The organism is Amycolatopsis sp. WQ 127309, from assembly GCF_023023025.1.
Classification (GTDB): Bacteria; Actinomycetota; Actinomycetes; order Mycobacteriales; family Pseudonocardiaceae; genus Amycolatopsis.
In genome coordinates this window covers 7,034,834-7,091,393 of sequence record NZ_CP095481.1, presented here as the reverse complement: position 1 = coordinate 7,091,393, position 56,560 = coordinate 7,034,834, and the positions used below count along the sequence as shown (strand labels likewise).

Annotated in this window: 53 protein-coding genes and 1 pseudogene (2 of these 54 cut by a window edge); 24 read left to right on the top strand and 30 right to left on the bottom strand. The window is 69.2% G+C overall.

Annotated features, from left to right (window positions below):
- Positions 1–561, top strand: the 3' portion of a protein-coding gene (locus MUY22_RS32095; protein ID WP_247050864.1) for an SDR family NAD(P)-dependent oxidoreductase. It extends 216 nt beyond the left edge of the window; only the last 561 of its 777 coding nucleotides appear in the window; its start codon lies off the left edge, out of view; it ends in the stop codon at positions 559–561.
- Between the two features lie 34 nt (positions 562–595).
- On the opposite strand, the gene MUY22_RS32090 is transcribed toward MUY22_RS32095, so the two are convergent.
- On the bottom strand, positions 596–1,330 hold the full coding sequence (locus tag MUY22_RS32090; protein WP_247050862.1) for an NADPH-dependent F420 reductase: 735 nt from the start codon (positions 1,328–1,330) through the stop codon (positions 596–598).
- A 132-nt stretch (positions 1,331–1,462) separates the two neighbouring features.
- Between MUY22_RS32090 and MUY22_RS32085 the strand changes: the two genes are divergently transcribed.
- A complete protein-coding gene (locus MUY22_RS32085) occupies positions 1,463–2,062 on the top strand; it encodes a TetR/AcrR family transcriptional regulator (RefSeq protein ID WP_247050860.1) in 600 nt (199 codons plus the stop codon).
- Between the two features lie 92 nt (positions 2,063–2,154).
- Here the strand turns inward: MUY22_RS32085 and MUY22_RS32080 are convergent, their stop codons facing one another.
- Positions 2,155–3,372, bottom strand: coding sequence for a dihydrolipoamide acetyltransferase family protein (locus MUY22_RS32080; RefSeq protein ID WP_247050859.1), 1,218 nt, complete (start codon positions 3,370–3,372; stop codon positions 2,155–2,157).
- A gap of 28 nt (positions 3,373–3,400) precedes the next feature.
- Complete coding sequence (locus MUY22_RS32075) at positions 3,401–5,581, bottom strand: thiamine pyrophosphate-dependent enzyme (protein ID WP_247050857.1); 2,181 nt, start codon at positions 5,579–5,581, stop codon at positions 3,401–3,403.
- Positions 5,582–5,706: 125 nt separating this feature from the next.
- Between MUY22_RS32075 and MUY22_RS32070 the strand changes: the two genes are divergently transcribed.
- Both MUY22_RS32070 and MUY22_RS32065 read left to right on the top strand, forming a co-directional pair.
- Positions 5,707–6,207, top strand: coding sequence for a VOC family protein (locus MUY22_RS32070; protein WP_247050855.1), 501 nt, complete (start codon positions 5,707–5,709; stop codon positions 6,205–6,207).
- Positions 6,208–6,233: 26 nt separating this feature from the next.
- Positions 6,234–6,890 carry a GntR family transcriptional regulator gene (locus tag MUY22_RS32065; RefSeq protein ID WP_247050854.1) on the top strand — a complete coding sequence of 219 codons (657 nt, stop codon included), beginning with the start codon at positions 6,234–6,236 and terminating at the stop codon, positions 6,888–6,890.
- Between the two features lie 9 nt (positions 6,891–6,899).
- On the opposite strand, the gene MUY22_RS32060 is transcribed toward MUY22_RS32065, so the two are convergent.
- From MUY22_RS32060 to MUY22_RS32045, 4 genes are read right to left on the bottom strand one after another with little or no spacing between them, the layout of a single operon-like run.
- A complete protein-coding gene (locus MUY22_RS32060; protein WP_247050853.1) occupies positions 6,900–7,910 on the bottom strand; it encodes a LacI family DNA-binding transcriptional regulator in 1,011 nt (336 codons plus the stop codon).
- A 55-nt stretch (positions 7,911–7,965) separates the two neighbouring features.
- Positions 7,966–9,399 (bottom strand): NAD-dependent succinate-semialdehyde dehydrogenase, encoded by a 1,434-nt coding sequence (locus MUY22_RS32055; protein ID WP_247050852.1) that lies wholly within the window; start codon positions 9,397–9,399, stop codon positions 7,966–7,968.
- Between the two features lie 22 nt (positions 9,400–9,421).
- Entirely contained in the window at positions 9,422–10,666 is a 1,245-nt protein-coding gene (locus MUY22_RS32050) for a Xaa-Pro peptidase family protein (RefSeq protein WP_247050851.1), read from the bottom strand.
- The gene (locus tag MUY22_RS32045; protein WP_256476004.1) at positions 10,659–11,648 is read right to left on the bottom strand and encodes an NAD(P)-dependent oxidoreductase; all 990 of its coding nucleotides are present in this window, start codon (positions 11,646–11,648) and stop codon (positions 10,659–10,661) included. Before MUY22_RS32045 ends, MUY22_RS32050 begins: the two co-directional genes overlap by 8 nt.
- A gap of 83 nt (positions 11,649–11,731) precedes the next feature.
- Here MUY22_RS32045 and MUY22_RS32040 point away from each other — a divergent pair, with 83 nt between their 5' ends.
- The 4 genes from MUY22_RS32040 to MUY22_RS32025 all read left to right on the top strand — a co-directional run bounded on the left by MUY22_RS32040 (position 11,732) and on the right by MUY22_RS32025 (position 17,143).
- Positions 11,732–12,643, top strand: coding sequence for an ABC transporter substrate-binding protein (locus MUY22_RS32040; protein ID WP_247050849.1), 912 nt, complete (start codon positions 11,732–11,734; stop codon positions 12,641–12,643).
- A gap of 40 nt (positions 12,644–12,683) precedes the next feature.
- Complete coding sequence (locus MUY22_RS32035; protein WP_247050848.1) at positions 12,684–14,045, top strand: amidohydrolase family protein; 1,362 nt, start codon at positions 12,684–12,686, stop codon at positions 14,043–14,045.
- Positions 14,046–14,112: 67 nt separating this feature from the next.
- On the top strand, positions 14,113–15,609 hold the full coding sequence (locus MUY22_RS32030; protein ID WP_247050847.1) for an aldehyde dehydrogenase: 1,497 nt from the start codon (positions 14,113–14,115) through the stop codon (positions 15,607–15,609).
- 79 nt (positions 15,610–15,688) lie between these two features.
- Positions 15,689–17,143 carry a 2-hydroxymuconic semialdehyde dehydrogenase gene (locus MUY22_RS32025; RefSeq protein WP_247050846.1) on the top strand — a complete coding sequence of 485 codons (1,455 nt, stop codon included), beginning with the start codon at positions 15,689–15,691 and terminating at the stop codon, positions 17,141–17,143.
- A gap of 39 nt (positions 17,144–17,182) precedes the next feature.
- Here the strand turns inward: MUY22_RS32025 and MUY22_RS32020 are convergent, their stop codons facing one another.
- From MUY22_RS32020 to MUY22_RS32010, 3 genes are read right to left on the bottom strand one after another with little or no spacing between them, the layout of a single operon-like run.
- Positions 17,183–18,178, bottom strand: coding sequence for an amidohydrolase family protein (locus MUY22_RS32020; protein ID WP_247050844.1), 996 nt, complete (start codon positions 18,176–18,178; stop codon positions 17,183–17,185).
- A gap of 7 nt (positions 18,179–18,185) precedes the next feature.
- On the bottom strand, positions 18,186–18,710 hold the full coding sequence (locus tag MUY22_RS32015; protein WP_247050842.1) for a 3-hydroxyanthranilate 3,4-dioxygenase: 525 nt from the start codon (positions 18,708–18,710) through the stop codon (positions 18,186–18,188).
- A 19-nt stretch (positions 18,711–18,729) separates the two neighbouring features.
- Positions 18,730–19,146, bottom strand: a complete 417-nt coding sequence (locus MUY22_RS32010; protein ID WP_247050840.1) for a RidA family protein — start codon at positions 19,144–19,146, stop codon at positions 18,730–18,732.
- A 170-nt stretch (positions 19,147–19,316) separates the two neighbouring features.
- On the opposite strand from MUY22_RS32010, the gene MUY22_RS32005 reads away from it, so the two are divergent.
- The 4 genes and pseudogenes from MUY22_RS32005 to MUY22_RS31990 all read left to right on the top strand — a co-directional run bounded on the left by MUY22_RS32005 (position 19,317) and on the right by MUY22_RS31990 (position 24,578).
- Complete coding sequence (locus MUY22_RS32005; protein ID WP_247050838.1) at positions 19,317–20,318, top strand: LysR substrate-binding domain-containing protein; 1,002 nt, start codon at positions 19,317–19,319, stop codon at positions 20,316–20,318.
- A gap of 283 nt (positions 20,319–20,601) precedes the next feature.
- Complete coding sequence (locus MUY22_RS32000) at positions 20,602–22,134, top strand: GMC family oxidoreductase (RefSeq protein ID WP_247050836.1); 1,533 nt, start codon at positions 20,602–20,604, stop codon at positions 22,132–22,134.
- A 129-nt stretch (positions 22,135–22,263) separates the two neighbouring features.
- Positions 22,264–23,538 (top strand): MFS transporter, encoded by a 1,275-nt coding sequence (locus MUY22_RS31995; RefSeq protein ID WP_247050834.1) that lies wholly within the window; start codon positions 22,264–22,266, stop codon positions 23,536–23,538.
- A gap of 163 nt (positions 23,539–23,701) precedes the next feature.
- Positions 23,702–24,578, top strand: a pseudogene (locus MUY22_RS31990) (IS5 family transposase).
- Positions 24,579–24,637: 59 nt separating this feature from the next.
- On the opposite strand, the gene MUY22_RS31985 reads toward MUY22_RS31990, so the two are convergent.
- Complete coding sequence (locus MUY22_RS31985) at positions 24,638–25,096, bottom strand: MarR family winged helix-turn-helix transcriptional regulator (protein WP_247050831.1); 459 nt, start codon at positions 25,094–25,096, stop codon at positions 24,638–24,640.
- A 270-nt stretch (positions 25,097–25,366) separates the two neighbouring features.
- Between MUY22_RS31985 and MUY22_RS31980 the strand changes: the two genes are divergently transcribed.
- The 3 genes from MUY22_RS31980 (at position 25,367) to MUY22_RS31970 (ending at position 27,272) form a co-directional block, all read left to right on the top strand.
- A complete protein-coding gene (locus MUY22_RS31980; RefSeq protein WP_247050830.1) occupies positions 25,367–25,990 on the top strand; it encodes an isochorismatase family protein in 624 nt (207 codons plus the stop codon).
- A 46-nt stretch (positions 25,991–26,036) separates the two neighbouring features.
- Positions 26,037–26,573 (top strand): YceI family protein, encoded by a 537-nt coding sequence (locus MUY22_RS31975; RefSeq protein ID WP_247050828.1) that lies wholly within the window; start codon positions 26,037–26,039, stop codon positions 26,571–26,573.
- Positions 26,574–26,783: 210 nt separating this feature from the next.
- Positions 26,784–27,272 carry an ester cyclase gene (locus MUY22_RS31970; RefSeq protein ID WP_247050826.1) on the top strand — a complete coding sequence of 163 codons (489 nt, stop codon included), beginning with the start codon at positions 26,784–26,786 and terminating at the stop codon, positions 27,270–27,272.
- Positions 27,273–27,319: 47 nt separating this feature from the next.
- Here the strand turns inward: MUY22_RS31970 and MUY22_RS31965 are convergent, their stop codons facing one another.
- Complete coding sequence (locus MUY22_RS31965) at positions 27,320–28,426, bottom strand: NAD(P)-dependent alcohol dehydrogenase (RefSeq protein ID WP_247050824.1); 1,107 nt, start codon at positions 28,424–28,426, stop codon at positions 27,320–27,322.
- A gap of 657 nt (positions 28,427–29,083) precedes the next feature.
- Between MUY22_RS31965 and MUY22_RS31960 the strand changes: the two genes are divergently transcribed.
- Positions 29,084–30,553: an aldehyde dehydrogenase gene (locus tag MUY22_RS31960; RefSeq protein ID WP_247050822.1), complete on the top strand. Its 1,470-nt coding sequence runs from the start codon at positions 29,084–29,086 to the stop codon at positions 30,551–30,553.
- Between the two features lie 49 nt (positions 30,554–30,602).
- Here the strand turns inward: MUY22_RS31960 and MUY22_RS31955 are convergent, their stop codons facing one another.
- The 6 genes from MUY22_RS31955 to MUY22_RS31930 form a co-directional block, all read right to left on the bottom strand.
- Entirely contained in the window at positions 30,603–31,145 is a 543-nt protein-coding gene (locus tag MUY22_RS31955) for an NADPH-dependent FMN reductase (RefSeq protein ID WP_247050820.1), read from the bottom strand.
- Positions 31,142–32,227, bottom strand: a complete 1,086-nt coding sequence (locus tag MUY22_RS31950) for an alkene reductase (RefSeq protein ID WP_247050818.1) — start codon at positions 32,225–32,227, stop codon at positions 31,142–31,144. Before MUY22_RS31950 ends, MUY22_RS31955 begins: the two co-directional genes overlap by 4 nt.
- Positions 32,224–33,144 (bottom strand): amidohydrolase family protein, encoded by a 921-nt coding sequence (locus tag MUY22_RS31945; protein ID WP_247050816.1) that lies wholly within the window; start codon positions 33,142–33,144, stop codon positions 32,224–32,226. The genes MUY22_RS31950 and MUY22_RS31945 overlap by 4 nt, the downstream gene beginning before the upstream one ends.
- Positions 33,145–33,158: 14 nt before the next feature.
- A complete protein-coding gene (locus MUY22_RS31940; protein ID WP_247050814.1) occupies positions 33,159–34,349 on the bottom strand; it encodes an acyl-CoA dehydrogenase family protein in 1,191 nt (396 codons plus the stop codon).
- Positions 34,350–34,478: 129 nt separating this feature from the next.
- On the bottom strand, positions 34,479–35,321 hold the full coding sequence (locus MUY22_RS31935) for a GNAT family N-acetyltransferase (protein WP_247050812.1): 843 nt from the start codon (positions 35,319–35,321) through the stop codon (positions 34,479–34,481).
- A 555-nt stretch (positions 35,322–35,876) separates the two neighbouring features.
- A complete protein-coding gene (locus tag MUY22_RS31930) occupies positions 35,877–36,440 on the bottom strand; it encodes a TetR/AcrR family transcriptional regulator (RefSeq protein ID WP_247050809.1) in 564 nt (187 codons plus the stop codon).
- A gap of 277 nt (positions 36,441–36,717) precedes the next feature.
- Between MUY22_RS31930 and MUY22_RS31925 the strand changes: the two genes are divergently transcribed.
- Together MUY22_RS31925 and MUY22_RS31920 are read left to right on the top strand one after the other, a co-directional pair.
- Positions 36,718–38,154, top strand: coding sequence for an aldehyde dehydrogenase (locus tag MUY22_RS31925; RefSeq protein WP_247064223.1), 1,437 nt, complete (start codon positions 36,718–36,720; stop codon positions 38,152–38,154).
- Positions 38,155–38,169: 15 nt separating this feature from the next.
- Entirely contained in the window at positions 38,170–39,033 is an 864-nt protein-coding gene (locus MUY22_RS31920) for an MBL fold metallo-hydrolase (RefSeq protein ID WP_247050807.1), read from the top strand.
- A gap of 80 nt (positions 39,034–39,113) precedes the next feature.
- Here the strand turns inward: MUY22_RS31920 and MUY22_RS31915 are convergent, their stop codons facing one another.
- Positions 39,114–39,578, bottom strand: a complete 465-nt coding sequence (locus MUY22_RS31915; RefSeq protein WP_247050805.1) for a nuclear transport factor 2 family protein — start codon at positions 39,576–39,578, stop codon at positions 39,114–39,116.
- Between the two features lie 165 nt (positions 39,579–39,743).
- On the opposite strand from MUY22_RS31915, the gene MUY22_RS31910 reads away from it, so the two are divergent.
- A complete protein-coding gene (locus MUY22_RS31910) occupies positions 39,744–40,400 on the top strand; it encodes a TetR/AcrR family transcriptional regulator (protein ID WP_247050804.1) in 657 nt (218 codons plus the stop codon).
- A 14-nt stretch (positions 40,401–40,414) separates the two neighbouring features.
- Here the strand turns inward: MUY22_RS31910 and MUY22_RS31905 are convergent, their stop codons facing one another.
- From MUY22_RS31905 to MUY22_RS31890, 4 genes are read right to left on the bottom strand one after another with little or no spacing between them, the layout of a single operon-like run.
- Positions 40,415–41,146, bottom strand: coding sequence for an ABC transporter ATP-binding protein (locus MUY22_RS31905; protein WP_247050802.1), 732 nt, complete (start codon positions 41,144–41,146; stop codon positions 40,415–40,417).
- Positions 41,146–42,969: an ATP-binding cassette domain-containing protein gene (locus tag MUY22_RS31900; protein ID WP_247050800.1), complete on the bottom strand. Its 1,824-nt coding sequence runs from the start codon at positions 42,967–42,969 to the stop codon at positions 41,146–41,148. Before MUY22_RS31900 ends, MUY22_RS31905 begins: the two co-directional genes overlap by 1 nt.
- Positions 42,966–43,850 carry a branched-chain amino acid ABC transporter permease gene (locus tag MUY22_RS31895; protein ID WP_247050798.1) on the bottom strand — a complete coding sequence of 295 codons (885 nt, stop codon included), beginning with the start codon at positions 43,848–43,850 and terminating at the stop codon, positions 42,966–42,968. Before MUY22_RS31895 ends, MUY22_RS31900 begins: the two co-directional genes overlap by 4 nt.
- On the bottom strand, positions 43,850–45,076 hold the full coding sequence (locus MUY22_RS31890; RefSeq protein WP_247050796.1) for an amino acid ABC transporter substrate-binding protein: 1,227 nt from the start codon (positions 45,074–45,076) through the stop codon (positions 43,850–43,852). The genes MUY22_RS31895 and MUY22_RS31890 overlap by 1 nt, the downstream gene beginning before the upstream one ends.
- A gap of 542 nt (positions 45,077–45,618) precedes the next feature.
- On the opposite strand from MUY22_RS31890, the gene MUY22_RS31885 reads away from it, so the two are divergent.
- On the top strand, positions 45,619–46,242 hold the full coding sequence (locus tag MUY22_RS31885; RefSeq protein ID WP_247050794.1) for a hypothetical protein: 624 nt from the start codon (positions 45,619–45,621) through the stop codon (positions 46,240–46,242).
- 101 nt (positions 46,243–46,343) lie between these two features.
- On the opposite strand, the gene MUY22_RS31880 is transcribed toward MUY22_RS31885, so the two are convergent.
- Positions 46,344–47,228 carry an oxidoreductase gene (locus MUY22_RS31880; protein WP_247050792.1) on the bottom strand — a complete coding sequence of 295 codons (885 nt, stop codon included), beginning with the start codon at positions 47,226–47,228 and terminating at the stop codon, positions 46,344–46,346.
- A gap of 180 nt (positions 47,229–47,408) precedes the next feature.
- On the bottom strand, positions 47,409–47,729 hold the full coding sequence (locus MUY22_RS31875) for an antibiotic biosynthesis monooxygenase (RefSeq protein WP_247050790.1): 321 nt from the start codon (positions 47,727–47,729) through the stop codon (positions 47,409–47,411).
- Between the two features lie 180 nt (positions 47,730–47,909).
- On the opposite strand from MUY22_RS31875, the gene MUY22_RS31870 reads away from it, so the two are divergent.
- The gene (locus MUY22_RS31870) at positions 47,910–48,386 is read left to right on the top strand and encodes an ester cyclase (protein WP_247050788.1); all 477 of its coding nucleotides are present in this window, start codon (positions 47,910–47,912) and stop codon (positions 48,384–48,386) included.
- 43 nt (positions 48,387–48,429) lie between these two features.
- Here the strand turns inward: MUY22_RS31870 and MUY22_RS31865 are convergent, their stop codons facing one another.
- The 4 genes from MUY22_RS31865 to MUY22_RS31850 are packed head-to-tail and all read right to left on the bottom strand — an operon-like array spanning position 48,430 to position 52,384.
- On the bottom strand, positions 48,430–49,500 hold the full coding sequence (locus tag MUY22_RS31865) for an alkene reductase (protein ID WP_247050786.1): 1,071 nt from the start codon (positions 49,498–49,500) through the stop codon (positions 48,430–48,432).
- Positions 49,501–49,546: 46 nt separating this feature from the next.
- Entirely contained in the window at positions 49,547–50,308 is a 762-nt protein-coding gene (locus tag MUY22_RS31860) for an ATP-binding cassette domain-containing protein (RefSeq protein WP_247050784.1), read from the bottom strand.
- Entirely contained in the window at positions 50,292–51,407 is a 1,116-nt protein-coding gene (locus MUY22_RS31855) for an ABC transporter permease (RefSeq protein ID WP_247050782.1), read from the bottom strand. The genes MUY22_RS31860 and MUY22_RS31855 overlap by 17 nt, the downstream gene beginning before the upstream one ends.
- Complete coding sequence (locus tag MUY22_RS31850) at positions 51,404–52,384, bottom strand: sugar ABC transporter substrate-binding protein (protein WP_247050781.1); 981 nt, start codon at positions 52,382–52,384, stop codon at positions 51,404–51,406. Before MUY22_RS31850 ends, MUY22_RS31855 begins: the two co-directional genes overlap by 4 nt.
- 465 nt (positions 52,385–52,849) lie before the next feature.
- On the opposite strand from MUY22_RS31850, the gene MUY22_RS31845 reads away from it, so the two are divergent.
- The 3 genes from MUY22_RS31845 to MUY22_RS31835 all read left to right on the top strand — a co-directional run bounded on the left by MUY22_RS31845 (position 52,850) and on the right by MUY22_RS31835 (position 55,593).
- Positions 52,850–53,932 carry an LLM class flavin-dependent oxidoreductase gene (locus MUY22_RS31845; protein ID WP_247050779.1) on the top strand — a complete coding sequence of 361 codons (1,083 nt, stop codon included), beginning with the start codon at positions 52,850–52,852 and terminating at the stop codon, positions 53,930–53,932.
- Positions 53,929–54,450 (top strand): DoxX family protein, encoded by a 522-nt coding sequence (locus MUY22_RS31840; protein WP_247050777.1) that lies wholly within the window; start codon positions 53,929–53,931, stop codon positions 54,448–54,450. The genes MUY22_RS31845 and MUY22_RS31840 overlap by 4 nt, the downstream gene beginning before the upstream one ends.
- A 120-nt stretch (positions 54,451–54,570) precedes the next feature.
- Positions 54,571–55,593: an alcohol dehydrogenase catalytic domain-containing protein gene (locus MUY22_RS31835; protein ID WP_247050775.1), complete on the top strand. Its 1,023-nt coding sequence runs from the start codon at positions 54,571–54,573 to the stop codon at positions 55,591–55,593.
- A 107-nt stretch (positions 55,594–55,700) separates the two neighbouring features.
- Here the strand turns inward: MUY22_RS31835 and MUY22_RS31830 are convergent, their stop codons facing one another.
- A protein-coding gene (locus MUY22_RS31830; RefSeq protein WP_247050773.1) for an aldo/keto reductase crosses the window boundary here: on the bottom strand, positions 55,701–56,560 show its 3' portion. It continues 1 nt past the right edge of the window; the window shows 860 of its 861 coding nt (coding positions 2–861); its start codon straddles the right edge of the window (only 2 of its three bases are visible, at positions 56,559–56,560); it ends in the stop codon at positions 55,701–55,703.

Below are 56,560 nucleotides of genomic sequence, written 5' to 3'. Positions count from 1 at the left end.
GACCGGTTCGATGCGGTGATTCACAACGCCGGCATCGGGTACCGGGAACCCCGCCGGGTCGAGACCGCCGACGGGCTGTCCCACCTGTTCACGGTCAACGTGCTCGCGCCCTACCTGCTGACCGCGCTGATCACTCCGCCCCAGCGACTGGTGTACCTGAGCTCGGGCATGGCCCACGGCGGCGACGTAGACCTGTCCGATCCACAGTGGACGAACCGGCGCTGGAACGGTTCCCAGGCGTACAGCGACAGCAAGCTGTTCGACATCCTCCTGGCCTTCGGTGTCGCCCGGCGGTGGCCGAAGGTGCTGTCGAACTCGGTCGAACCCGGCTGGGTACCGACCAAGATGGGCGGTGCCGGCGCGCCCGACGACCTGGAGCTGGCCCCGGTGACCCAGGCGTGGCTGGCGGTCGGCGACGACACGGCGACCGTGACCGGGCGGCACTTCTACCACCGGCAGGAGCGGTCCGTCCCGCACGACGTGCACGATCCCGCCCTGCAGGACCGGTTCCTGGCCTATTGCGCCGACCTGACCGGCACCCGGATCCCGGACGCGCGTTGATCGCGCCCGGATCCGGCGGGGCCCAGCGGAACGCCTAGAACGAACCGCCGGCAGGCCCGCGGACGGCCGCCGCGACGAGGTCCTTGACCTGGGCCGCCGACACGGGCACGCCGCCGGTCGTCGCCATCCACTGCTGCAGCTCCGCAGCCCCGAGACCTTCCGGCAGCGTTCCGGCGTAGGGCATGACGTAGACAGGGGTGGTCGGTTCGCTGCGCCAACTGGTGGCCAACGTTCCGGTGTCGACGGCGTCGTAGCCCAGTGTGTCGAGCAGCCGGACGACGTCGTGCTTCGCGGCGTCGTCATCGCCGGCGATCGGCAGGGCGCTGCGGTCGGGAGCGGCCGAGGGCCGGGCGAGCATGCCGAGCTGGTGAAAGAACACGTTGTTCACCGCCTTCACCACGTCGGAGCTGGACAGTCGCCGCTGGAGCAACTCGCTCGAGGTGAGCGCGTCCGCGTCCAGCTCGGCGATGCGGCCGTCCCGTTGCGGGTAGTAGTTCGTCGTGTCGATCACGGTCTTGCCGGCCAGCGCCGCGACCGGGAGATCCGGGTACGCGGTGAGCGGCACGGTCACCACGACCAGGTCGGCGTCGCGGGCGGCGTCTCGCGTGGTCGCCGCGCGGGCGCGGTCACCGAGCTCGGCGACGAGCCCACCAAGCGTTTCGGGGCCACGGGAGTTGCTCATCACGACGTCGACGCCGGCGGCGGTCGCCAGGCGGGCCAACGTGCTGCCGATCAAACCGCTGCCGATGAAGCCCAGGGTTGTCCTCACGGTTGCCAGTCTCCGATTCACGAGGCCGGGAGTACCCGGCAAGATAAAATGACCATGCGGTCACTTTTGACCGTACCACGAAGATGACCAACCGGTCAGGTTCGCTACGATGGGCCGGACACGGAGGTGACGGTGACGACGAACCCGGAGCGCGCGATGCGGGCGGACGCGGTCCGCACCCGAAAAGCCCTGCTCGAAGCGGCGGCCACGGTGTTCGCCGACATCGGCGAGGAGGCGACGGTCGCCCAGATCGCCGCGCGCGCCGGGATCGCCAAGGGCACGGTCTTCCGCCACTTCCCGACCAAGGACGAACTGCTCGCGGCCATCGTCGCCGATGCCGTTGACGAACTCGTGGCCGCGGCGGACCGCGTGGCCGCCAGGGATGACGCCGACGCTGCGCTGCTCGAGTTCATGCGGGTCGGCGCCGGAACCTACGCGCGCAACCGGGCCCTGGTCCAGGTGCTCGACAGCGCCGGCGCGGCCCGGCACGCCGGGGTCCAAGCCCAAGTCGAACGGCTCATCACCGCCGCCGAACGGCTGGCCGGCCGAGCCCGCCGGGCGGGAACCCTGCGCCCCGACGTCCACGGGCAAGACGTCGTCCTGCTGACGTGCGGCGTCTACCACGCCGCGCTCCCCCTGCTCGACGAGCATCCCGACGCCTGCGACCGCTACCTGGACATGCTCTTCGCCGGCCTTCGAACGACCGAGCGCGGAGCGACCGCGCCCGGCTAAGCCAGGGCCGCCGTCGCGCGGCTGATGCCGCCATCACCTTCCCGATGGCGCGGCGGGTTACCTTGTGCGTTTTCCTTCGCAGTCAACAGGTTCTAGGCGAGCAACCGCAACGGCTCTTCGAGAGCCTCGATCAGCGCGGCCATCCACCGCGCCGCCAAAGCACCGTCGATGGCGCGGTGATCGACCGACAGGACCAGCGCGAGCTGGGTGGCGATCGTGAGCTCGCCCTCGACCACCGCGGGTGCCGGCTTACCCGCGCCGACGGCCAGGATCGCGGACTGCGGCGGATTGATGATCGCCGAGAATTCGTCCACGCCGTACATGCCCAGGTTGCTGACGGCGATCGAACCGCCCTCGAGGTCACGTTGGTCGAGTTTGCCGTCTGTCGCCTGCTGCACGAAGGTCCTCACCTGCTCGGAAATGCCGGCGGGGGTGCTCTTGTCCACACCGCGCAGGACCGGCGTCACCAAGCCGCGATCCGACGCGATCGCCACCGCGACGTCGACGGACTCGAACTGGCGCATGCCGTCCTCGGTCCAGATGACGTTCGCGTCGGGGATCCGGCGGTGGGCAACGGCGACGGCCCTGACGACGAGGTCGTTGACCGAGATCTTCACCGGCGTCACCGTGTTGAGCTGCCGGCGGAGTTCGAGCAGCGCGTCGATCCGGGCGGTGCGCCGGACGTAGAAGTGCGGGATCTCCTGTTTGCTCGCGGTGAGCCGCGTCGCGACGGCTCGCCGGAGCCGGCTGTGCGGGATCTCGCGGTAGCCGGTGCCGGCAGGAACAGGAATCGGCGGACGTCGCGACGGCGCGGGCTCGGCAGCAGCGGCGGAACGTGCGTCGGCAACAGCTTTCTCGACGTCGCGACGGACGATCCGGCCGTTCGGCCCCGTTCCTTCGACCGTCTCCGGCGCGATACCGGCTTCCTTCAACAGCTTGCGCGCCAACGGGCTCGCGAAGATCCGCGCGCGAGGAGCCGGCTCCTCGACGTCGCGGCGCGCTGGTGCCGGGACGTCGGTCGTCGCGCCCACGCCGAAGCCGGCCAGCAGCTTGTCGATCTCGGCGTGCTCGGACTCCTCGCCGAGCAGCGCGATCGGCGCGCCGACGTCGACCATCGCGCCGCCGGCCACCAGGGTCCTCAGAATCACCGCGTCCGCCTCGGCCTCCACCTCGACGGAAGCCTTGTCGGTTTCGAGGACGGCGATCGCTTCCCCCGTCGCGAAGCGCACGTTCTCCCGCACCAGCCACTGGGACAGGACGGCTTGGGTCGCGCCTGCGGCGACTTCGGGCATCCGCAGCAGCGTTGCCATGTTCAGCTCCTCGGTCTCGGGCCGGTGTTCAGGAAGCCGCGATGCGGCGCAGGGCGGTCACGACTTCCTCGGTCCGGGCGATGGCCGCGCGCTCGAGGACCTTGCTGATGCTCGGTGACGCTTCGGCTCCGGTGACCCGTTCGATAGGCGCGTCGAGCCAGTCGAAGAGACGTCGCTGGATCTCGTCCGCGAGCCGGCCGCCGTAGGACGTGCCCAGCGCACCCTGTTCGACGATCAGCACCCGGTTGGTCTTCTTCACGCTGCGCTCGATCGTCTCCCAGTCGAGGCTCGCCCGGTCGAGCCAGCGCAGGTCGATGAGATCGGCCCGCAGCTCCGGCACCTGCTCGAGTGCCTGCAGCGTGTGCCCGACCATCGAGAGGTACGAGATGATCGTCAGGTCGTCGCCTTCGGCGCGCAACGCTGCCTTCCCGACGGGGATCCGGTAGTCGAGATCGTCGACCGGGCCCGTGCCCGTCGAGGTGTAGAGGTCTACGTGCTCGAGAACGACCACCGGGTCGTCGCAGGCGAGCGCGGTGTTCATCAAGCCGACGTAGTCGAATGGGGTGGACGGCGCGACCACTCTCAGGCCCACCGCGGTCGTGAGGATTCCCGCGGGATCCATCGAGTGCTGCGACCCGTAGCCCGTGCCCGCGGCCAGCTTGCTGCGCAGCACGAACGGGACCTTCCCGTCTCCGCCGAACATGTGCCGGGCCTTGGCGACCTGGTTGAACAGCTGGTCGGCGGCGACCCACATGAAGTCGGCGTACATGAACTCGACGATCGGGCGCGCCCGGCCGTCGAGCGCCATTCCGCCGCCCAGCCCGCTGAACGCGTTCTCAGAGATCGGCGTGCCGAGCACCCGGTCGGGGAACAGCTCCAGGGACCGCTTCGTCGCGCCGTTGGTCCCGCCCTTGAGGCGGTTGACGTCCTCCCCCAGGATCACGACCTTCTCGTCGGTTTCCATCCGCCGGGCGAGCACGTCGCTCACGACGTCGATGAACCGGCGGTCGGCGAGCTCGCCGACGAAGGTTTCGACCTCCTCGTACCGGCCACCCACCAGCTCGGACAGGTCGCCGCGGACGCCGACGTCGACGAAGTCCGGGTCGGGCCAGGCTTCGGCCTTGATCCGCCGCTGCCCGGGTTTGCCACCGGGTTCCGGCTCGAGGAAGCCGTCCCCGATCTCGTGGAGGACCTTCACCACCTCGTCCTGGGACGCGTCGATCTCCTCGGCCGTGGCGAGGCCGCGACGGACGACCTGCTCGCGCAGCTGTTCCAGCGGATCCCGGTCACGCCAGGACTTTTCCTCGTCCTTCGTCCGGTAGCCGAAGGCGCTGCCCGGGTACGGCCCGTTCTGGTGGAAGAAGCGGTAGAGGTCCGCCTCGACGATCGTCGGGCCGTTGCCGGCGCGCATGTGCTCGACCGCCTCGGTCGTGGCGAGGTGTACCGCGAGCGCGTCCATGCCGTCGACGCGCCAGCTCGGGATGTTGAAGCCGAGACCGCGTGCGGAAAGCCGAGGCTCGGCGGTGGCCTCGCTCACCGGCGTGGACACGGCGTACTGGTTGTTCTCGATGAAGAAGCAGATCGGGAGCTTCCAGGCGGCGGCGAGGTTGAACGTCTCCAGCACCGAGCCGATGTTGACCGCGCCGTCCCCGAAGTAGGTGACGGTGACCGCGTCCGTGCCGCTGCGGCGCTGGTTCCAGGCGAAGCCCGCGGCCTGGGGCACTCCGCCGCCGACGATGGCGTTGGTGCCCATCGCCCCGGCTTCCCGCCACTGCAGGTGCATCGAGCCCCCTCGGCCGCGGCAGAAGCCGTCCGCCAGGCCGCAGATCTCGGCCAGCGTGCGTCGGAGAACCGTGCGGACCTCGTCGTCCAGCTCGGGCAGCGTCCCGGGCTTCGCGGTCGTGACGTGCCCGAACGCCTTGGCCAGGAACTGGTGGTGACCCCGGTGCGAGCCGTTGACGAAGTCGTCGCTGCGCAAGGGCAGCACTGAGCCGACTGCGCCGCCTTCCTGGCCGATGCTGGAGTGCGCTGGGCCGTGGATCAGCCCTTCACCGGCCAGTTCGAGGACGTACTCCTCAAACGTCCGGATCCAAAGCGCTTGGCCGAGCAGCCGCAGCAGCACGCCGCCGTCCGCGGCGGCCCAGTCTTCGGGCGAGGTGCGCAGCTCGATCCAGGGCGAACCGGCGGCCAGGTTCTCACGGGTGGGCATCGGGGCTCCTTGCAGACCAGCCAGACTCAAGATGGATCCATCTTGGTGAGATTTCCGAGGTTATCTCCTAGACTATGCGCGTAGGCATGGACGAGCGCAAGCAAAATGGATCCATTGGAGACATCATGGCTATCCCGGGATTGAGCCGCCTCGACCACATCGGGATCACCGTCCCCGACCTCGAACAGGCCCGGGAGTTCTTCGTCGACGTCCTGGGCTGTGAGTACCTGTACGCCCTCGGCCCGTTCCAGGACGACGGTCACTGGATGAGCGAGCACCTCGGGGTGGCCGACCGCGCGGTCATGCGCCAGCTGCACTTCTTCCGGCTGGGCGGCCAGGCGATCTTCGAGGTCTTCGAGTACGAAGCTCCCGATCAGGTGACCGGGTCGCCGCGCAACAGCGACGTCGGCGGCCACCACATCGCCCTCTACGTGGACGACATGGACGCCGCCGTGGCCGAGCTGCACCGGCGCGGCCTGCGCGTGCTGGGTGAACCCACCGTGAGCAAGGGGGCGAGCGAAGGCCAGCGGTGGGTGTACTTCCTGGCGCCGTGGGGTCTGCAGTGTGAGCTAGTGTCCTATCCGAACGGCAAGGCGTTCGACCACGATCCCGCCGCCTTCGCCTGACCCGCCCGAACGAGGAGACCAACAGCGTGGCCGAGCGGACCGACGGGGCGGCGGTGGCCAGCCAGCGCATCGCCGACCAGTTGCGAGAACGCATCCTCGCCGGTGGACTCGCGCCGGGGACCCGGATCATTCAGGACGAACTCGCGGAGGAGCTCGAAACGAGCCGGCTGCCGGTCCGGGAGGCGTTGCGCATCCTCGCCGCCCGCGGGCTGGTGACCCTGCGCGCGAACCAGGGCGCCTGGGTTACGCGGATGACCATGCGCGAGTGCGACCTCAGCTACAAGATGCGGGAGCGGCTGGAGCCGTTGCTGCTCGCGGAATCCGCCCCGCACCTCACCGTCGCGGACATCACCGAGCTGGACCGGCTCCAGGAACGCATCGAGGGCTGTTCTGACGTCGAGGAGTTCCTGGTCCTGGACCGGCAGCTGCACTGGGTGACCTACCGGCGCCACGACGCCGAGGAGCTGGCGTCGATCGTCGCGCGGCTCTGGGACACGACCCAGCACTACCGTCGCGCGTTCACCCACCTCGCGGGAACAGAGCGGAGCTGGATCATCGGCGCCGAGCACCGCCTGTTGATCGAAGCCCTGCGCGAGCACGACCACGTGTCGGCCGAGCAGATCCTGGAACTGCACATCCGTCGCACCCGGGCGGAACTCTCCCAGCACCCGGAACTGTTCTGAAAGCCGGAGTCAGTGAGCGGGCGCGATCGAGTCGCGTTCGACGACCTCGACGGGGAGTACGACCCGCTTCGCCGGCGCTTCCGGGTTGCCGATCCGCTCCAGCAGCAGACGGGCCGCCTCCAAGCCGATCTCGTAGTGCGGGATCCGAACTGTGGTCAACGCCGGCTGCTGACGGCCAGGGAACGGGATGTCGTTGAACCCGGTCACCGAAATGTCTTCGGGGCAACGGACGCCGCGGTCAACGAGCGCCTCGTAGCAACCGAGCGCGATGAGGTCGTTACCGGCGACGATCGCGGTGGTGCCAGGGGTCGTGTCGAGCAGGGTCAGCGTGCCCTCGAGCCCGGCCTCCGTGGTGAATCCCGCGCACGTGACGATCCGCTCCGCGGACAGACCGTGCTCGGACATCGCGTCGCCGAACGCGCGGCGTCGCTCCCAGCCGGTCGACAGGTCCTGGGGGCCCGCAAGGTGCGCGATCCGGGTGTGGCCCGCCGCGACCAGCAGCCGGACCAGCGCGTGGATGCCGACGGCGTTGTCCGCGGTCACCGAGGGAACGTCCGCGGCGTCGGTCCGGCGGTTGACCAGGACCGTCGGGACCGGGCGGCCGCCTTCCTCCATGGCCACGCTGTCCCGGCGGCTGGTGGCGAGGATGAACCCGTCGGTCTGGCGGCCGCGCATCGCGTCGAGCAGTTCCCGTTCGCGGGCGGGGTCGCCATCGGTGTTGCCGAGCAGCGCCATGTACCCGCCGGCCCGGAGGCCGTCCTCGATGCCCCGCACGATCGGCGGGAACATGGGGTTGCGCAGGTCCGGGATGATGACGCCGGCGACCAGGGACGTCCGGGTGCGGAGGCTGCGCGCGGCCGAGTTGGGGGCGTACCCCAGCGTGCGCGCGGCCTCCAGCACCCGGTTGGCCGTGCGGGCGGTCACCATGCTCCGCGTGGCCGGGTTCAGCGCGCGGCTGGCCGTCGCCGCGTGCACCTTGGCCAGCTCGGCCACATCCTTGATGGTCGGCGCCCTGTCCATCGGGACAGCATAGGGAAACAACCGGGACGGCATGGGTACCTCACCCACGGCGCGCCTACCAGTCCAAGGCGATGTACTTCGACTCCGTGTATTCGAGCAGGCCCTCGTGGCCACCTTCCCGGCCCAGGCCGCTCTGCTTGACCCCGCCGAACGGCGCCGCCGGCTCCGACACCAGGCCGCGGTTGAGGCCGATCATGCCCGCTTCCAGGGCCTCGGCCAGCCGCAGGCCCCGGGCGAGGTCGCCGGTGTACACATAGGACACCAAGCCGTGCTCGGTGTCGTTGGCCAGCCGGACCGCCTCGGTTTCGTCGTCGAACGTGACGATCGGGGCGACCGGGCCGAAGATCTCCTCGGCCAGCACCGGCGCGTCCTGGGGGACGTCGGCGAGCACCGTCGCCGGGTAGAAGAACCCGGGTCCGCCGGGCCGGGTGCCGCCGATCAGCGCCTTGGCGCCGGCCGCCACCGTGCTCTCCACCAGCGAGCCGACCTTCTCGACGGCGTCGGCGTTGACCAGCGGGCCGAGCTCGACCGCGGGGTCGGTGCCCGGCCCGACGCGGAGGTTACCCATCCGCTCGGCCAGCCGCCGGGAGAACTCGGCGACGACGCCGCGCTGCACGAAGAACCGGTTGGCGGCGGTGCAGGCCTGGCCGCCGTTGCGCATCTTGGCGATCATCGCGCCGTCGAGAGCCGCGTCCAGGTCGGCGTCGTCGAAGACCAGGAACGGCGCGTTGCCGCCGAGTTCCATCGACGAGCTGACGACGCTCTCCGCCGCGACCTGCAGGAGCTTGCGCCCGACTTCCGTCGACCCGGTGAACGACAGCTTCCGCACCCGCGCGTCGGCCAGCATCGCGCCGACCACCGGCCCCGACCGGCTCGACGGGACGACGTTGACCACGCCCGGCGGCACCCCGGCCTCGTCGAGCAGCGCGCCGACGGCCAGCGCGGTCAGCGGCGTCTCGCTCGCCGGCTTGAGGATCACCGTGCAGCCCGCGGCCAGCGCCGGTCCGATCTTCCGGGTGGCCATCGCGGCCGGAAAGTTCCACGGCGTCACCAGGACGCTGACCCCGATGGGCTGGCGCAGCACCATGATCCGGTTCGCGCCGCCGGGCGCGGTCTGGACGGTGCCCTCGACCCGGACGGCCTCCTCCGCGTACCAGCGGAAGAACTCGGCGGCGTAGGCCACCTCACCCCGGGCGTCGGACAGCGCCTTCCCGTTCTCCCGGACGATGAGTTCGGCCAGCTCCTCGGAGCGTTCCTTCATCAGGCCGAACACACGCAGCAGCAGTTCGGCGCGGGTTCGCGGCGCCGTCGCCGCCCAGCCCGCCAGCGCTTCCGACGCGGCGGCGACGGCGTCCAATCCGTCTTGGACGGTCGCGCTGGCGACGGTGGTGATCGGCTCGGCGGTCGCCGGGTCCAGCACGGTGATCCGGGCGCCGTCGGAGGCCGGGCGCCACTTGCCGCCGATGAACAGTTCGTTCGGCACGTTCATGGTCTCTCCACTCCGGACCGGGTCAGTAGGGGTTGGCGACGAACAGGTCCTGGGCCGGGAACTTCGTCAGCACTTCGACGCCGGTCTCGGTGACGACGACCTCTTCTTCGATGCGGGCCGCCGAAAAGCCGTCGGACGCCGGGCAGTAGGTCTCCAGCGCGAAGACCATGCCCGGCTGGATCTCGACGGGGCTGTCGAGGCTGTTGAGCCGCGAGATGATCGGGCGTTCGTGCAGCCCGAGGCCGAGCCCGTGGCCGAACTGCAGGCCGAAGGCGGCCATCTCGTTCGCGAAGCCGAACTCGGTCGCCGCGGGCCAGACACGGGCGACGTCGTCGGTCCCGACGCCGGGCTTGACGATCCGGATCGCCGCGTCCATCCACTCCCGGGCGCGGTGGTAGGCGTCGCGCTGGGCGTCGGTCGCGCTGCCGACCCCGAACGTGCGGTAGTAGCAGGTCCGGTAGCCGTTGTACGACTGGATGATGTCGAAGAACGCCTGGTCGCCGGGCCGGATCAGCCGGTCGGAGAAGTTGTGCGGGTGCGGGTTGCACCGCTCCCCTGACACCGCGTTGATCGCCTCGACCTGATCCGAGCCCATCTCGTAGAGCCGCTTGTTCGCCAGCGCGACGATCTCGTTCTCCCGGACGCCCGGCTTCAGCGCTTCGACGATGTCTTGGTAAACGCCGTCGACCATCGCGGCGGCCTGGGACAGCAGCGTGATCTCGTCGGAAGACTTGATCTGCCGGGCGTCGAGCATGAGCTGCTGCGCGTCGACGACCTTCAGACCCTGGCGTTGCATCTCGAACAGGAACGGTGGTTCGACGATGTCGACCCCGACCGGCGAGTCGGCAACCCCGGCTTGGGTCAGGAGGTCCTTGATCTGCGTCACCGCGTCCCGCATGAGACCCGCTTCCGGCGAGATCGCGCCGCGCAGGCCGAGCATCCCGGCCCGGCAGTTCTCCGGTTCCAGCCACGGCGAGTAGAGCTGGTGGTGCTTGGCCGCGGACCCGAAGTCCCACAGCATCGGCTCGCCACCTCGGGTCAGCAGCGCGTAGCGGGTCATCTTGTCGCCGAGCGCACCGCCGATCCACGTCTGGGTCGTGTAGCGGATGTTGTAGAAGTCGAATAGAAGGAACGCGCCGCACTCACTGGACTCCAGCGCGGCCCGCGCTCGGGCGAGCCGGTAGTCGCGCAGCCGGCCGAAGTCGACGCGCTGTTCGAAGTCGACGGCGTTGTGGCCGGGCGCCGGGATCGGCCGTCCGTCAGGCATCGGTGTCTCCGTCCAGACCGTCGGTGACGTCGGCGTCCTCGGGCTTGAGGGTCAGCCCGGACCGGCGGGCCTGCTCTTCGATCAGCACGGCGAAGTCCTGCTCGACCCGGCCGGCGCCGATCGCTTCGGCGATGAGCTGGGCAGTCGCCGACGCGACCGGCATCGGTGCTTCGAGCTCCCTCGCCGCGGCGAGTCCGAGGTCGAAGTCCTTGCGCAGCAACGGCATCGTGAAGGTCGGGGTGAAGTCGAGGTTCACCAGCGCCGGGGTCTTGTACTGGCTGAACACCGAGCCCATCACCGACTGGTTGAGGAACTCCAGGAACGCCGCCCGGCTGACCCCACCCTTCTCGGCGAGCACGGTGATCTCCGACAGCGACTGGATCACGACGCCCAGGAACACGTTGTGGGCGATCTTCACCAGCCGCGCGACCTCGTCGTCCCCCACATAGGTGACAGCTCGCCCCAATGGGGTGAGCAAGGGTTCGACCTGATCGAACACCGCGCGCGGGCCGGACACGGCGAGGGTGAGCTTGCCGGAGCTGACCACCTTCGGGTTGCCGCTGACCGGCGCCGCGAGCAGCTGCGTCCCCCGCTTCGCGGCCTCGATCCGCACCGCCGCCGAGGCTTCGGCCGACACGGTGGAGGAGTCGATCAGGACGGCCGGCGCGGACGCGTCGTCGGTGAACAGCCCGCCCGTGCCGGAGGTGACCTCCCGCAGGTCGGCGGAGGCCGAGACCATCGAAAACACGACGTCGCGGTCGGCGAGGTCGACCGGCCGGTCGACTACGGTCGCGCCGTCCGCGCCCAGTTCTTCCGCCTTGGCGCGGGTGCGGTTGCAGACCGCCACGTCGTAGCCGGCGGCCAGGAGCCGGCGCACCAGCGCCGCCCCCATCCGGCCCGTGCCGATCCAGCCGACTCGGGTGGTACCGGGGGAAATCGTCACCATCTGCTTGCGCCTCTCGCCGAATGCAATCGTTTGCATCACCATGTGCCAAGGTCTACGCTCGTGTCAAGCTCAGCGGCGACAGTCACTATGCGAACGTTTGTGAACAATCTAGGAGAGCGATGCGGGGATTCAGGCTCGGCACCTTCAGCCCCTCGGTGCTGGTCGAGGTGGCCACCCGGACCGGGCGGCTGGCCGAGGCCGGTCTGGCCGTGACCGAGGTTCCGACGACGTCCTCGCCCCAGCAGTTCACGGACCTGTTCGCCGGCGACCTCGACGCGGTGCTGACCAACCCGGACAACGTCCTGGCCTACCGGTGCGTGCCGACCAACCCGCTCGGGCGCACGGAGGACGTCCGGATCCTCGCGGCCGTGGACCGCGGCCTGGGACTGTCGCTGTTCTCGAAACCAGGCGTCGCCACACCCGCGCTGCTGCGCGGGAACACCATCGGTGTCGACGTTCCCGGCTCCGGCTTCGCGTTCGTCGCCTTCGAACTGCTCGACCGACTCGGACTCCGGCGAGGCGACGACTACGCGGTCGAGGCACTGGGCGCGACTCCCCGACGCGCGAAGGCCCTCCTCGCCGGCGACATCACGGGCACCGTCCTGAACGCGGGCAACGATCTGTTCGCCGAAGACGGCGGCGCGCACCGGCTCGCCTCCGTGACCTCGATCGGCCCCTACGCGGGCGCGGTGCTGGCCGCGACCGGCGAGGCCATGCGGCGCGAAACCCCGGCACTGCGGGGACTGGTCAAAGCACTGACGCGCACCGCGCGGGACATCATCGACGGCGAGCACCGCGACCTGGTCCTCGACGCGACGATGCGCCGGCTCGGCCTCGACGGCGACGCCGCGCACCGGCACGTCGGCATCCTCACCGAGCCGGCGACCGGCCTCGTCCTCGGCGGCCGGCTCGCGCGGGACGAACTCGCCACCGTCGTCGAGCTGCGCAACCGGCACGCGAGCGGCAGCACACCGCTGAGTCTCGACGCGGTGCTCGATTCGGGCCTGCTGGACGATTCCCTGCTCGCCTGAACCATTTCAGTCAACAGCAAACGCAGGAAGGAGACGCGCCGTGAGGACCCTGTTCGCCGGTGGTGGCCTCTTCGTCAAGGACCGTCCCGAACTCCTCCAGGGCGGTGAGCTGCTCGTCGACGGCACCACCATCGCCGCCGTCGGCGCCCCCGGGGAACTGAGCCGCGAACCCGTCGACCGCACGCTCGACACCAGCGGCGCGCTGGTCCTGCCCGGTCTGGTCAACACCCACCAGCACGACTGGTACCTCTACGGCAAGGGTCTCGGCGGAGACCTGCTCCTCGAGAAGTGGATCAGCGACTGCCTCTTCCCGCTCAAGGCGCAGCTGACCATCGACGACCTCCGGCTCGCCAGTGAGGTCGCGGCGCTGGACATGCTGCGCGGCGGAACCACGAGCTCGGTCAACCACCTGGTCAACGAGACCACGCTCAGCGAAGAGGAGGCCATCCTGACCCCGGTGGCCGACACCGGCGTCCGGCAGTTCTTCGCGAAGGCGATCCGTCCCGGCGACGTCGCCTCGGACTTCGCGAACGCGCGCGAGTCGTTCGAGAAGTGGGACGGATTCGCCGGCGGCCGCGTCCGGATCGGTTTCGTTCTGGAGGCCACCGCCCACTGGGTCGCGATGGGCACCTGCTCGGAGCCGATGGTGCTGGGCGGTCACGCCCTGGCCGTGGAGAAGGACACCTTCACCTCCTCGCACATCGCCGGGGGCACCATGTCTCGCGACAACGGCTACCTGAAGTTCGTCCTGCAGACCGGACGGACGGACCTCCAGTTCCTCCACCGTCTCGGCGTGCTCGACGATCGCTGGATCCTCGCGCACACCATCAACCCGCGCGACAACGACCTCGACCTCATCGCCGCCTCGGGCAGCACCGTCGCCCACACCCCCAGCTCCGAAGCGGCTCGAGGCGGCGGGATCACACCGGTGAAACGGATGCTGGACAACGGGATCCGGGTCGCCATCGGCACCGACGGCCCGATGGTCGACCTGACCAACGACATGGTCGAGCAGCTCAAGTGGACCCGGCTGCTGCAGAACCAGCTGCACCACGAACCGGCCTCGATCGAGCTGGCCAAGCTGATCACGATGGCGACCGAAGACGGCGCTCGCGCCGTACGCGCCCAGGACCGGCTGGGCAGCCTCGAAGCGGGCAAGCTCGCCGACATCGCCGTGTTCGACCTGGCCACCCTGCACGCGTCGCCGGTGCACCGGCCGTTGAGCACGTTCGTGCACGCGGCCCGCGGCGGCGACGCCAAGCACGTCATGGTCGACGGTGAGTTGCTGCTGGAAGACGGCCGGTTCACCCGGGCGAGCGAGCTGCACGTGACCGAGCTGCTCCGCAAGCTCGGCGAGAACGGCCGGGCGCTGGGCCGCCGGGCGGGCCTCCTCCCGGACTGACCAATCAGTAAATTTTCATGACTATCATTTATTTTGATCGTAGTGCCGAGTGACAGGGAGCAGGACTGTGCCGGAAAGCCCGAAGCCACTGGCCCGCCGCGATTGGGCGGCATTCATCGGCGGCGCGTGGGTCACGCCGGACGGCGCGAAGTGGTTCGATGTCCTCGAACCTGCCACCGGTGACACTCTCGCCGAGGTCGTCGAAGCCGACGAGGCGCTGGTGGACCTCGCGGTCATGGATGCCCGCCGGGCCTACGAACAGGACTGGCGCCACCGCACGCCCCGCGAGCGGGGGATCCTGCTGGCGAAAGCGGCCGCGGTCATCCGCGCGCACGCCGACGAACTCGGCGAACTCGAGGCGAGGGAGGTCGGCAAGCCCCGGCGTGACGCGCTGCGCTTCGACGTGTCGTTCAGTTCTGCGGGCTTCGACTACTTCGGCGGCCTGGCCGACTCACTGCACGGCGATCTCCTCGACCAGGGACCGATCGAGGCGCGGGTGTCCTACGAGCCCTACGGCGTCGTGGCCGCGATCCTGCCGTTCAACTGGCCCCCGATCCACTTCACCAAGAAGTCGGCCCCGGCGCTCGCCGCCGGGAACACCGTCGTCGTCAAGCCCGGCGACCAGGCGCCGCTCACGGTGCTGCGGCTGGTCGAACTGGTCAACGAGGTGCTGCCGCCCGGGGTCGTGAACGCTGTCACGGGACTCCCGGCCGGCGCCTTCCTGTCCGCGCACCCCGTCGTCGAGCGGATCACCTTCACCGGCGCGACCGCGACCGGACGCAAGGTCCTGCAGAGCGCCGCGCAGAACCTGACCTACGCCACGATGGAACTCGGCGGGAAGAACGCTCTGCTGGTGCTCGACGACGCCGACATGGACGTCGCGGTCGACATCTCCATCGAGGGGATGTTCTACAACCAGGGCGAAGCCTGCACCTCGACCTCGCGCATCCTCATCCACCGGTCGCGCTACGACGAGTTCGTCGAGCAGTTCACCGAAGCGGCCGGCCGCCTGGTCGTCGGGGACGGGCTCGACGCCCGGACCGACATCGGCGCGATGGTCGACCGCAAGCAGCAGGAGAAGGTGCTCGCCTACATCGACACGGCCGTCGCAGAAGGTGCGAAGATCGCGTTCCAGGGCGAGACGCCCGAGGACGAGCGCCTCAAGGGCGGGTACTGGGTGCCGCCCACCGTTCTCGTCGACGTGCAGCCCCACCACACCGTGGCCCAGGAGGAGCTCTTCGGCCCCGTCGCGTCGATCATGGTGTTCGACACCGACGAGGAAGCCGTCCGGATCGCCAACGGGACCAGCTACGGGCTGACGGCCGCGCTCATCACGCCGGACCACTTCCGCGCCAGTCGCCTCGCCGGCGAACTGGAAGCGGGCATGATCTTCATCAACAACTACATGCGCCGCTCGTTCTTGGGCTCGCCGTTCGGCGGCAACAAGGGCAGCGGGTTCGGCCGGGAGAACTCCGCGGAAACCCTGCGCGAGTTCGTCCGCGCGAAGAACGTCCGCTTCCCCTCGGGGCGCGCCCCGATCCCCACCTGGCCGCCGAAGGACTGAAACCCGAGCGGCACAAGGGGTATAGGGCCCGGCCGATTCGGTATTGGCCGGGCCCGCGACGGGTCGGCAAGCTGGCTGAATGACCCAGCTCAGCAATTTCGTCGACGGGAAGTTCGTCGACGGCGCCGCCACGTTCGACAAGATCAGCCCGGTCGACGGGTCGCTCGTGGCCCGCGTCGCGGAAGCCGACGAAGGCACGGTCGGTCGCGCCGTGACCGCGGCACGGCGCGCCTTGACCGGGCCGTGGGGCCGGCTGGGCGTCCCGGACCGGGCCCGCCTGCTGCGGAAGATCGCCGACGGCATCGACAACCGGTTCGAGGAGTTCGTCGCCGCGGAGGTCGCCGACACCGGGAAACCGGTCGAACTCGCCCGGCGGATCGACGTCGCGCGGGCGACGGCGAACTTCCGGAGTTTCGCCGACATCATCTCCGCCGCGGGCCTGGATTCGTTCCTCACCGACCTCCCCGACGGCGGCCAGGCGCTCAACTACGCGCTGCGCAAACCACTCGGCGTCGTCGGCGTGATCGTGCCGTGGAACCTCCCGCTGCTCCTGCTCACCTGGAAAGTCGCGCCCGCGCTCGCCTGCGGCAACACCGTCGTCGTGAAACCCAGCGAGGAAACCCCGTCGACGGCGACGCTCCTCGCCGAGGTCATGACCGGAGCGGGTGTCCCCGACGGGGTCTACAACGTCGTGCACGGGTTCGGGCCGGGATCCGCGGGCGAGTTCCTGACCACGCACCCGGACGTCGACGGGATCACCTTCACGGGCGAATCAGGGACAGGTGCGGTGATCATGCGCGCGGTGGCGCCGCGCGTGCGGCCGGTGTCGTTCGAGCTCGGCGGGAAGAACGCGGCGATCGTGTTCGCAGACGCCGACCTGGACCGCGCGATCGACGGCCTGGCCCGCTCGACGTTCACCAACACGGGTCAGGTTTGTCTCTGCACCGAGCGGATCTACGTGCAGCGCGACGTCTTCGACGAGGTCGCCGCCGGGCTGGGCGAACGAGCGCGCGCGGTGCGGCCGGGCAGGCCCGAAGACCCGGCCACCACCACGGGTCCGCTGATCTCGGTCCGGCACCGTGAGAAGGTCCTGCGTTACTACCGGCTCGCGAAGGACACGGGCGCCGAGATCCTCGCCGGCGGCAGCATTCCCCAGGTCGAGCCGGCGTTGCAAGCCGGGGCCTGGATCGAGCCGACGCTGTGGACCGGCCTCGGCAACGAGGCCCGGGTGCTGCGGGAGGAGATCTTCGGGCCGGTCGCCGCTCTGGTGCCCTTCGACACCGCGGAGGAAGCCGTCCGCCTCGCGAACGACACCGACTACGGTCTCGCCGCGGCCGTGTGGACGCGTGACCTGGAAACCGCGCACCGGACGGCGGCCGCGCTCGACGTGGGGATGGCCTGGGTGAACACCTGGTTCCTGCGCGACCTGCGGTCACCGTTCGGCGGCTCGGGCCTCTCGGGGATCGGGCGTGAAGGCGGTGAGCACTCCCTGCACTTCTACTCCGAGCCCACCAACATCTGCGTCCGGCTCTGATGAGGCCGGGCTCGGGACGGCGGCCCGGGCCCGGCCCGATCAGGGGCGGGCGAGGAATTCGCGGGCGTTGCCGCCGAGCAGCTTGGCGCGAGCCGGTTCGTCCAGGAACCCGGCCTTGCGCACCAGCTCACCCACCGGCCGCTCCCCCAGCGGGTACGGATAGTCGCTGCCCAGCAGCACCCGTTCGACACCGACGGTGTCCACCAGCAGCCGCAGCGCGCGCTCGTCGAACACGACCGTGTCCACCGAGAACCGTCCCATGTAGGCCGACGGCGGCAGGACGCTGCCGGCGATCACGTCGGGGCGCCGGCGCCACGCGTTGTCCAGCCGGCCGAGCCAGAACGGGAACGAGCCGCCGCCGTGGGCGAAGCAGATCCGCAGCGTGTCCGGGACCCGGTCGAACACCCCGCCCAGGATCAGCGCCACGATCGACAGGTGCGTCTCGGCGGGCATCCCGGCCAGCCACCTGGCCATCCACCGCCCCAGCCTCGGCGATTCGGGCATGTCCCACGGGTGCACGAACACCGGGACACCGCGGTCCGCACAGTGCTGCAGGAACGTCACGATGCCCGCGTCGTCGAGGTCCCGGTCGCCCACGTGGTTGCCGATCTCGACACCGGCGTGCCCGGCCGCCAGGCAGCGGTCCAGCTCGGCGCAGGCCGCGTCCGGGTCCTGCAGCGGCACCTGGCAGAACGGGATCAGCCGACCCGGCGCCGGCGCACAGATCTCCAAGGCCAGGTCGTTGAAGACCTTCGCGACCTTGACTGCCTGCCCGACCGGCCGGTCGTAAGAGAAGAACACCGGCGTCGGCGAGACGACCTGGACGTCGACGCCGTCTTCGGCCATGTCGGCCAGCCGCCGGTCGGCGTTCCAGCACTCGTCGGAGATCCTGCGGAACTCGCTCGACCCGATCATGATCACCGCGTCGCGTTCGGACTCGACCTCGAGACGCGGCCAGCCGGTGCCGCCGGCGATCGTCCCCAGATCCGGCCAGCCTCGGGGCACGAAGTGGCTGTGCACATCGATCACGCTCATGGAGCGCTCAGCCCTTGCCCGGGTGCAGGGTCCCGCAGGCCGGGCAGGTCCGGGCAGTGAGATCGGCGTGGAACGCCTCGAACACCGGCGGCAGATCGACCTCGATGTTCTTCAAGCGGATCCACGCCTCGTGCAGCTGGGTCGCGCAGTTCTGGCAGTACCAGCGAAAGCTTTCCTCGACCCCTTCGCCGCGGACCCGTTCGATGACCAGGCCGATCGAGTCCGGGTCGGGCCGCTGCGGCGAGTGCGGCAGGTTGGCCGGCAGCATCCACATGCCCCCCTCTGGAATGTGGATGCTGCGCGGGCCGTCGTCCGCCATCACGTCGATGCGCATCGACCCGCGATGCATGTAGAACCACTCCTCGTACGGGTCGACGTGGTAGTCGGTGCGCAGGTTCGGGCCACCGACGACCATCACGATGAAGTCCTTCATCGGCGCCCAGGCGACCTTGTTGTTCACCGGCGGCTTGAGGAACCGCTCGTTCTCGGCGATCCAGGCGGGTAGGTCGATCACCGGCGGGATGTCAGGCATGGCGGATCTCGCTTCCTGGTCAGGCTCGCGGTCGGTACGCGACGGCCTGCATCTCGATCAGCAGGTGCGGGTGCGGGAGCTGGTGCACGGCGACGGTGGTGCGCGTCGGCCCGGCTTCGTCGAAGTACTCGCCGTAGACCGCGTTGTAGCCGGCGAAATCGTTCATCGACACCAGGTAGGTGGTGACCTGGACGAGATCGCCGAGACCGGCACCGACCTCGGCGAGGATGTCCGCGATGTTCCGGATCACCGCAGCCGTCTGCACCGTGATGTCGAGCGTGACCGTCCCCCGGTCGTCGACGGTGACGCCGGCGAAGGTGTCGTCCGGCAGCCGGCTGCTCGTCCCGGAGACATAGACGTAGTCCCCTGCGATCTTGACGTGGGGATACCGCCCACGCGGCCGAGCCTTGCCGGCCACGACGCGTGCATCGATCATCCCGCTCCCTCGCTCGTCGTTACGAGCCAGCGTGCCCCCGCTGTCACAGCCGGGTCCAATACCGATTCGCCGCACAGCTATAGCGAACCCGCCCGAGGTCGCCGTCCCTGAAAGTCACGAAAAGTGTCTATCACTTTTCGTGACTGTTTCCCGGAGCTAAGCTGTGCACGATGCGAGCCCGCAAGCTTCTGGACGGAACGCTCAAACTGCGACACCTCGTGCTGGTGACCGCCATCGCCAAGCGCGGCAGCGTGCTGCACGCGGCGCACGACCTGCGGATCAGCCAGCCGGTCGTCACCCGCGGCCTGCGCGAGCTCGAAGCACTGCTCGAGGTCGAGCTGTTCGAACGCGGCCCCCGCGGGATGACACCCACGCTGTACGGCGAGGCCTTCCTCCAGCACGCCGAGGCGGTGCTGACGCAGATCCGGCAGGCCGGACGGCACCTGGCCGAACTGGAGTCCGGCCAAGCGGGCTCGGTCACCGCGGGCACTTACCTCGCCGGCTCGAACGTCCTGCTGCCGCAGGCGATCTCCGCGTTGAAGCGGAGCCATCCCAGGGTCACGGTGATCGTCCGCGAAAGCACCCCCGACGTCCTCGTGAAGGACCTGTTGGCCGGCGAGATCGACCTGGTCGTCGGACGGCTGACCCCGACCGACCTCGCCGACCGCACCGCGCAGATCAGGATGTACACCGAGCCGATCCGGCTCGCCGTGCGCACGGGGCACCCGGCGCTCGACGGCCCGCCGCCGACGCTGGCCGACCTCCAGGACTACCCCTGGATCCTGCCGGGCGAACGCACGGCGCTGCGCAACGAGATCGAAGAGGTCTTCCTCCACGCCGGCCTTCCGCTCCCGGTCGACCGGATCGAGTCGGAGTCGATCCTGACCCTGCGCACCCTCGTCCTGAGTTCGGACTCCGTGGCCGTGCTGCCGCTCCTGATCGCGGAAGAGGACCCGCGGCTCACCACCTTGCCCACGCCGCTGCCGTCCGTGTCGCGCAAGGTCGGCGCGACGCTGCGCCTCGGCGCGACACCCACCCCGGCGGCCGCGCTCATGCTCGAACACCTCCACCAGCGGGCGGCCCGGATCCGCGCCCACGTCGCCGGGCACGAACACGACAGGTTCACCGGCGCGCCGCACGACCTGCTCGACTGCGTTGCGGCCGACGCATAGCTGGTGGCGCTATTAGGCATTGGACGCCGCTGTTCGTGCCCCGTAAGGATGGCAGTCCCTGTCCCAGGGCCCCGGCAAAGTCATCGCCCAGTCGAACAGGTCAGGAAAGGACGACCGGCACGCCGGCCAGAGCGGCCAACACGCCGACGATCGAGTCCGTTGTCGGCGCCGGGTGCTGTGTTGGCCGCTCCGGGCGCCATGGTGGCCGTTGCCCAAGCAACGGTGGCGCGCATGACGAATCGCCTTTGCCGGGCCCTGATCCCCCGTCCCAGGAGGTTGCCCGGTGCTCGAGTACAGCTGCGAAACCCTGGTCATCGGCGGTGGGTCCGCCGGCTGCGCCGCGGTGCACAGCCTCCTGCGGTCCGGCGTGGACGACGTCGTGCTCGCCGAAGCGGGCCCGGACCACGGCCCCGCGACGGCCGGAGGATGGCACGGCGACCTGCTCGACGCCCGCGTGGTGCCGGAGAGCCATGACTGGGGCTACTGGAGCCAGTACGGCGATCGCAAGACCTTCGCGCACGCGCGAGCCAAGGTGCTCGGCGGGTGTTCCACCTTCAACGAAGCGCACGTCGTCTGGGGCCGGCCCGACGAGTACGACCGCTGGGCCCGCCTGTGGGACGAGCCGGGGTGGAGCTGGAAAGGTCTCCGCGACGACATCGACGCCGTCGAACTCAGCGAGCCGGCCTCGGACTTCCACGGCCGCGCCGGAATGCTCGAAACCGCACCCCACGACGAGGCCGGACTGACCCAGTGGTCTCGCGGGTTCCTCACCGGCGCACTGGAGGCCGGTTATGCGCGGTTGCCGGACTTCGGAGCACCCGCGGCCGAGGGCGGTGTCGCGATCTGGCGGGCGAACCAGCGCGGCACCACCCGGTGGAACACGGCTTTCGCGTTCCTCGACCCACATCGCGATGATCACCGCCTGCGGATCGTCGACGGGCTGACGATCACCGGCTTGCGGTTCCGGGGAGATCGCGCCGTCGCTGCCCACGGCATGCTCCGCGGGCAGCGGGTGACGATCCGCGCGCGATCGTTCGTCCTCGCCGCGGGCGCGGTGGGCACCCCGGAGCTGCTCCTGCGATCCGGTGTCGGCCCGGCCGCGGCACTCGAACGGCTGGGCATCGACGTGGTCTCCGACGTCCCCGCGGTGGGCCGCGGACTGACCGACCACATCGGGGTGTCCCTCGCCTACCAGCTCACCGGCACCGCCGACGAGACCTTCCGGGCCGAACTGTCGGCGGGCCCGGTCCCGCATTGCCAGACCGTCGCGCGGGTGCCGCTGGGATCGGCGGAGGACGGCAGCTTCAACCTCCTGCCCTACGAACGGACCTTCGACGGCGTGCACTGGGTGCACGCGCTGATCGCCTTCCTCGTCACACCGGCCTCGAGCGGCGGAGTCACGCTCGTGAGCCCCGATGTGCGGGTCCCGCCGCGGATCGACGCGGGCTACCTGAACGACCCCGACGGTCGTGATCTGACCCGGCTGCGACGCGGCCTGGGGCTGATTCGGGAACTGGTCGAGCGAAGCGACCACCTGCGCGGCCTCGTGCTGCCCGGCGACGACGGCCCGCCCGCCGGCGGCGACCTGGACAGCCACATCAGGCAGACCTTCTTCAGCTACGGCCACCTCATGTCGTCGTGCCGGATCGGCACCGCCGCGGACCGGAGCGCTGCCGCGACCCCCGACGGCCGGGTGAAAGGCCTCGGCAACGTGGTCGTCGCCGACGCCTCCGCCATTCCGGGCGGGTTCGCGGCGGCGACCCACCTCACCACGATGCTCTTCGGCTACCGGTTGGCGCGCTCGGCAGTGCATTGACCTGCCCGCTGCGAACGTTCGCTTTCAGCAGTCGCCGGTCAATACGTGGCAGAGCGTTGACCTGGCCCGACAAGGCACTTAGGCTATGCAATCGTTCGCATTCAATGGGACGTCGTCCAGGAGGCCGCCATGAGCAGACCAGCCCCGACCACCTCTACGCCGGAGATCACGTCCCGCCGCGACGTCCCCAAGCACCTGGCGTTCTGGGGCTTCGCGCTGATGGCGATCTCGTTCATGATCAACGCGATGGACCGCCAGGTCTTCTACCCCCTGCTGCCCGAGATCAGCAAGGCTCACCACTTCTCCCTGAGCCAGGGCGGGCTCCTCGCCACCGGGTTCACCTTGGGTGTGGCTGCCGCCGGCGTGCCGGCGGGTTACCTGGTCGACAAGTTCTCACGCAAGACCGTCCTGGTCGCCAGCATCTTCGTCTACTCGGTCGGCACGATCGTGACGCCGCTCGCGGCGGGCTTCGCCGACATGGCCGTCTACCGGCTGATTTCCGGTGCCGGTGAAGGCATGCAGGCCGCGGCACTCTACGCCGCGCTCAGCTCCTACTTCTTCGTCCGGCGATCACTGGCCTTCGGCGCCCTCGGCGTCGCGTTCGGCGCCGGCGTCTTCTTCGGCCCGCTGATCGGCACCGACCTCGCGACCTCGTTCGGTACGTGGCACGCGCCGTTCTACGTGTTCGGCGGCGCCGGCCTGGTCATCACACTGCTGATCGGCATCAGCGTCCGCCGGGGCCTCACCGACGCGGTCGCCGAACCCGAGGCGGGCGCGACCGGCACCTTCGACCACCTGCCGACGTCGGCCTACAACCGCAACACCCTGCTGCTCGCCCTGGCGGCCATCGGCGGCGGCCTCGCGTTCTACGGGTTCCTCGGCCTCTACCCGACCTACCTGCGCACCGAGTTGCACTTCACCGCCGGCCAAGCCGCACTCGCCACCAGCCTCGTCGGGGCCGGCGCCACCATGTCCCTGCCCACCGGCTGGCTCGGCGACCGGTACGACCAGCGCAAGATCCTGCTGGTGACCTACATCGGCGTGGCGGTCTCCGGATGGCTGCTGTTCAACGGACCGACGACGCCCGGCTGGCAGTACGTGTTCGCCTTCACGATGGGCACCTTCACCGCCGGATCGCTGTTCACCAACTGCAACAGCACCATGCAGCGTTCGGTGCGGCCCACCCACGTCGGCCGGGCGGCCGGGCTGTTCGTGGCCACGTACTACGTCGCCGCGGCCGTGTCCGGTTTCGTTTTCGCCGAACTGGTCGGCGGACTGGGCTGGCGCCACGCCGCGCTCTGGCAACTGACGATCATGCCGCTGGCCATCCTGGTCCCGCTGTGGTTCCTGGACCCGGCGAAGATCATCTCCCACCGGCGACGCGACCAGGCCCTGCAGGAGTGAGTCTGCTCGACGGGCGTCGTGATCCAGGTGGTTCCTGACGGTGCGGGCGAGTCACCCTCGCCCATGCTTTTAGGAGCCGCCTGAGCGCGAAGCCCGCCAGCGTGACTTGCTCCGGCAGCGCCTAGGGCGTGTCCTGTAAGTGGTTGAGCTGGCTCTCTGGTAGCTGTGCCCAGTGGTTGGTGGCGGTGAGTTGACGGACAAGGCGTGGGCGGTGATCGAGCCGTTGCTGCCACCGCAGCAGGGCGGTGGGCGGCGGTGGCGCGATCACCGTCAAGTCATCAACGCGATCCTGTGGAAGCTGCGGACCGGTGCCCCGTGGCGTGACCGGCCCGAACGCTACGGACCTGGAAGACCACGCATGAACGGCTGCGGTTGTGGACCAAGGGACGGCACCTCGCAGCGGATCCTCGACCGGGTGATCGTCAAAGACGACGCCGTCGGCGACCTCGAGTGGATCGTCTCGGTGGACTCGAGCGTGGTCCGGGCACCAGCATGCCGCTGGTGCCCGGAAAAAAGGGGGATGCAGCGACGGAATCGAAGCCCTCGCCCTCGACGGAGAAGAACTCGGCCGGTCCCGCGGCGGGCTGAGCACGAAGATCCACCTCGCCGTCGACGGACGCGGTCTGCCGATACGGCTTCTGCTCACCCCAGGCCAGGCAGGCGACAATCCGCAGCTGGTACCGCTGCTGAATGGCATCAGCCTCGCCCGATCCGGGCCAGGGCGTCCACGGTGTCGGCCGGAGACCGTGATCGCGGACAAGGCGTATGCGCATCCCTCGACCCGCCGGGCGATGCGAGACCGGCAGGTCACCTTCGCCAGCTCGGAGCGGGATGACCAGATCGCCCGCCGCATCGCCACAGGCTCGCGCGGCGGGAGACCACCGGTCTTCGACGCCGAGGTCTACAAGCAGCGCAACGTGGTCGAGCGGTGCTTCAACCGGCTCAAGCAGTTCCGTGACCTGGTCACCCGCTACGCCAAACGCGCTGCTTATCACCAGGCCGAGCTGACCATCGCCGCCATCGTGCTCCGGCTCCGATGACTTACAGGACACCGCCTAGGCCGACCCGGCCGTAGCACCGGGGCACACCGCCTCGGTGTTCACGGTCGGCGGCGGCGCTGGTGCTCGGTGACGTCGGTCAGCGCGGACTTGAACCGTGCGAACTCTTCACGCCCCAAGCGCCGCGCGTGCCGATCCTGGATACCGCTCATGATCCGGTCCGCGGCCTTCATCTGCGCCCGGCCGCGTTCCGTCGGGCACACCAGCTTCGCCCGGCGATCGGCCGGGTCCGGGCGCCGCTCGACGTAACCCAGCGCCTCCAGCTCGTCGATCACCGTGCCAATGACCTGCTTGTGCAGCCCCGACAACCGCGACAGATCGGTCGCCCGTACGCCGTCCGGGTCGAGGTAGGCGAGGACCGCGCCGTGCCGGGCGTGCAGATCGCCGAATCCCCGCTCGGCGAGCGTGGCGAACAGCTCTCCCTGCACGGCGAACAGCAGCCGTCCCGCCAGCACGCCGAGATCGGGGTTGGTCTTGTTACGTTCGGCCCGGGTGACCACGCGGCGGCTCCTCACATTCCACACAGGACGGCCGGCACCGTCCGGCCGGCCGAGTCTAGCCGCTCGACCAGGACACACGGGTGATCCGGCCGCAGCGGCGACCACTCGCGCCCCCAGAACTGGTCGCGATCGCGACTCACCCGGAGAGTGACCCCCGTCACTTGAGCCGACATTTCAGCCACACCTGGAATAGCCGTCGACCGCATATGGTCAATATTTGTGACTATCAAGCTCGATTACCAAGTGACTCACTCCGGAAGCCGACAACCCATGAGCGCGAACAAGTTCACCGAAGCCCTCACCACCGACAACGCCGCCGTGCTGATCATCGACCACCAAGTCGGCCTGTACACGGGAGTGCGCGACATCCCGTTGCTCGAGCTGAAGCACAACACCGTCGCCCTGGCCAAGACCGCGACGACGCTCGGCCTGCCACTGGTGGTCACGACCACCGCCGCGGACAGCATGTGGGGGCCGCTGATCCCCGAGTTGCAGGAGGTGCTTCCCGAAGGACAGGAGGTCATCGACCGCGGCTCCGTGAACGCCTGGAACGACAGCAGGTTCCGCGCCGCCGTCGAGGCGACCGGCCGCACGAAGCTCATCATCGTCGGCATCTCCCTCGAAGTCTGCGCGGCATTTCCGGCGATCACGGCGATCGCCGACGGCTACGACACCTACGTCGCCGTGGACTCCTCCGGCACGTTCTCGCAGACCAAACGTGAAGCCGGCGTGCTGCGCATGCAGCAGGCCGGCGTGATCCTGAGCGACTACGCGACGCTCATGGTCGAAATCCTGGCGGACAACACGCTCCCGGTGGCCAACGACGTCTACGCCGCCCTGGACATGCCGTTCGCCACGCTGGTCGGCCAGGTCGCGGCCGCCTACCAGAAGTAGTTCACCCCATCAGCAGTTCCACCAACACCAACACCAGGAGAGTCCCATGCCCATCGCCATCACCGCCGGCCGTTACAGCATCGACCCGGCGCACTCGTCCCTCGAGTTCTCGACCCGGTTCGTCGTGGCCCGGATCAAGGGCACCTTCACGGACGTGTCCGGGTCCATCGAGGTCGCCGAAGACCTCGTGAAGTCCACGGTGCAGGCCGAGATCGCCGTCGGCTCGGTCCAGACGAACGTCGACGCTCGCGACAACCACCTCCGCGGCGCGGACTTCTTCGACATCGAGAACCACCCGGCCGCGCGCTTCTCGTCCACGGGCATCGTCGCCGACGGCGAGCGCTACACGCTGCAGGGCGACCTCACGATCCGCGGGACGACGAAGCCGGTCGAACTGGACCTCTACTTCCTGGGTGACGGCGAGGACCACTACGGCAACGCCAGGGTCGGGTTCCGTGCCACCGCGCGCGTCTCGCGTTCGGCGTTCGGCGTCAGCGGGAACGTGTCGCAGCCGGGCGGCCCGCTGCTGATGGGCGACGCCACCGACCTCGTCCTCGAGATCCAGGCGACCCTCGACAACTGACCCCGCGACGCGGCGACAGCGGTGCCGTCCGGCACCGCTGTCGCCGCCGCAGGGCCGGTAAGCACAGTCCGATCCCGATCCCCCTGGAGGAAGCCATGCTCGACCGACGTTCGATGATCACCAAGGGCAGTGCCGCGGTCTTCGGCGCACTGGCGCTCTCGGCCGTTGCCGACGGAACCGATATCGCCACCCGGCGGAGGCCACACACCGATGCCAGACCCAACCACGACGCCGGTGCCCAACCCGCCTTTTTCCCCCACCCTCACCTACGACGAACGCCTGAACCTGCAGAAGATGGACGAGCTGGACTTCGTCATCTTCAGCAACGCCGAATGGGCGCGGGTGGGTGAGAGCCACGCCAGGAACATCCGCGTCCACTGGCCCGACGGCCACTTCACCGACGGTCTCGACCGGCACGTCTCCGACCTTCAAGCGATGTTCGCGTGGGCGCCCGACACCCACATCAAGAGCCACCCGTTCCGCGTGGCCAAGGACAGCCTCACTGCGGTCACCGGCGTGATGCAGGGGACCTTCAGCCGGCCCATGCCGGACGGCAACGGCGGCTTCATCCAGCCCACCGGCAAGAAGTTCTCGATCCACATGGCCACCGTCGGGCTATGGAACCGGCAGCACACGATGGACGAGGAATTCCTGTTCTGGGACAACCTCACCTTCAACCAGCAGCTCGGCTTGGCCTGACCCGGTGACTTCGCCGCCGCCGGCGTCCCGGCGGCGGCGAGCTCCCGTCAGGGGATCAGGACGGGTTTGACTGTGGCGCCGGACTTCATGTCGGCGATGGCCTGGTCGATCTCGGCGAGCGGGTAGGTCTTCACGAGCTCGGCGATCGGGAACCGTCCGCTCGCGATGAACCCGGCGAGCCGCGGGAGGAACAGGGGCGGGTTGCTCATGCCCTCGACGATCCCGACGATCCGCTTGCTGTCGTTGACGATGTCGGAGATCTCCACCGGCGCGGTGGCCCCGAAGGCGGGGACACCGACGATACCTGCGGTGCCGCCCCAGGTGAGACACTTGACCGCCTGCACGAAAGCCGCGGCGTTGCCGCTGGATTCCAGGACGACGTCCGGGCCGCCGCCGGTGAGATCCTTCAGCGCTTCCACGGCGTCGACCTCGCGGCCGTTGACGACGTGGGTCGCCCCCAGCCGCCGGGCCAGGTCCAGCCGGGTTTCCCGGACGTCGACGACGATGATGTTCTCGACCGGCATGAGCGCCGCAGCCATCACGGCCGAGAGGCCGACCGCACCCGCGCCGAACACCGCAACGCTCGCGCCGGAGGCCGGGCGCAGCACGTTCAGCATGGCGCCCGCTCCAGTCTGGACGCCACAGCCCAGCGGCGCGAGCAGCGAAGCGTCCACATCGACGTCGAGCCGCACGGCGTTGCGTTCGGTCGCCAGCGCGTGGCCGGCGAACGACGACTGCCCGAAGAAGTGGCTGTGCAGCTCTGCACCGGCGGCCTCGAGCGCGGTCGTGCCGTCCGGCCGGCCTCCCCCGGTGAAGTTGCGTTCGAGGAAGGACCGGCACTGCGACGGCACTCCCGCCACGCACCGCGGGCAGGCGCCGCACGACGCGAACGTCAAGACGACGCGGTCACCCGGACGCACGGCCGTGACCCGGTCGCCCACCACCTCGACGACGCCGGCGCCCTCGTGGCCCAGCACTCCGGGCAGCGGGAACGGAAAGTCTCCTTGCTGCACGGCGATGTCGCTGTGGCACAGCCCGACCGCCTCGACGCGGACGATGACCTCGTCGCCGCGCGGATCGCCGAGGACCACGTCGGTCAGCGCGAACGGCTCGCCGGGACCGGCGACGGTCAACGCGTTTGTCTTACGGGGCATGAAATACCTGACTTTCCGGGCCCATCGGAGCAGACAGGTCCTCTGGGACACTACCGTTGCCATCGAACAGGGAGTGGCGGTTTCCCGCCCAGCCGCGTGCGCGTACTCCGGGAACCCGCCATCGACCCGCGCCACGCAATCGCCGCCGAGAGCGTGGCGAGGCCGCCTCACACCCCGGCGAACCTGCCCGTGAGGCCGCAGCCGAGGACATCGCGCATAGACCTCGGTGAACACCCGCAGGTGGCTGTCTCGGCTCAGCTCGTCCTCCCGCTGGGCGCCATCACTCCCGGCGATGAAACCGAAAGATCCATGTCGTCAATCAGCAATATAGTCATACTTACTGACTTTCATCAATCAGCCATCCGCACCTGGGGATACCCGGATCGAGTTCTGCCTTCTGCTATGACCGGCCAGGCATAGCCCCACCACCGACAACCCGTCCTGAGCTGCGAACACACTTCTCAGCGGCACCACCGGATCTCCCGCCGTCAGAAGACGCCGCGGAACGGTCCCCCACCCGGCCAAAGCACGACCTACCATGGCGCACGGCGAATGACCTGCCTGAGCGGGCCGCCTCTCACTCCGCAACCCCACCACCGGACCCGCGGCCACGGCTGATACCGGGCCGGTCGGCACCGGACCCCAAGGAGCGTTCAGATGAGCACCGACCTCGGCCTCCAGTCGCACTACCCGCCGTTGATCGGCGGCAAGTTCCGGGCGATCACCGACGCCTCCTTCCCGGCCGTCGACGCCGCGACCGGTGAGCAGCTCGCCACGATCAGCCGCGGCGGCAAGGCCGAGGTCGACGCCGCCGTCGCGGCCGCCAAGGCGGCTTTCCCCGCGTGGGCCGCGACTCGCCCGGAAGATCGGGCGAAGCTGCTGCTCCGGGTGGCCGACTGGCTGGAGGAGAATGCCCAGCGGCTGACGCTGATCGACGCCCATGACATCGGCCGGACGGTCTTCGAGATCCCCCAGGACTACCGCAGCGCGATCGGCCAGTACCGCTTCTTCGCGGCGGCGATCCTCACGCACGACGGGTACAACCACGCCGTTCCCGGCGGCTGGGCGATCGCCAAGCGCGAACCCTTCGGCGTCGTCGGCCAGATCATCCCCTGGAACGTGCCGGCGATCATGGCGAGCTATAAGCTCGCGCCCGCGCTCGCCGCGGGCAACACCGTCGTGCTCAAGCCGGACGAGAACGCCTCACTGTCCACTCTGGAGCTCACGCGGCAGCTCGCGGAGATCTTCCCGCCCGGCGTCGTCAACGTGGTCCCGGGTTACGGAGACGAGGCCGGTGCCGCGCTCACCGCGCACCCGGACGTGCGAAAACTCGCCTTCACCGGTTCACCTCAGATCGGCAGGCTGGTAGCCCACGCGGGAGCGGAGCGCCTGATCCCGGTATCCCTCGAACTCGGCGGCAAGAGCCCGAACATCGTCTTCCCCGACATCGACGACATCGACGCGGTCGTCGACAACGCGACGTTCGCCTCTACGTTCTGCAATGGACAGTCCTGCCTCGCGGGCACCCGGCTGTTCCTGCACGACGACATCTACCCCGCGTTCATGGAGAAGCTGGTCAAGGCCTACGAGAGCATCCGGATCGGCTCACCCCTCGACCCGGAGACCAGGCTGGGCTGCCTGGTGTCGGAAAAGCAGGGCCTGCGCGTGCTCGACTACATCGAATCCGGCACGTCGCAGGCCAATCTGGCCACCGGCGGGAGCCGCGTCAAGGTCGAGGGCAACGACCACGGCTGGTTCGTCGAACCGACGATCTTCGAGACCTCCAACGACAGCCGCATCGCCCAGGAGGAGATCTTCGGGCCCGTCCTTTCGGTGATCCGCTGGAACGACTTCGACACCATGATCGAGCAGGCCAACGACGTCGTCTACGGCCTGGCGTCCGGGGTGTACACGTCGAACCTGCGCAACGCCATGCGCACGGCCGACCGGCTCCAGGCCGGCCAGGTGTGGGTGAACCAGTACGTCAATCTGCTCGACGGGTCGCCGTTCGGCGGGTTCAAGGAAAGCGGGCTGGGCCGGGAGGTCGGCAAGGACGCGCTGGAGATGTACACGCAGCTGAAGTCGATCATGTTCGCCGAACAGGTACCGCCGCCGTTCTACGTCTGATCCCGCTCGCACACGACTGGGAGGCACCCTCCCGGTCGTGTGCGGACGGTCAGCCGGTGAACCCCGCCACCTGCGCACCGATCAGCCGCAGGGTCGCGGTCACCTTGTCCTCCGAGGAATTCCCCGCGTCGTCGAACTTCACCTCGGCCGAGTTGACCGCGCCGCCCAGCGGCGTCGGCCAGCCGCGAAGGGCGTGGGCGGTCGTGCGCAGCTGCTGAAGCGTGGTCACCGCGGCTTGCCAGCCGTAGGCGACCGCCGCCAGCCCGACCGCGCGTCCCGACAGGTACGGCCGGACGTCGTCGCGGAGATCTTCGATGTAGTCCAGCGCGTTCTTCACCAGCCCCGAGAGCGCACCGTGGTACCCGGGCGAAACCACGATGACGCCGTCAGCGGTCCGCAGCGCCTCGACCAGCCGGCGCGCCGGCTCGGTCCGGGACTCCTGAGCCTGGTCGTAGAACGGGAGAATGAGCTCGGGGCCGATGATCAGGCGAGTGCTCGCCCCGGCTTCCTCGGCACCCGCCAACGCGATCCGCAAGGCCTGCTCCGACTGCGAGCCTGGACGCAGCGATCCCCCGATGCCGAGGACGTTCACGAAGCCTCTCCTGACCGGATCAACGCTGGATAGTCGATGTAGCCCCGCTCGTCGCCGCCGTAGAAGGTGGCCGGATCGGGTTCGGTGTACGGCCCGCCGGCCGCGATCCGCTCGGGCAGATCGGGGTTGCCGATGAACATCGCGCCGAAGGTGATGACGTCGGCCAGGCCGTCGTCGAGCAACGACAGGTCCCCGGGGGCGGTGCGGCGGTCCGGGGTGTGCGGGTTCAAGACGAATACGCCGGGCCAGCGTTTCCGCATCTCCCAGGTCAACGAGCGATCGGGCCCTTCGAAGACGTGCAGGTACGCGAGCCCCGTCCGCTCGATCCGGTCGACCAGCAGCGGGTAGGTCGTCTCCCGGTCCGGCTCGTGGATGCTGTTGTTGGTCACGCCCGGTGAGAGGCGCAGCCCAACCCGCTCGGCGCCGATCGCCGCGGACACGGCCTCCACCAGCGTGACCATGAACCGCATCCGGTTCTCGGGCGCGCCGCCCCAGCGGTCCGTGCGCCGGTTCGCGCTGAGGGCGAGGAACTGGTGCGGCAGGTATCCGTTGGCACCATGGATCTCGACCCCGTCGAAGCCCGCGGAGATGGCATTGCGCGCCGCTGCGGCGTAGTCGGCGATGGCCGTCGTGATACCGGCTTCGGACAGCTCGTCGGGGGCGACGAACTCCTTCATCCCCCGGCCGGTGAACAGCTCCCCCGCCACGGCGATCGCGGACGGGCCGACCGGCCGCAATCCTTCCGGCAGGACGTCCGGGTGACTGACCCGGCCGCTGTGCATCAGCTGGGCGAAGATGACCCCGCCACGGCGGTGCACCGCCTCGGTCACCGGACGCCAAGCGGTGACCTGTTCGGCACTGTGCATGCCCGGTGTGCCCGGCGCGCCCTGCCCACCGGGCGAGGGCTGCATGCCTTCGGTCACGATGAACCCGGCGCTGGCGCGCTGCGCGTAGTACGCCGTCGTCCAGTCCGTCGGGGTCGACCCGGGGCCGAAGCACCGGCCCCGGGTCATCGGCGACATCCCGATGCGGTTGGCGAGCAGCGAGGGCCCCAGCGGCAACGGCTCGAATGCGGGGTTCACAGGCCGAGCCTCGTCCGCGCGGTGCCGCCGAGAAGTTTGCCGAGGTCGTCATCTCCGAACAAGCGAGTCTTCTTCATCCTGCCGATCCAGTCTGTCGCGGTCACCTTCGGCGCGTCCGAGCCGAAGACCAGCTGGTCTATCCCGACCGCGTCGACCATGAACCGGATGACGCGCGGGTCGTCGCTCAACGTGGTGTCGTAGTAGAGCTTCTTCAGCTCGGTGGCCGGATCCCCGGCCAGCAGGTCGTCCTGCCCCATCGCCTGGCTCGACTCCTCGAACCGCCGCCACAAGTACGGCAGCGTGCCGCCCATCGGCGCGATGACCCAGTTGATGCCGGGATACCGCCGGGTCACACCCGAGACGACCAGGTGTGCCGCCGCCATCGTGGCCTCGAGCGGACCGCCGAACTTCGGGCCCATCGCGTACGGGTCCGGGGACAGCGTGAACCGGTCGGGGGTCACGACGGGGTGCACGAAGACTGTCGTGCGCCGCCGGTGCAGCTCGGCCCACAGCGGTTCGAAGTCCGGATCGGACAACGACCGTCCCACCGCCGTCGTGCCGACGCCGATCCCGGCGAACGAGAGCTCGTCCAGACACCGGATCGCCTCGGCGATCGCTTCGTCGGCGTGCGGTAACGGGATCGCCCCGAACGCGCCCAGCCGACCTCCGTGACGCGAGACGGCGTCGGCGTAGAGGTCGTTGAACGCTCGCGCGGCGTCGACGGCGGTGGCGCGGTCTTCCGAGTAGGGCTGGTTGTGCCCGCTGCCGAGGATCTGCAGCTCGAGCCCGGCGGCCTCGATGTCCGCGATGCGATCGCGCAGGTCGGCGGGATGCGGCGGCCAGGCCTCGCGCCCTGTCACACGTTCGTAGGTCGCGCTGAACGCCGGGGGGAACCAGTGCGAGTGGACGTCGATCATGATGGCCTCGTGGGTTAGATGAGGAAGCTGACGGAACGAGGGTCGGTACCGAGCAGGGCACGGGCGTGGATCTCTTCGGCGACGCGAAGGTTGAGCCCGGCGTGCCGGCACGCCACGCCCTGATCCCGCCAGATCCGCTGCAGCGGATTGACCTCGGCGAAGGACGCGGTGCCGTGCGCGGTCACCAGCTGGTCCACCGCTTCCCAGCACTGGCGGCTCGCCCAGGTCGTGGCCATCCGCACCTTCGCGCGCACCTCGACGTCCGGGATCGTTCCGGCGGCCGCGTGCGCGTCGATCACGTCCGCCGAGCGCAGCGCGTGCAGCCTGGCCGTCTCGATCTTCGTCTCGGCCTCGGCGACGTCGAGGTGGAACGGAACGGAGTGCGCCTGGCTGGCGTAGGTGGTCGTCGCGATCGACCGTGAAGGCGCTTTCTCGACGACGTAGTCGAGTGCGGCGGCAGCCTGCCCGAGCTGCGTGCCGATCAGCGACAGGCCGAACACCGCGGACAGGCTCGCGCGGTAGAGCGGCGCGTCGGGGTGCTCCGTCGCGTTCGTCCCGCTGAACAGCGCGGGAACGGCGTTCACCCGGTGGGCCGGGACGAAGACGTCGTCGACGAGGATCGTGTTGCTCCCGGTTCCACGCAGCCCGGCGACGTACCAGGTGTCGTCGACCTTGTAGTCGCGCGCGGGCACGAGCACCTGGCCGGGCACGGGGGCGTCGGGTGTGCCGAGCGGCACGCCCAGCACCGCCCAGCCGGTGTGCAGCGAACCGGAGGCGTAACCCCACTTCCCGGTGACCCTGATCCCGCCGTCGGCCTGCTCGACCGAGGCGCTCGGGGCCGCCACGGATGCCGCGACCGCGTCCGGATCGCCGCCCCACATCTCGTGCTGCGCTTCGTCGGGGAACTGCGCGACGAGCCAGCTGCTGGTGTTGAGGACGCCGGCGACCCAGCCCGTCGCGCCGCAGCCCCGGCCGAGTGCTTCGGTCACCTCGACCAAGGTGCGCAAGCTGCCTTCGTCCCCGCCGTATCGCCTGGGCTGCAAGAGTTTCAGCAATCCCGCGTCGCGGACGGCGGCGAACGCTGCGTCGGTGACGCGGCGATCGCGATCGGTGTCAGGAGCGGCGGACCACAACACCGCACGGAGCGCGCCGGCCCGTGCGACGAGTTCCTCGGCAGTTGGCGCCGACTTCGTTCCGTTGGTCATTTTAGGAGACTGTCACAGAAACGGACGAAAATGCAAACGATTGCATCATCGGCCCGAACAGGCATAGCAGCCCGCTGAACAGGTATTGGACAGCAGAAGCTGCAAGAGTCAAAATGCCCTGCCGCGGCCTCACTCCTGCTCGGGGCGCCAGCTCCAGTTCCGCCGCTCGTACAGCCGCTCGAACCCCAGCCGGAGCATGTTGTGCAGAGAGGAGTTGTGCTCACCCGGCTGTTCGACACCGGTTTCCGCCACCAGCCAGCGACAGCCCAGCTTCTGCGCGAGGCGGGCCCGTGCGGCCAGCAGCGCCGTCTGGCCGCCGCGGCGGCGGGCCGCAGGCAGCACGGCGCCCCCGAACATCTGCGCCGTCTCGCCCCGCACGTACACCGTGCCCGTTCCGACGAGCTCCCCGTCGAGCCAGGCCGCGTGCGCGTGCCAGCCCGGGAGACCGACGGTCGCGGCCGCCATGTCCGGGTAGCTCTCCTCCGGCATCCCGAAGGCACGCATCATGGCCGACGCCCACATCCCGGCGTCACCGAGTTCGACCGGCGCCACGTCTAGCCTCGACAGCCCTTCCCCGGCGTCGGCCAAGGCGACCGCCTCGTCGACGTCGGCGACCAGCTTCACCCAGGACGAGCCTGCGGTCAGCCCGTGCCGGGCACGGACCTCCGCCCAGTCCGCGGGCAGGAGCGCCGGCGAGACCTGGAACACCGCACCGGCCACCCGCTGCTCGCGGTAGAACCGGCAGACGGCACCGATCAGCTCGTCGGTGATCGGCGCCGTGCACCCGAAGCCGAGCGCCTTGCTCCAGTAGCCGGTGACGTCGTGGCGCATCGCCATCGCCACTCCCCCTCCGATCCGCAGCGCGTCGATGCCCAGCACCGAGCGCACACTCTGCGGTGCCGCGGTTTCGAACCGGTATAACGCTTCCGCCTCGGACTGCTCCGCCGTCTCCGGTGAGATCACTGACTTCATCCGGCCACCTTCGCGCAGGGATCGCTTGCCCGCAATCTTCCTGTTGCCCGGGCAGGCCGTGTTCAGGACCTTGTAGCCCTCGCCGATCGCCGTGCCGCCAGTCTGCTTTCTGCGTGACGCCAGTACAGGAACGGCTTCTCGGCGATCACCAGCGTCTCGCCGACCGCTGTGCAGCGCGTGTTCGGGAAACTGTCGCCCGGCGCGCCGGGGTCCCGACGAACACCCTGATCCAGTTGGAGCCGGTCCAGCTGCCCATGGCGGATGCGGCTCGGCGAACAGCTTCGCGACCTGCCGGGTCCAAACTGGACGCTCAGGCGGAGCCCGGAGTCCGCCAGCGGGCACCCCGAGTGGCCCCCAGCCGGCCTGTCGGTCGGCTCGGCGCCGTTCCGCCCGAGATCGACTACACGGTCGACACGGGCCCGCGCCGGCGGAGCGCCCGCTCATCGGGGCAGGTCGTCGACGCCACACCTCGCCACTCCCCTGCAGGCCCACGGCGACGCCCGGCCGGGTCCCTCCGGCGTCGTCAACGCCGGCGGTCGTGCTTCCGGAAGCCGGTCAGCCGGCCAGCAGTGCGGTCACGGCGGCGGCGACCGCCTGCCTTTGCCGGGCGAAGTCCTCCCGGCTGTTCGGCCGCGCCGGCGGCGCCGCGGCATCCGTGGCCAAGTGGGAGAGGCCGAGAATCATGGCGAGCAGGTCATCGGCAGCGTAGGTCGTGGTAATGCGGCCCTCGGCCTGGGCTTGCCGGATCAGGGCGACCTTGTCCTGCTGCGCCGTCCTGATGGCCTCGGGCAGGGGCCGTTCGCCGTGCTCGAGCTGGTGCCAGACGGCGAGCCGGACCACCTCGGGGTGCTTGTCGTAGTAGTCGACCAGGGCGACCGCGTAACCGGGAAGATCATCCGGGGTGAACGGAATCGCTTCGACGAGCCGGACGGCCAACGTGCCGTAGACGGTGTCGAACAATTCGCTCTTGCCGATGAAGTAGCGGTAGAGCAGGGCGTTGTTCACCCCCGCCGAGGCCGTGATGCGTTCTACGCGCGCGCCGGCGATCCCGTAGGTGGAGAACTCGACGACGGAGGCGTCGAACAATTTGCGTCGGGTGTCCTCTGCACTGCGGGGCATCCTGCGAGTCTAAGTAAGTAACCTCCTACTTGACAATCTGAACGTCGCGGGTGCAGCCTTAAGTAGGTAGTTACCTACATCGACGGCGCGCACCCCGCACGATGCCGCTCGCGGCCGACGGTGCGAAGTCGGTGTGGGCACTCCCCCGCAGTGTCCGACCAGGACAGGTGAAGCCGGTCCAACGGCTCGCCGATCCTTCCCTGGCCGCTCGTCCATCACGTTCCCTGCGCCCACACCGGGACGGCCGTCCATCGGGCGCCTATCCGAGAGGTTTCTCATGATCGAGTTCGACAACCTGTACGTCGGTGGGCGATGGGTTTCCCCCGCCGGCGACGAGGTCCTGGAGGTCCGCTCGCCGCACGACGGCTCGCTGGTGGGGACGGCACCGCACGCCGCGCCCGCCGACGTCGACGCCGCTGTGGCCGCCGCACGCTGCGCGTTCGACGACGGGCCGTGGCCGCGGTTCAGCCCGCAGGAGCGCCTCGCCGTGGTGGAGCGGTTCGACAAGTTGTACGCGGCGCGCGCTGACGAGTTCGCGGCCCTGATCACGGCCGAGAACGGCTCTCCGCTGTGGTTCACCCGTTGGTTGTGCCGCACCGGGGTCCCGGAGCAGACGGCCGGGTACCTCCGGGCCGCCGCGTCCCTCGACTGGGACGAGCGCGTGGGTGCCACGGATAAGAGCCGCACGGTGGTGCGCCGGGCACCAGTGGGCGTGGTCGCCGCGGTGATCCCGTGGAACGCGCCCCACCAGTCGGCGCTGACGAAACTGGTGCCCGCACTGCTTGTCGGTTGCACGGTGGTCTTGAAGGCATCGCCGGAGACGGCCCTCGACGCACTGGCGCTCGCCGAGGTCTTCGACGCGGCCGGATTCCCCGAAGGCGTGGTAAGCATTGTGCCCGCAGGCCGGGAGACGAGCGAATACCTGGTTGCGCACCCCGGCGTGGACAAGATCGCGTTCACCGGTTCCACCGCGGCGGGCAGGCGCATCGCGTCGCTCGCGGGCGAGCAGCTCAAGAGGGTCAGCCTGGAGCTGGGTGGCAAGTCGGCGTCGATCATCCTCGAGGACGCCGACCTGGCGGTGGTCGTGGACGGCCTCAGGACGCTGTCGCTGGGAAACAACGCTGAAAGCTGTGTGGCTCACACTCGGATTCTCGCTCCGCGTGCCCGCTACGAAGAGGTCGTCGGTGCATTGAAGTCCATGATGGACGGACTGCGCGTCGGCGACCCCGCGGACCCGGAGACGTTCATCGGCCCCATGGTGCGCGCCGATCAGCAGGAACGGGTGCGTTCCTACATCGAACTCGGCATCGCCGAAGGCGCCCGGCTGGTCACCGGCGGCTTGGAGCGGCCGGCCGGGCTGGACGACGGGTACTACGTCCGGCCCACCCTGTTCGCCGACGTCGACAACACCATGCGGATCGCCCGGGAGGAGATCTTCGGCCCGGTACTGGTCGTCATCCCGTTCGACGACGAGGACGACGCCGTCCGCATCGCCAACGACTCGGAATACGGCCTCGGCGGCGGCGTGTGGTGCGCCGATCAAGAGCACGGCATGGCTCTCGCCCGCCGGATCCGGACCGGCACCGTGTCGGTCAACGGAGCTCCCCCCACCTTCGACGGCACCTTTGGTGGCTTCAAGAACAGCGGCATCGGCCGCGAACTCGGCGCCACCGGACTCGCCCAGTACGTCGAGTACCAGACCATCTCCGCCTGACCCCCAGGACGTCACATGTCATCCGCGCCCGCCCGTCGCGCCCAGATCACGCTGGGCGCCACGACCGTCACCTACCTGCCGGACGGATTTGCCGAACTCGACCCGGCGAAGCTGTTCCCGGCCGCCGACTGGACCGCGCACCCCGGTCACGTGGACAACGGGAAACTCGTCCTGTCGCTCGGCTCCTTCCTCATCCGCACGGCAGGCCGGAACATCCTCGTGGACCTCGGCGCGGGCGCGGTCGACCTGGACCACCCCACACTCGGCCGGCTGAAGAGCGGCGCGCTGCTCGAGCACCTCGCCGGCGAGGGGTTGTCCCGCGACGACGTCGATACCGTCGTCTACACCCACCTGCACCGCGACCACATCGGGTGGACCACCGGCGTCTCGCCGTTCGCGGGCACCCCCGCGAGGAACGCTGCCAACGCGCTCACATTCCACCGGGCCCAGCACCTGCTGTCGGAAGCCGAGTGGCGGCATTGGACCGAAGACCCGGAGCCGGGTGGCCCCTCCCCGGAACTCATCCTCGGACCACTCAAGGCCGCCATCCGGTTCGTCGACGACGGGGAGACCATCGCGCCGGGGGTGCGGGTGCTGGCCACGCCCGGCCACACACCGGGTCACCTCGCGATCGCCGTCGAGGACCCGTCGGGTCAGGCGACCGAGTCCGTGCTGATCGTCGGCGACGTCCTGCATTCCGCTGCCCAGATCAGCGACTCCGGCATGACCTTCGCAACCGACGTCGACCCGGCCCGAGCCCGGACGGCTCGCGACCGCGTGCTGGCACGACCGGACACGGTGCTGGCCGCCGGGCATTTCACCGGTACCGTGTTCGGCAACGTCGTCGGCGACGGCCACACCTGGGCGCGCTGCTGCTGATCCCCGCACGCTTTCGATCCACGGGCGGCACCGCCACACCGGGCGAGCACAACGGGAGACAGCCAAGAGGTGGTTTCCGCTCAACCGGCCCGCGCGACGTCGGCCAGCAGGTCAGCGTTGCCGGTGTGGTGCACCGGGATGAGACTCGCGGCCACCAGCCGCCAACCGCCGTCGGCGCGGGCCCACCGGTGCTGCCCCCGTGCATACAGGATCCAGGTGTTGATGCCCGGGTCGTCACCGAGCGCGGGGTGGTGGTGCAGCGCTTGCTCGTAGAAAGCGACCGTGGCCTCGTCGCCGTCAACGGTGACGACTTCGTTGCCGATCATGTGCTGGGTCAGGTGCACGGGCCCGAGCAGCTCACGCGCGGAGCGCAGCATGTCGTCGGCGGCGATCTCGCCCGCGCTCTTGTCGTTGACGCCGCCGAAGTCCACCTCGACACGATCGGCGTGCAGTCGCCGGTAGGTGTCCCAGTCGCGAGCGTCGGCCGCGCAGAAGTAGGCGTGGACGGCGTTGAGGACCTCTTGCCTGTCGTTCGGCTGATTCATCATCACTCCTGATACGGAAAAATCATTCCGCTTGTACTGTACCTCGATCCGGAAATACTTTTCCGCTTGATGTCGTGGACGTCACTGCTCACCGGGGCGGCGCCGCGCTACTGTGGCCCCATGGCGACACCCCTGCCTGAGCCCAGCGAACACGGGAGCTGCCCGGTGACCACCGACCGCCCCGCACCGGCCCGGCGGCTGCGCGCCGACGCCGAAGCCAACCTCGACCGCGTCCTGCGCGCGGCCGAGGACGTCTTCGCCGAACACGGCATCGAAGCCAGCATCGAACTGGTGGCCCAGCGTGCCGGCCTCGGCCTCGGCACGATCTACCGCCGCTTCGCCAACAAGGACGCGCTGATCGCGGAACTGGTCAACCGGCTGCTCACCGACGTCGTCGCCGTGGGCGAGCGGCACTTGGCCGACCCGGACGGCACCGGCGTGGCCGGCTACCTGATCGAGGTGTCCGGCTTGCTGGCCACGAGCCGCGGCGTGGTCGCCCGGCTGTGGAGCGACCCGTCCAGCAAAGACCTGATCGCGCGCTCACGCCGGGTCCAGCAGCAACTCGTCGACGAAGCGCGACGCCACGGCGCCGCCCGGGCGGACCTGACCGGAGAGGACCTGGCCGTCGCACTGTGGGCCGTCCACGGCATCCTGGACGTGACCCGGCACCTGCCCGTCAACGCCTGGCGCCGGCACCTGGACTTCGTCCTGGCCGGCCTCACCGACCAGCCGGCCACGGCGCCGCACCGGCCGCTGAGCGCGCGGAAGATGACGCAGATCATCCGGGCCACCCCACCTGCCTCCGGGGGCCGGAGGGACTGACCGGGCCCGGCCGGTCAGCCTGCGACCTCCCGTTTCGCGACCCCGCCGAAGTACATCTGGGCCAGATCCGGGTCGTCCAGGATCTCCTGCGCCGAGCCGGCGGTGACGACGCGGCCGCTCTCCATCACGATGCCGTGGGTGGCCATCTTCATGCCGAACCGCACGTTCTGCTCCACCACCAGGATCGTCTTCCCGGCCTCCCGCATGAGCCGCACGGAGTCGTGGACGCTGCGCAGCGCGTGCGGGTCCAGCCCGAGCGAGGGCTCGTCGAGCAGCAGCAGCGCCGGATCGAGCATCAGGGACCGGGCGAACTCGACCATCCGCCGCTGCCCGCCGGAGAGGTTGCCCGCCTTGTCCTCCGCACGGTCGGCGACGATCGGGAACAGCGCCGCGACTTCCTCGTAGCGCCGGCGGACCAGCGCGCGGTCCCGACGGATCAGGTAGCCGCCGAGCAGCACGTTCTCCCGGACCGTCAGGTTCACGAACAGCGCGTTCGCCTGCGGCACCTGGGAAACGCCCCGCCGCAGGATATCCGCGGGATCACGGCCGTGGATCGGTTCCCCGGCCACCGTGATCTCCCCGAGCCGCGGCGCGAGCAGCCCGCTCACCGTGCGCAGCACCGTGGACTTCCCGGCGCCGTTGGGACCGACGATGCAGGCGACCGACCGCTCGGCGACCTCGATGTCGATGCCTTGGAGGACGTCTCCGCCGCCGTAGCCGGCGACGACGTTGCGCAGCACCAGCATCAGCCCACTCCTTCCGTCTCCAGCTGGAAGTCCTCGCCGAGGTAGGCCTCGACGACTGCCGGGTCGGTCCGGATCTGCGCCGGCGTGCCCGACGCCATCGTGGCGCCGCGAGCGAGCACGTGGACCGGGTCGCACAGGCCGAGCACGAACGGCATGTTGTGCTCGACGATCAGCAATGTCTTGCCGCGCTCGTTGAGCGTCCGGAACATCTCGCCCATCCGCTCGATGAGCACCGGGTTGATCCCGCCGGCCGGTTCGTCGAGCAGGATCAGCTTCGGGTCCAGCATCAGCACCTGCGCCAGCTCGACGAGTTTCTGCTGGCCGTAGGACAGCGCGTGCGCCTTCTGGTCTCGGAACGCGCGCATCCCGGCGAACTCCAGCAGCTCGTCCGCGGCGGCGGCCTCCTTGCCACTCACGGCGATCCGGCCGAGGCCGCGCCAGGTGAACGAGCGTTGCGCGGCAACGACGTTCTCCAGCACGGTCATCTCACCGAACAGCCGGGTGGCCTGGAAGGTGCGGCCGATCCCGCGGTGCGCGCGCTCCCATGACGGCAGTCGCTCGATCCGCTCCCCCGCGAACGTGATCCGCCCGGCGTCGGCCCGGATCGTGTTGTCGATCAGATTGAACACGGTCGTCTTGCCCGACCCGTTCGGCCCGATCAGCCCGGTGATGCTGCCTTCGGGTACGACCAGCGAACAGCCGTCCACCGCGGTGATCCCGCCGAACCGCTTGACCAGCCCCGAGATCTCGAGCAACGGCGGTGCGTCCGCCCGGGGCGGCACGGGCCGGGCGGGTGGTTGCCGCATCTCGTCCACCGGCGTACCGGTGACGCCGATACGTGCGCCGACCAGCGCGGGTTGTTCCTTCGTGCGCCGCCGGTGCAGCAAGCGTTCGACGGTCGGCAGGATCCCCTGGGGCATGCCGATCACCACGGCGATCAGGAGCCCGCCGAACAGGAACAGCCGGGTGTTGCCGCCGCCGAAGTCGTTGTTGGCGATCTCGTTGAGCGGCTCGACGAGGAACGCGCCGAGCACCGGCCCCCACAGCGTGCCCCGCCCGCCCAGCAGCAGCGAAAGGACGACCTGCACGCTCAGGAGGATGCCGAACATGCCCCGGGGGTCGATGAAGGTCAGGTAGTAGCCGTAGACCGCGCCGGCCATGCCGACGAACACGCTGCTGGCGACGAACCCGATGATCTTCTGCACCGGCAGGTTGATCCCGATCGTCGCGGCCTTCGTCTCGTCGTCGCGGATGGCGATGAGCCCCATGCCGAGCTTCGTCCGGCGGATCCACCAGGTCAGCAGCAGCTGCGCGGCGAGGATCAGCGCGAGCACGTAGTAGAACGGCCAGTTGATGATGTCGCGGTCCCACGTGGGCAAGGGCAGCGTGATGCCCGCGGTACCGCCGGTGACGGCCGCCCAGTTGACCGCGATCACCTGCACCAGGAACAGGAACGCCACGGTGATGATGACGAACGACGGCCCGCGGGCACGCAGCGAGACCAGGCCGAGGACGAACGAGACGGCCACCGCGACCAGCCCCGCCACCGGCACCCACAACCACGGGGGCACGCTGTCGAAACGGGTCGCGAGCACGCCGATCGTGTAACCGCCGAGCCCGATGAACGCGCCCTGCCCAAGGGACACGTACCCGGCGAAGCCGGCGATGATGTTCAGCCCGCCGGCACCCACGGCGAACACCAGCGACAGGATGATCATGTTCTGGTAGTACGCGTCGTCGGAGACCACGGGGTAGACCAGCAGCAGGATCGCGGCGGCCAGGACCAGGAGCCGCCCGGTGAGCCGGGTCGTGCGCTCGCTCACGGGGACACCACGTCCTCACGCAACCGGGTGCCCAGCAGTCCCTGCGGCCGGACCAGCAGCACGACGAACACGATGGCGTAGGGCACCGCCGTGGCCCAGGACGGCGAAACGTAGGCCGCCGTCAGGGTTTCGGCCACCCCGAACACGGCGGCGCCGGCAATGGCGCCGGCGACGCTGCCCATCCCGCCGAGGACGACGATCGCGAGCAGGCGGGCGATCCACTGGTAGTGCGAGCCCGCGACGAACGGGTACATCACCCCCACGACCGCGCCGCCCGCCCCGGCCGTGGCGATGCCGAGGGCGAAGACCATCGCGGCCACCGCCTTCACCTTGATCCCGATCAGCTCGGCCCCGGCGGGATTGCCCGCCGCGGCGCGGATCGCCCGGCCGAGCCAGGTGCGGCCGAGCAGCAGGCCGAGCCCGGCGAGCACCAGGAGGGCCACGATCCCGCCGTAGACCTGGGTCTTCGGCAGGTACAGCCCGGCGAAGGTGAAAGACTCGTTCGCGTACGACGGGCGGATGGCCGTCGAGTCGTTGCCCCAGATCGTGCCCATCGCAGCTTCGAGCACCAGGGCCAGGCCGAAGGTGAGCAGCACGGTCGAGGCCATCGGGGCGGTGCGGATCGGCGCGATCGTCACCCTGTAGGTCAGCCAGCCGAGCCCGAACATGACGGGCGTCGTGATCAGGATGGCCAGCAAGGGGTCGATGCCGAGGCCCTGCCACACCGTGTAGGTCAGGAACGCGGCGAGCACCAGGAACGCACCCTGCGCGATGTTGATCACGCGCATGACCCCGAAGATCAGCGTGAGCCCGCCGGCCACCAGGGCGTAGACGCTGCCGAGGAGCAGACCGAGGATGAGGTCCTGGAGGAGCTGGGTCATCAGCCCCCCACCCCCGGTTTCCAGCCCTCGATGATCTTCTGCGCGGTCGCGACGTCCTCGGGGAGAACGAACTCGACCTTCCCCGACTGCCACTGCCCGATCAGGTACTGGCCCACCGGGCTGCCGTCGGCGTTCCAGCGCAGGTTGCCCAGGACGGTGTCGACCGGGTTGGCGCGCAGCCAGTCGGCCAGCTTGCCCTGGTCGCCGAGGCTGCCGACGCCCTTGACCGCGGCGGCCATGATCTGCCCGGCTGCGTAGGCGTCGCCGGCGTCCTCGGGCGGCTCGCCGCCGTACATCTTCTCGTAGGCGGCCACGAATTCCGCGTTGCCGGGGGTCTTGGCCTGCGGAGCGTGACTGATCGCGAAGGTGATGCCCTCGGTGTTCTTCGCGCCGATCGCGTCGGCGTACTGCTTGCCCAGCGACGGCGCGGTCGTCTGGAAGAGCCACTTCGGCTTGAGGTCCGCCTTGAGCATGGCGTTCACCAGCCCGACGCCGTCCTCGAAGAGCGCGCCGTGCACGACCAGGTCCGGCGCCTTTGCCTTCATCGCGCTCGCGATGGTGTCGAAGTTCTTCGTGTCGACGGCGTAGGTCTGCTGGTAGACGGTCTGGATGTCGGCAGCCTCCAGCGTCTTGCGCATGTTATCGACCAGCGGCGCCGCGAACGGGTCGTCCAGCGTCGGGTAGGCGGCGGTCTTGGGCCGCCGGTCGGCGGGCAGCTTCGCGAGCCAGTCTGCGAAGAGCGCGCCTTGCCGGTCCGAAACGGCTTGCTGACTGAAGAACAGGTACTTGAAGCCGCGGTTGAACATCTTCGGCGAGCCACCGGCCGGTTCGACGAAGAGCATGCGGTTGCGCTCGGCGACCGCGCTCGCCGGTAGGTTCAGCAGCGAGGAATAGGAACCGGCCAGCAGATCGGCCTTGTCCTGGCTGATGAGCGCGTTGTAGTCGGCGACGATCGTATTCTGGTTGGACGCGTCGTCCTTGACGACGAGCTCGACCTGACGGCCGAGGAGCCCGCCCTGGTCGTTGACCATCTTGGCCCAGACCCGGTAGCCCTGCTCAGCCGCCTTTCCCGACTGGGAGAACTCGCCGGTGAGCGGAAGCGAGGTGCCGACCTTGATCGGCCCGGATCCCGAGTCACCGGCGGAATGGCCGCACGCGGCCGTGAGCGACAAGCCGACAACCAGCGTCAGGGTGGGGAGTCGCCTGCGGAGAGAGAGCTTCGGCATCGTTGCCTCCATCACTGCAATCGGTTGCAGTGATGGAGGAGTTTTCTTGACCTGGGGTTATGTGTCAAGGACCACGACGACACCGACGTCCAGGCGTGCCCGTGTCACCACTCCTGCGGCCGCGCCGTTCGCACTGCTTCTTGAGCTGTCACTTCAAGTAGCCATGTGAGGTGAGACCGCCTCGCGAATACGGCATCCCCAGACTCCAGCGAAAGCAGCACGCGCAGGCAGTTTCGGCCTCCTTGAGCCAGCCCCCACCCATGTCGATTGTCACTTCTTGTGATCAACGACCACTTGTCGAACCAATGCCGGAACCTCTCGGCTGCCGGCGCGGCCGCCCATGCGCCGAGCCAGATCTCACGTCAAGTAGTCGAAGTAGCACCCCTTGTTGCCTAAAGGCTAGACAACGATCTGCAATCGATTGCAGTCAACTACGCCTGCCGTCGTCGTCACACTTCCACCTATCAGCTACTGTACGGAACACATATAGTCACTATATATGACCAGTATGCGGATCGACTGTTCAGCGACGGGGACGTGAGATGAGCCAGGAACTCCACCACGAAGCGGTTTTCGAGCGGGCGTGGACCGCACCCGGCACAACGCCGGTAGAGCTCCCACCGGTACGGGTCAACGACGTCCTGCACGAACGTTACGACGTGCGGCCGCCCTTCGCCTACACCGGCGCCCAGCTGTGGGACATGGAGGTGCGCAAGGCCGCGGCACCGGACGTCTACATCCCGACGGTCGTGAAGCCGGGCAGCGCCGAAAAGTTTCCGAGCGTGCGCCACGGCCGCTTCGAGGACTTCACCCGCGTGTCCGACCAGCGCCTGTGGGCCGACCCGGACCAGTACGCGACGATCATCGAGCACGTGCGCCTCGATCACGAAAACCGGCGCGCGTTCTTCCTCGGCGCCGAACGCTTCGAGGCACCCGACGGCCGCGTCTTCACCGCCGGCACCGGCCAGCCGCTCTTCCACGTCGAGCACTCCGTGGCCGGCCCCGAGGACGCCCCGCTCAACCTCTGGCGCATCGTCCACCTGACCGGTGAACCGGACCTCTCGCTGGTGGACGCTTTCGACGCGCTGGCGAACGACCGCTACCTGCGGGTGTTCATCGAAGTCCACCTGCGGAGGGATCTCGGGCGCGACCTCGTCCGCCGCTGACAGGATCGGACGCCGACCGCGGTCGCCGCCGGACCCACGAAGCGTCAGGCCCGGGAACCCCTCACGGCTCTCAGGTTCCCGGGCCTGACGTCGATCAGGACTCACCCCCAGGGCAGCCCACGCGCGTCCGTGCGCAGTGCATCCAGCCGTCGCAATGTCTCGGCGTCGAGGGTGAGTTCGGACGCGGCCACGTTGTCCTCGAGGTGCGAGACGGACGACGTGCCAGGGATGAGCAGCGTCACGGGCGAGTGTTGCAGCAGCCAGGCCAGCGCGAGCCGCGTGCTCGACACGCCCACGTCCCCGGCTATCTCGGCCAGCGCGGCTCCCTGCTCGGGCTTGAAGCCGCGAACCGGGAAGAACGGCACGAACGCGCTGCCCCGTTCCTCGCACTCGGCGAGCACGTCTTCGTCGCCTCGGCGAATCACGTTGTAGGCGTTCTGCACCGACAGCACGGGTGCGATCTTGCGCGCGACGGCGATCTGCCCCGCGCTGACGTTGCTCACCCCGAGGTGGCGAATCAGGCCCTCCTGCTGCAGCTCGGCCAGGACCGTGAACGGCTCGGTGATGTCGTCCGGCTCGAGCGTGTCCGTCATCCGGAGGTGCACGAGGTCGAGGACGGGCAAGTCCAGGCGCTCCAGGTTGTCGTGCACCGCCCGTACCAGCTGGTCGCGACCGAGCGCGGCGGGCCACGACTTGTCCGGCGCCCGGCTGCCTCCGACCTTGGTGACGAGGTGCAGCCCCTCCGGATAGGGGTGGAGTGTCTCCCGGATGAGCTGGTTGACCGTGTGCGGACCGTAGTAGTCGCTCGTGTCGATGTGGTTGATCCCGAGCTCGATCACCGCACGCAGCACGGCAGCCGCTTTCCCGGGGTCCTCCGGCGGGCCCCAGGCCATGGGACCGGCCAGCTGCATCGCGCCGAACCCGACCCGGGTGAGTTCCAGGTCGTCGGCCAGCCGGAGTGTGCCGGCCGTCCTGACAGAGGTCATGCTTCTTCCTTCCAATCCGAACTGCTTCTCCAGCTTCCGACACGCGCTGCTCCTGGTCATGCCGGCGGAGCGAAACCCACGACAACCGCCACGAACCGGGACGACGCCGGGACTTTCCGCCGCGGCTGCCCGGCAAGGAACCCGGATACCCCACGATCCCGGGCGCACCGCCGGGTCGGCTCAAGCCCCGCCGGCCATGGCTTCGCGATGGATGGTGTACAGGGCGGGCGTGGAGCCGAACTCCTGCCATTCCGGGCCTTGGCGCATGGCCCGGTACTCCTCGTCGTGCGCGGCGTCGAACAGCTCCTTCGACTCCCACCCGACGACGTTGACGAAGCGGTTGGCCGCCGCGTCGTCGATCGACTTGTGCAGCCGGTTCCACAAGTAGCCGGGCTTGTGCACCATGTAGGCGTCAATGCGGTTCCACAGCTCGATGAACGCCTCGTCCCGGCCGACGGGCACCTGGAAGCAGTTGATGAACACGAGGTTGGCTTGTTCCATGGGGTCAGCTCCTGATCTCGAGAGCGGCAGGCGACCGCCGGTTGCGGCGCTCCACCACCCCGTAATGAAAGTCCACAACGGACTGAAACGTCCCGGACGTCCACGATATCCGGGATCTATTGCCACGCTTGACATTACCGGGCACTATGAACCGGATCCGACGGAAGGGTAAAGGAATTCATGAGCACGAACCGCACCCCGCTGAGCGGCCTCGTCGAGACGCTCGCCGCGAGCGCCACCGAGTACACTGCCGAGGAGCAGCGGAACATCGAGATCTTCACCGAGTTCCGCAGCTCGGGAATGGAACGCAGGCGCGAGTTCACCACCGATGACTTCGTCCGCCACCAGCACGGCATCGTCCACATCGGAAAGCTCAACCCCGGTGGATCGCATGGCATGACGCCGGATTCCATCCCCGACCGCGTTGACGAGATCGTCGACGTGATCGCGAAAGGCGATCGGGTCTGGGCGCTGTGGTACGTCACGGGGACCCACGACGGCGACGTCTACGGGATAGCGGCGACGGGCAAGCCGGTGCGCATGCTGGAGCTCGGCGTCTGGCGGTTCGTCGACGGCAAGATGGCCGAAGCCTGGTTCTTCGCCGACGAACTGGGGTTGCTGGTCCAGCTCGGCAAGGTGACCGGCCCGGTGAGGTGAGGAGAGGAGGGCCGCGGCGCGGCCCTCCGTCTTCACGCGACACCTAGTCCTCGAGCGTAGGGTAGTCAATGTAGCCTTCATCGCCACCGCCGTAGAATGCCTCGGGTTTCGGCGTGTTGAACGGCCCGCCCGCGGCGAGCCGCGTTGGCAGATCCGGGTTCGCGAGGAACAGCGCCCCGTAGGAGATCATGTCGGTGGCACCCTGCTCGACCAGCGCCAGATCCTCGAGGCCGGTCGGCCGCGGTGCCGTCCTCGGATTGAGGATGAACACCCCCTCCCACTGTTTGCGCAGCCGCGCCACCAGATCGGTGTCGGGAGCCTCCGAGACCTCCAAGTAGGCGAGACCGATCCGCTTCAGCTCCGCGACGAGAGCCGGGTAGAGCTCGTCCGCCTCCGGATCCGCCATGTCGTTGAACGGGTTGCCAGGAGAGATCTGCACACCGACCCGATCGGCGCCGGCCACCGCGCCCACCGCCTCGGCCAGCTCGACCACGAACCGGATGCGGCGCGCCACATCGCCGCCCCACTCGTCGGTGCGACGGTTCACCGCGGACGACAAGAACTGGTGGGCGAGGAAGCCGTTGGCAGCGTGGATCTCCACGCCGTCGAACCCGGCCTCGACCAGGTTCGACGCAGCCGCGGAATAGTGGGCGACGGTGCGCGCGATGTCCGCGGAGGACATTTCCCGCGGCTGGACGCACGGCCTGATCCCCTCCGGCGTGAACACCTGGTGATCGGCGCGGACCGCGGACGGCGCCAGCGGAGGCCGGCCGTCGGCGAGGAAGAGCGGGTGGCCGATGCGGCCGGTGTGCATGAGCTGCCCGACGATGACTCCGCCCTCGGTGTGCACCGCGTCGGTGACCCGGCGCCACGCGGCGGTCTGCTGCTTCGTGTAGATCCCCGGGGTCGCAGGCTGGCCGCGGCTCTCCGGTGAGGGAAAGATCGCCTCGCTGATGATGAGTCCGGCGGACGCCCGCTGGCGGTAGTACGTCACCGTCGACGGCCCCGGGCACGCCTCCGGGCCCGCGGCGCGGGCCCGGCTCATCGGCGCCATCACGATCCGGCTCGCCAACCGGTGGCCCAGGAGCTCGATCGGGTCGAAAGCCGTCGGCATCAGTCATCTCCTCGTTCTGGGTGGTACGGGACCGTCTGCTTCACGGTCAGCACTGCGGTGCGCGGGACCCGGTGATCCACCCGACGACGTCGTCGCGCTCGACCTCGCGCCTGCGGACGTCGGCGACCTTCCGGCCCCGGTTGAGCACGACCATCCGGTCCGCGACCTCGAAGCACAGCGGCAGGTCGTGCGTCACGATGACGACCCCGACCTTGTCGGCCGCGACCCGCTGGATGAACCGCTCGACCTGACGCGACTGCTGGTACCCCAGCGCGGCGGTGGGCTCGTCCAGCAGCAGCACCCTGGCCTTGTCCACGCCGAGACGCACTGACGCGCGGGCCAGGGCGACGGCCTGGCGCTGGCCACCGGAGAGTGCTTCTACCGGCCGGCCGAGTGAGCCGACGTTCGAGACCTCGAGGACGTCGATCTGTTCCTGGGCGAGCCGGCGCATCGCCTTCCGGTCGACCATGCCGAGCCAGCCGGCCGGGCCGGAACGCCGCTTCTCGCGCCCGATCACGATGTTGGTGGCGATGTCCGCGGCGTCGAAGAGCGCGAGGTCCTGGTACACGATCTGCACACCCTTGCGGGCGGCGTCCCGGGGCCCCTGGAACTCGACCTGGTGGCCGTCGATGGAAATCGACCCGCTGTTCGGCTTGCGCGCACCTGCCATCACCGAAAGCAGCGTCGACTTGCCGGCGCCATTGTCACCGAGCAGGCCGACCACCTCACCGGGCCGCACGTCCACGGACACGGAACTGAGCGCCTGCACGGCGCCGAACCGCAGAGTGATGTCATTCAGCTGGAACATCCGCAGCACCTTTGCTGGATAGGTCGCGCCGCTGCGCGCGGCTACGTCGGGCATCCGGGCCGAACACGGCGAGCAGGTGACTGCTGAACCGATCGAAGGCGAGCGCGCCGACCAGCAGCACGCCGGTCGCGAGGGTGGCCCAGCTCGGATCGAGGCCCCGGATGATGAGACCGCTGTTGACCGTCGCGATGACGAGCGCACCGAACAGCACCCGCAGCAGGTGCCCGCGGCCGCCCGCGAACGAGATGCCCGACAGCGCTACCGCGGTCATCGCCTGGAAGAGCTGCCCGGTGTCCGGCGTGGGATTGGCCTGGCTGATCACGGCCGTGACGGTCAGCCCGCCGATTGCCGCGAACACACCCGAGAGCACCAGACCCAGCATGCGGTACTGCGGCACCCTCAGCCCGGCCCGGCGGGCACCGTCGGGGTTGCCGCCGACCGCCAGCAGGCGCGCCCCGATGAACGTCTTCGTCAACAGGAACCAGCCCAGCAGGAACACGACCGCGACCACGACCACCGGGGCAGGGATGCCCCAGTACCGGTCCAGACCCAGCCAGGCCAGCTCGGACGGCAGGTTCAGCACCACGGCCTGGTTGCCGGAGATGACGCTGGCGACGCCGCCGGTTACGGTCAGCATGCCGACCGTGGTGGCCAGCGCGTTGAGGCCCAGCTGGATCAGGACGGCGTTGACGAGGCCGACGACGGCACCGATCGCCACGGCGGCCATTACGACGACCACGACCGGGGTGCCAGCGGCGAGCAGCTGCGCTGCGACCATCCCGGCCAGCGCGGCCGTGCCGGGCACCGACAGGTCGAGCGCGCCCGAGAGCAGGCAGATTCCGATCGCCCCGCCGAACAACGCCGTCGTCGCCGCCGAATTGGCGACAAGACCGGCGTTGGCCGGCGTCAGGAAGCTGGGGCCGGCCCAGAACGCGAAGAAGGCGACGAGCGCGAGCCAGATGACGACGACGCCGCGAGAGCGGATGCCGGCCGCCAGCTGCTCGGCACCCGGCAGCTTCAGCCCGCGACCGGGCTGCTCAGGCCCGGGCGAGGTGCCGGTGGTCGAGGGTGAAGTGACGAGGTCGGCCGAGGAGTTCACGGCTTCGGCGTCCGGGTGGTCTTGATCGGCACGGTCAAGGTGCGCCCCGGCGCCGACGGGTTGGCGTGCATCGTCTTCACGAGATCCATCACCTGCTTCGAGTCCTGGCCGAAGTCGAACGACACACCTCCGTACAGCCGGCCGGCGTTGATCGCCGAAAGGGAGTCTCGACCGGTCGCACCGCCCACGATGCAGCTGCGCGCCGGGTTCTTGCCGCCCTGCTCGAACGCGTTGGCCGCGCCGACGGCGTTCGAGTCGTTGGTCGCGGCGACGGCGTTGGCGCCGGGCACGGCCTGCAACGCGGTGGACACCCCCTGCTGAGCGGCCACCTGGTTCGCGGGCGCCAGCGTCCGCGAGACGACCCCGCCGGCGGCGGTGATCGAATCGGTGATGGCCTTGTCGGTCTGCACGTCACCGGTCTGGCCCCGGGGGTCCTTCAGGTGCAGCACTGACCCCTGCGCTCCGGCGAGGCGGGTACGCAGGCACTCGCCGAGAAGCGAACCGACGGCTTTGCCGTAAGCGACGTAGTCCGTGACGTCGAAGGAAACACCTTCGAATGGTCCCTCGTAGCCCATGTTCCGCGGCTGCGTGTCGATCACCAAGGCGATGTGCGCCGCCTGCGCTTGCGCTACAAGCGGCTTGATCGCCGCCGGCGAAATCGCGATGACGACGATCGCGTCCACCTGCCGGAGCTGGATCCATTGCTGCAGCTGCGTCACCTGCGTCTGCACGTTCAGCTTCGGGTCCGCGACCTGGACGCTGAACCCGGCGGACTCCCCGGTCGCCTTCATCGCGTTCGCGACGTCCTGCAACGAGGTGAAGTCGAGGGTCAGCGGCGAGAACCCGACCCGGACGGGCGCCGGGCCGCTCCCGGCTCCCGCAGTCGTTCCGCCGCCGCACCCGGCCGCCGCGAGCAAGGCGGCCGCGGCCGCCCATCGTTGCCACCGCGACCTGGTGTGCCACCGCGTTGTGCGCATCACAGTTCTCCTCGCTTCGGAAACGTCGTGGTCGACGGGCTCAGAGGTTCGGCCGCCGAAGGCGGGATGCCGTCGGCGTGCTGTCGCCTTCCCGCTCTGCTCAGCCGCCGAGCAGATGCTCGGACAGGTAGCGCTTTCTGGCCGCTGAATGGACTCTGATTGCAATCGATTGCAGCGAGCTTGGCCCCTCACCTGAACTCTTGTCAACCCATTGGAACCCAGCCCGCGGACAATCTTCGGCACGGTGCCATCGCGGCGACATACCCGCGCTTTGCTGGACATATGAGAAAGTAGATCACCCGGAATGAGTCCAAATAGGACATGGCGCGCGTGGTCGATGACGCTACTTCTTGACGCACCGACCCGAACTGGAGTACACCTGAGCCTCATCGTCTCTGCAAACCATTGCATCCCCCGGTTCGCCTGACTCCTGCTTCGGGCACCACCACGAGAAAGGTGAGGACGTTGCGGTTCTCGATCTACCTCAACCCACAGACCCGGGGCCGGGAAGAAGACGTGCCCATCATCGAGACGACCATCGGCCAAGCGCTGCAGGCCACGCGCGCCGGTGTGGAGGGTCTCCTCCTGACCGAGCACCACTTCTCGGGTTACAACACCTACGGCAACAACTTCATGCTGGGCTGCCACCTCGCCGCCCTGACACCCCCCGGCACCATGTACTTCATGGGAGTGGCGGTGCCGCCGCTGCACCAACCCCTGCGCCTGGCCCAATCCTGCACGCTGCTGGACATCCTGACCCGCGGAAACTGCGTCATCGGCTTCGGGCCGGGCGGCTCGGCGGTCGAGTACACCGGGCTGGGCCGCGACCCGGGCACGCGCCGGGAAGAGATGATGGAGAACCTCGACGTGCTCGAGGCCGCACTGGCCAAGCAGGACGACGGCTCGGTCTACGACTGGAAAACCCGCCATGACAAAGGTTCCCTGCGCACGCGCATCATGCCGTCGCCCTACAGCCCGGACGGCGTCAAGTTCGCGCGCGCGACGTCGACCGACACCAGCGCCGCGTGGGCCGGCAGCAAGGGCTGGTTCCTCATGACCGCCCGCGACCTGTCCCCGGCCGTGGGCACCCGCTTGAAGGTCTACACCGACGCCCTCGTCGAGGCGGGCTACGACGACGCCTACGTTCAGCATCGGCTCGACTGGAGCCTGTGCCAGAAGCAGATCATCATCCGCGACACCGATCGTGAGGCGGAGCGTTTCGCCCGCCACCTCATGGTCGAGATGGGTGAGCGGCAGAAGCGGAACTTCAACCAGAACACCCACGATCCGGAGGCCGCGCAGTACATGAAGACCGTGGTTTCCGTGTCACCGCAGAACCCGGACGAGTTCCTCAAGTACGCGATGTTCGTCGGCACGGCCGACACCGTGGCCGAGCAGATCGCCGAATACGAGGCCGCCGGGTTACGGCACCTTTCGGTGTTGTCCAACTTCGGATACCAGACCGCCGAAGAGTCCGGGGAGACGATGGACAGATTCCTCGACGAGGTGCTGCCGCGATTCCGGAAACCGGCGGGCGATCCCTCGTGACGACCTGGGCGGACGCCGGGTTGCTCGTCCTGCGGCTGGCGATCACCGTGATCATGTTCTACCACGGAACGCAGAAGCTGTTCGGCTGGTGGCACGGCCAGGGGCTCGCCGAGGCAGCCGAATTCTTCGCTCGTCAGGGTTTCCGGCCGCCGCGGCTGATGGCGCTGGTCGCGGCGTTCACCGAAACCGCCGGCTCGCTCCTGCTCGGCAGCGGCTTGGCCCTTGTGCTGGGCACGGCGATGCTGACTGGCGTGCTGACCAACGTCGTCGCGATCCACGTGCGCAACGGCATGAACGTACGCAAGTTCGGCATCGAGTTCGAGCTCTCGCTGCTCGCCGGGACCGTCGCGATCGGACTGACCGACGGCGGCTCCTGGACCCTCGACGCCCTCCTGGGCGTCCCCCGGATCAGCTGGCTCGGACCGGCGGCCGTGGCGCTCGGGCTGCTCGGTGGACTGGCCGTCGTGGCCACGCGGAGCCGGGAGTCCGCCGCGGCGAACGAGGCTCCCGCCCACTGAACGGACCACCCCCGTCTCCGGCGGTCCCAGCCCGCGGCTGGGGATGAAGAGACGATCTGGACGCACACGCCCAGCGGGAGACCACTCGCCTGGTGCGCGACGTGGCACGAAGGAGAAGAAGTGCGGGCATTGCAAATCACATCGTGGGGCGGCGCCCTGAACCCGGTGGAGGTCGACACACCCGAACCGGGCCGCGGCGACGTGCTTGTCCGCGTCGAGGCGTGCGGTATCGGGCTGACCGTGCTGAACTGCATCAACGGGCAGCTGGGCAACGATCCTTCGTACCTCCCGCGCACTCCCGGGCACGAACTGGTGGGCGTGGTGGAGGCCGTCGGCGACGGCGTCTCCTCCGAGCGAATCGGCGAGCGTGTGGCCGCTTACTTCTACCTGGTCTGCGGCGAGTGCGTGCAGTGCCTGGGCTCGCGGGACTCGATGTGCCTCAACTTCCGCGGTAACGTCGGGGTGACCATCGACGGCGGGTACGCCGAGTACGCGGTCCTGCCCGCCCTCAACGCCATCTCCGTACCGGGCGCGGTGTCGTCGGAGTTCGCCACAGCCATCCCGGACGCGATCGCCACCCCCGTGCACGTGGCCCGGCGCGCCGGGATCGAGCCGGGCTGCCGGGTCGCGGTACTGGCGGCGGGCGGCGGGGTCGGGGTGCACATGGTGCAGGTCGCCAGAGCCTACGGCGCGGACGTGGTCGGACTGGACATCGTGGCCAGCAAGCTCGCGTTCTTGGAGCAGGAACTGGAAGTACCCGCCATCGACTCCTCCGACTTCTCCACGACGCGGCTCCCCGCCTCCTGGCACGGCCGGGCAGACGTGGTGATCGATCTCTACGGCCGGGCTCCTGCGCAGCGGTGGGCGATCGACAACCTCGACCGCAACGGCTCGCTGGTGTGTCTCACGACCTTCCGCGACGAAGAGTTCTCCGTGTCGTCGCGCGAACTCGTGCAACTGCAGCGATCGGTGATCGGCTCTCGCTACAACTCGCGGTACGAGCAGGGACTCGCCGCGGCCCTGGTCGACTGCGGCCAGGTACGGCCGATCGTCAGCGAAACGGTGGGGCCCGCGGAGGTCGTCGCGACGCACGAACGGATCCGCGCCGGTAAAGTGATCGGGCGCGCCGCGCTGGTGTGGTGACACCGGTGGCGCGTGGCCAGACCGTCCCCCTCGGCCACTCGCCACCGGCCTGGCGCCAGGAAGGCAGCACGAGGACGGCTCCGGCGGTGAGTTTTCTTCGGAGACCTTCACCGCCGCACCAGTGCCTGTTCAATGTCGGCCAGCCGCTCTACGAGATCCTGCTCCAAGCCGGTCTCGACGGCCGCCGCGTTTTCCCTCAGGTGAGCAACCGAGGAGGTTCCCACCACCAGCAACGCGGACGGGTGCTGGTGCAGCAACCACGCGAGCCACAGCCTGCCCGCGGGGATCCCGCGCTGTGCGGCGAGTTCGCGAATCACCTCCGACTGGTTCGCCTCCCGGCGTGCGAAGGGGTGACAGAGCTGGTGGACGATGCCCTCCGCGGCGCAGAAGACCTGTGTCTCGCTACCCACGACTGCCGCGGAGCACGGAATCCTGACGGAAACGACAGGCGCGATCTCCCGCGCGTCCCGGATCTGGCCGGGGTCGGCACAACAGAGTCCCAGGTGGGCGATGAGACGTTCCTGCTGCAAGCCGGCGAGCACGCGGAACGGCGATGCGACGGGGACTCCGCCGGCCACGCACAGATGGACGAGATCCAACGTGGACACCGTGAGCAGCGCGAGGTTCTCGTAGATGGTCCGGAGGATCGAGTCCGTGTCGAGAGAAGGTGCCCACGAGCGGTCCGGAGCTCGCGCGAGGCCGACCGTCGTAGAGATCACCAGAGATTCCGGGTACGGGTGCAGCGCGATCCGGATCAAGTCGTTCGCGACCCGTGGTCCGTACTCATGGCGCGTCGCGATGTTCGTGACGCCGACCTCGACCGCCGTGCGGAGAACATCGATCGCCGTGTCCCAGTTTTCCGGCCGTCCCCAAGCCATCGGGCCGGTGAGGCGCATCGTTTCGAGCCCGATCCTTGACAGTGCCAGGCCGCCGGGCAGGCGCGCTACTCGCAGGAACGCCGATGACA

Bases quoted from the DNA above. Each gene is read 5' to 3' on its own strand.
- MUY22_RS31870 (WP_247050788.1), top strand. From the start codon at position 47,910: ATGAGCACGAACCGCACCCCGCTGAGCGGCCTCGTCGAGACGCTCGCC.
- MUY22_RS31895 (WP_247050798.1), bottom strand. From the start codon at position 43,850: ATGACCCAGCTCCTCCAGGACCTCATCCTCGGTCTGCTCCTCGGCAGC.
- MUY22_RS31980 (WP_247050830.1), top strand. From the start codon at position 25,367: ATGAGCGCGAACAAGTTCACCGAAGCCCTCACCACCGACAACGCCGCC.
- MUY22_RS31940 (WP_247050814.1), bottom strand. From the start codon at position 34,349: ATGACCAACGGAACGAAGTCGGCGCCAACTGCCGAGGAACTCGTCGCA.
- MUY22_RS32075 (WP_247050857.1), bottom strand. From the start codon at position 5,581: ATGCCCACCCGTGAGAACCTGGCCGCCGGTTCGCCCTGGATCGAGCTG.
- MUY22_RS32015 (WP_247050842.1), bottom strand. From the start codon at position 18,710: ATGCCTGACATCCCGCCGGTGATCGACCTACCCGCCTGGATCGCCGAG.
- MUY22_RS31965 (WP_247050824.1), bottom strand. From the start codon at position 28,426: ATGCCCCGTAAGACAAACGCGTTGACCGTCGCCGGTCCCGGCGAGCCG.
- MUY22_RS32005 (WP_247050838.1), top strand. From the start codon at position 19,317: ATGCGAGCCCGCAAGCTTCTGGACGGAACGCTCAAACTGCGACACCTC.
- MUY22_RS31935 (WP_247050812.1), bottom strand. From the start codon at position 35,321: ATGAAGTCAGTGATCTCACCGGAGACGGCGGAGCAGTCCGAGGCGGAA.
- MUY22_RS32010 (WP_247050840.1), bottom strand. From the start codon at position 19,146: ATGATCGATGCACGCGTCGTGGCCGGCAAGGCTCGGCCGCGTGGGCGG.
- MUY22_RS31995 (WP_247050834.1), top strand. From the start codon at position 22,264: ATGAGCAGACCAGCCCCGACCACCTCTACGCCGGAGATCACGTCCCGC.
- MUY22_RS31960 (WP_247050822.1), top strand. From the start codon at position 29,084: ATGAGCACCGACCTCGGCCTCCAGTCGCACTACCCGCCGTTGATCGGC.
- MUY22_RS31915 (WP_247050805.1), bottom strand. From the start codon at position 39,578: ATGAATCAGCCGAACGACAGGCAAGAGGTCCTCAACGCCGTCCACGCC.
- MUY22_RS31880 (WP_247050792.1), bottom strand. From the start codon at position 47,228: ATGACCTCTGTCAGGACGGCCGGCACACTCCGGCTGGCCGACGACCTG.
- MUY22_RS31865 (WP_247050786.1), bottom strand. From the start codon at position 49,500: ATGCCGACGGCTTTCGACCCGATCGAGCTCCTGGGCCACCGGTTGGCG.
- MUY22_RS32025 (WP_247050846.1), top strand. From the start codon at position 15,689: ATGACCCAGCTCAGCAATTTCGTCGACGGGAAGTTCGTCGACGGCGCC.
- MUY22_RS32070 (WP_247050855.1), top strand. From the start codon at position 5,707: ATGGCTATCCCGGGATTGAGCCGCCTCGACCACATCGGGATCACCGTC.
- MUY22_RS31930 (WP_247050809.1), bottom strand. From the start codon at position 36,440: ATGCCCCGCAGTGCAGAGGACACCCGACGCAAATTGTTCGACGCCTCC.
- MUY22_RS31860 (WP_247050784.1), bottom strand. From the start codon at position 50,308: ATGTTCCAGCTGAATGACATCACTCTGCGGTTCGGCGCCGTGCAGGCG.
- MUY22_RS31975 (WP_247050828.1), top strand. From the start codon at position 26,037: ATGCCCATCGCCATCACCGCCGGCCGTTACAGCATCGACCCGGCGCAC.
- MUY22_RS31890 (WP_247050796.1), bottom strand. From the start codon at position 45,076: ATGCCGAAGCTCTCTCTCCGCAGGCGACTCCCCACCCTGACGCTGGTT.
- MUY22_RS31925 (WP_247064223.1), top strand. From the start codon at position 36,718: ATGATCGAGTTCGACAACCTGTACGTCGGTGGGCGATGGGTTTCCCCC.
- MUY22_RS31945 (WP_247050816.1), bottom strand. From the start codon at position 33,144: ATGATCGACGTCCACTCGCACTGGTTCCCCCCGGCGTTCAGCGCGACC.
- MUY22_RS32080 (WP_247050859.1), bottom strand. From the start codon at position 3,372: ATGGCAACGCTGCTGCGGATGCCCGAAGTCGCCGCAGGCGCGACCCAA.
- MUY22_RS32045 (WP_256476004.1), bottom strand. From the start codon at position 11,648: ATGCAAACGATTGCATTCGGCGAGAGGCGCAAGCAGATGGTGACGATT.
- MUY22_RS32040 (WP_247050849.1), top strand. From the start codon at position 11,732: ATGCGGGGATTCAGGCTCGGCACCTTCAGCCCCTCGGTGCTGGTCGAG.
- MUY22_RS32020 (WP_247050844.1), bottom strand. From the start codon at position 18,178: ATGAGCGTGATCGATGTGCACAGCCACTTCGTGCCCCGAGGCTGGCCG.
- MUY22_RS32060 (WP_247050853.1), bottom strand. From the start codon at position 7,910: ATGGACAGGGCGCCGACCATCAAGGATGTGGCCGAGCTGGCCAAGGTG.
- MUY22_RS32050 (WP_247050851.1), bottom strand. From the start codon at position 10,666: ATGCCTGACGGACGGCCGATCCCGGCGCCCGGCCACAACGCCGTCGAC.
- MUY22_RS31850 (WP_247050781.1), bottom strand. From the start codon at position 52,384: ATGCGCACAACGCGGTGGCACACCAGGTCGCGGTGGCAACGATGGGCG.
- MUY22_RS31970 (WP_247050826.1), top strand. From the start codon at position 26,784: ATGCCAGACCCAACCACGACGCCGGTGCCCAACCCGCCTTTTTCCCCC.
- MUY22_RS31905 (WP_247050802.1), bottom strand. From the start codon at position 41,146: ATGCTGGTGCTGCGCAACGTCGTCGCCGGCTACGGCGGCGGAGACGTC.
- MUY22_RS31875 (WP_247050790.1), bottom strand. From the start codon at position 47,729: ATGGAACAAGCCAACCTCGTGTTCATCAACTGCTTCCAGGTGCCCGTC.
- MUY22_RS31920 (WP_247050807.1), top strand. From the start codon at position 38,170: ATGTCATCCGCGCCCGCCCGTCGCGCCCAGATCACGCTGGGCGCCACG.
- MUY22_RS32055 (WP_247050852.1), bottom strand. From the start codon at position 9,399: ATGAACGTGCCGAACGAACTGTTCATCGGCGGCAAGTGGCGCCCGGCC.
- MUY22_RS31885 (WP_247050794.1), top strand. From the start codon at position 45,619: ATGAGCCAGGAACTCCACCACGAAGCGGTTTTCGAGCGGGCGTGGACC.